56 protein-coding genes and 1 pseudogene (2 of these 57 only partly in view) are annotated in these 55,466 nt (G+C 72.1%); 25 read left to right on the top strand and 32 right to left on the bottom strand.

All coding sequences use genetic code 11. The features are described from left to right. From IE244_RS18500 to IE244_RS18485, 4 genes are all read right to left on the bottom strand, one after another. Positions 1-303, bottom strand: partial view of a DSD1 family PLP-dependent enzyme gene (locus IE244_RS18500; RefSeq protein WP_268252896.1) — the 5' end (the start) only. 849 nt of this gene lie to the left of the window's left edge; only the first 303 of its 1,152 coding nucleotides appear in the window; the start codon lies at positions 301-303; its stop codon lies beyond the left edge, outside the window. 82 nt (positions 304-385) lie between these two features. Continuing rightward, positions 386-1,042, bottom strand: coding sequence for a helix-turn-helix transcriptional regulator (locus IE244_RS18495; protein ID WP_229854188.1), 657 nt, complete (start codon positions 1,040-1,042; stop codon positions 386-388). 172 nt (positions 1,043-1,214) lie between these two features. Beyond that, entirely contained in the window at positions 1,215-3,113 is a 1,899-nt protein-coding gene (htpG, locus tag IE244_RS18490; protein ID WP_191874620.1) for a molecular chaperone HtpG, read from the bottom strand. Positions 3,114-3,277: 164 nt separating this feature from the next. Then, complete coding sequence (locus IE244_RS18485) at positions 3,278-4,189, bottom strand: LysR family transcriptional regulator (protein WP_191874619.1); 912 nt, start codon at positions 4,187-4,189, stop codon at positions 3,278-3,280. A 513-nt stretch (positions 4,190-4,702) separates the two neighbouring features. Here IE244_RS18485 and IE244_RS18480 point away from each other — a divergent pair. From IE244_RS18480 to IE244_RS18450, 7 genes are all read left to right on the top strand, one after another. Continuing rightward, positions 4,703-5,401, top strand: coding sequence for a class I SAM-dependent methyltransferase (locus IE244_RS18480; RefSeq protein WP_191874618.1), 699 nt, complete (start codon positions 4,703-4,705; stop codon positions 5,399-5,401). 125 nt (positions 5,402-5,526) lie between these two features. Further along, positions 5,527-7,038, top strand: a complete 1,512-nt coding sequence (locus IE244_RS18475; protein ID WP_191874617.1) for a class I adenylate-forming enzyme family protein — start codon at positions 5,527-5,529, stop codon at positions 7,036-7,038. After that, positions 7,031-7,879, top strand: coding sequence for an alpha/beta fold hydrolase (locus IE244_RS18470; protein ID WP_191874616.1), 849 nt, complete (start codon positions 7,031-7,033; stop codon positions 7,877-7,879). The genes IE244_RS18475 and IE244_RS18470 overlap by 8 nt, the downstream gene beginning before the upstream one ends. Further along, positions 7,876-8,961: an ATP-grasp domain-containing protein gene (locus tag IE244_RS18465; RefSeq protein WP_191874615.1), complete on the top strand. Its 1,086-nt coding sequence runs from the start codon at positions 7,876-7,878 to the stop codon at positions 8,959-8,961. Before IE244_RS18470 ends, IE244_RS18465 begins: the two co-directional genes overlap by 4 nt. Next, the gene (locus IE244_RS18460) at positions 8,958-10,148 is read left to right on the top strand and encodes an AMP-binding protein (protein ID WP_191874614.1); all 1,191 of its coding nucleotides are present in this window, start codon (positions 8,958-8,960) and stop codon (positions 10,146-10,148) included. The genes IE244_RS18465 and IE244_RS18460 overlap by 4 nt, the downstream gene beginning before the upstream one ends. Next, on the top strand, positions 10,145-11,581 hold the full coding sequence (locus tag IE244_RS18455; RefSeq protein WP_191874613.1) for a DHA2 family efflux MFS transporter permease subunit: 1,437 nt from the start codon (positions 10,145-10,147) through the stop codon (positions 11,579-11,581). Before IE244_RS18460 ends, IE244_RS18455 begins: the two co-directional genes overlap by 4 nt. Before the next feature lie 44 nt (positions 11,582-11,625). Beyond that, complete coding sequence (locus IE244_RS18450; protein ID WP_191874716.1) at positions 11,626-13,236, top strand: 2-isopropylmalate synthase; 1,611 nt, start codon at positions 11,626-11,628, stop codon at positions 13,234-13,236. Here IE244_RS18450 and IE244_RS18445 read toward each other — a convergent pair. Continuing rightward, entirely contained in the window at positions 13,182-14,111 is a 930-nt protein-coding gene (locus IE244_RS18445; protein WP_229854187.1) for an alpha/beta fold hydrolase, read from the bottom strand. The two genes, IE244_RS18450 and IE244_RS18445, sit on opposite strands and share 55 nt — an antisense overlap. A 252-nt stretch (positions 14,112-14,363) precedes the next feature. Between IE244_RS18445 and IE244_RS18440 the strand changes: the two genes are divergently transcribed. Continuing rightward, complete coding sequence (locus IE244_RS18440; protein WP_191874612.1) at positions 14,364-14,714, top strand: DUF1330 domain-containing protein; 351 nt, start codon at positions 14,364-14,366, stop codon at positions 14,712-14,714. Positions 14,715-14,751: 37 nt separating this feature from the next. On the opposite strand, the gene IE244_RS18435 is transcribed toward IE244_RS18440, so the two are convergent. The 9 genes from IE244_RS18435 to IE244_RS18395 all read right to left on the bottom strand — a co-directional run bounded on the left by IE244_RS18435 (position 14,752) and on the right by IE244_RS18395 (position 22,043). Next, complete coding sequence (locus tag IE244_RS18435; RefSeq protein WP_191874611.1) at positions 14,752-15,126, bottom strand: peptidase inhibitor family I36 protein; 375 nt, start codon at positions 15,124-15,126, stop codon at positions 14,752-14,754. A gap of 64 nt (positions 15,127-15,190) precedes the next feature. Further along, positions 15,191-15,703, bottom strand: a complete 513-nt coding sequence (locus IE244_RS18430; protein ID WP_191874610.1) for a hypothetical protein — start codon at positions 15,701-15,703, stop codon at positions 15,191-15,193. Between the two features lie 7 nt (positions 15,704-15,710). Then, positions 15,711-16,070 carry a hypothetical protein gene (locus tag IE244_RS18425; protein WP_191874609.1) on the bottom strand — a complete coding sequence of 120 codons (360 nt, stop codon included), beginning with the start codon at positions 16,068-16,070 and terminating at the stop codon, positions 15,711-15,713. Positions 16,071-16,253: 183 nt separating this feature from the next. After that, positions 16,254-16,682, bottom strand: a complete 429-nt coding sequence (locus IE244_RS18420; protein ID WP_191874608.1) for an ester cyclase — start codon at positions 16,680-16,682, stop codon at positions 16,254-16,256. Positions 16,683-16,789: 107 nt separating this feature from the next. Then, entirely contained in the window at positions 16,790-17,386 is a 597-nt protein-coding gene (locus tag IE244_RS18415) for an NADPH-dependent FMN reductase (protein WP_191874607.1), read from the bottom strand. After that, a complete protein-coding gene (locus tag IE244_RS18410; RefSeq protein WP_191874714.1) occupies positions 17,383-18,375 on the bottom strand; it encodes an RNA polymerase sigma-70 factor in 993 nt (330 codons plus the stop codon). Before IE244_RS18410 ends, IE244_RS18415 begins: the two co-directional genes overlap by 4 nt. A gap of 301 nt (positions 18,376-18,676) precedes the next feature. Then, the gene (locus IE244_RS18405) at positions 18,677-19,342 is read right to left on the bottom strand and encodes an acetate uptake transporter (RefSeq protein WP_191874606.1); all 666 of its coding nucleotides are present in this window, start codon (positions 19,340-19,342) and stop codon (positions 18,677-18,679) included. A 155-nt stretch (positions 19,343-19,497) separates the two neighbouring features. After that, entirely contained in the window at positions 19,498-20,949 is a 1,452-nt protein-coding gene (locus IE244_RS18400; protein WP_191874605.1) for a purine-cytosine permease family protein, read from the bottom strand. Between the two features lie 275 nt (positions 20,950-21,224). Further along, the gene (locus IE244_RS18395) at positions 21,225-22,043 is read right to left on the bottom strand and encodes an AraC family transcriptional regulator (protein WP_191874604.1); all 819 of its coding nucleotides are present in this window, start codon (positions 22,041-22,043) and stop codon (positions 21,225-21,227) included. A gap of 84 nt (positions 22,044-22,127) precedes the next feature. Between IE244_RS18395 and IE244_RS18390 the strand changes: the two genes are divergently transcribed. Further along, the gene (locus IE244_RS18390) at positions 22,128-22,982 is read left to right on the top strand and encodes a sulfite exporter TauE/SafE family protein (RefSeq protein ID WP_191874603.1); all 855 of its coding nucleotides are present in this window, start codon (positions 22,128-22,130) and stop codon (positions 22,980-22,982) included. A gap of 50 nt (positions 22,983-23,032) precedes the next feature. On the opposite strand, the gene IE244_RS18385 is transcribed toward IE244_RS18390, so the two are convergent. The 4 genes from IE244_RS18385 to argG form a co-directional block, all read right to left on the bottom strand. Then, positions 23,033-24,109: a fatty acid desaturase family protein gene (locus IE244_RS18385; RefSeq protein ID WP_191874602.1), complete on the bottom strand. Its 1,077-nt coding sequence runs from the start codon at positions 24,107-24,109 to the stop codon at positions 23,033-23,035. Between the two features lie 166 nt (positions 24,110-24,275). Further along, the gene (gap, locus tag IE244_RS18380) at positions 24,276-25,274 is read right to left on the bottom strand and encodes a type I glyceraldehyde-3-phosphate dehydrogenase (protein WP_191874601.1); all 999 of its coding nucleotides are present in this window, start codon (positions 25,272-25,274) and stop codon (positions 24,276-24,278) included. A 125-nt stretch (positions 25,275-25,399) separates the two neighbouring features. After that, positions 25,400-26,356: a GlxA family transcriptional regulator gene (locus tag IE244_RS18375; protein ID WP_191874600.1), complete on the bottom strand. Its 957-nt coding sequence runs from the start codon at positions 26,354-26,356 to the stop codon at positions 25,400-25,402. A 211-nt stretch (positions 26,357-26,567) separates the two neighbouring features. Continuing rightward, positions 26,568-28,016: an argininosuccinate synthase gene (gene argG / locus IE244_RS18370; RefSeq protein ID WP_191874599.1), complete on the bottom strand. Its 1,449-nt coding sequence runs from the start codon at positions 28,014-28,016 to the stop codon at positions 26,568-26,570. Positions 28,017-28,160: 144 nt separating this feature from the next. On the opposite strand from argG, the gene IE244_RS18365 reads away from it, so the two are divergent. Together IE244_RS18365 and IE244_RS18360 are read left to right on the top strand one after the other, a co-directional pair. Then, a complete protein-coding gene (locus tag IE244_RS18365; protein WP_191874598.1) occupies positions 28,161-28,970 on the top strand; it encodes a DUF427 domain-containing protein in 810 nt (269 codons plus the stop codon). Positions 28,971-29,234: 264 nt separating this feature from the next. After that, on the top strand, positions 29,235-29,903 hold the full coding sequence (locus tag IE244_RS18360; protein WP_191874597.1) for an O-methyltransferase: 669 nt from the start codon (positions 29,235-29,237) through the stop codon (positions 29,901-29,903). Positions 29,904-30,000: 97 nt separating this feature from the next. Here the strand turns inward: IE244_RS18360 and IE244_RS18355 are convergent, their stop codons facing one another. Beyond that, on the bottom strand, positions 30,001-31,659 hold the full coding sequence (locus IE244_RS18355) for a penicillin-binding transpeptidase domain-containing protein (RefSeq protein WP_191874596.1): 1,659 nt from the start codon (positions 31,657-31,659) through the stop codon (positions 30,001-30,003). Between the two features lie 102 nt (positions 31,660-31,761). After that, positions 31,762-32,328, bottom strand: a complete 567-nt coding sequence (locus IE244_RS18350; RefSeq protein ID WP_191874595.1) for a TetR/AcrR family transcriptional regulator — start codon at positions 32,326-32,328, stop codon at positions 31,762-31,764. Between the two features lie 84 nt (positions 32,329-32,412). Between IE244_RS18350 and IE244_RS18345 the strand changes: the two genes are divergently transcribed. After that, positions 32,413-33,336, top strand: coding sequence for an SDR family oxidoreductase (locus tag IE244_RS18345; protein ID WP_191874594.1), 924 nt, complete (start codon positions 32,413-32,415; stop codon positions 33,334-33,336). A gap of 149 nt (positions 33,337-33,485) precedes the next feature. Here the strand turns inward: IE244_RS18345 and IE244_RS18340 are convergent, their stop codons facing one another. After that, positions 33,486-34,022, bottom strand: coding sequence for a P-loop NTPase family protein (locus IE244_RS18340; RefSeq protein ID WP_191874593.1), 537 nt, complete (start codon positions 34,020-34,022; stop codon positions 33,486-33,488). Positions 34,023-34,131: 109 nt separating this feature from the next. Beyond that, on the bottom strand, positions 34,132-34,866 hold the full coding sequence (locus IE244_RS18335) for a TioE family transcriptional regulator (RefSeq protein WP_191874592.1): 735 nt from the start codon (positions 34,864-34,866) through the stop codon (positions 34,132-34,134). Positions 34,867-34,967: 101 nt separating this feature from the next. On the opposite strand from IE244_RS18335, the gene IE244_RS18330 reads away from it, so the two are divergent. Both IE244_RS18330 and IE244_RS18325 read left to right on the top strand, forming a co-directional pair. Further along, complete coding sequence (locus IE244_RS18330) at positions 34,968-36,128, top strand: erythromycin esterase family protein (RefSeq protein WP_191874591.1); 1,161 nt, start codon at positions 34,968-34,970, stop codon at positions 36,126-36,128. Positions 36,129-36,225: 97 nt separating this feature from the next. After that, positions 36,226-36,624 (top strand): ACT domain-containing protein, encoded by a 399-nt coding sequence (locus IE244_RS18325; RefSeq protein ID WP_191874590.1) that lies wholly within the window; start codon positions 36,226-36,228, stop codon positions 36,622-36,624. 202 nt (positions 36,625-36,826) lie between these two features. Here the strand turns inward: IE244_RS18325 and IE244_RS18320 are convergent, their stop codons facing one another. After that, a complete protein-coding gene (locus IE244_RS18320) occupies positions 36,827-37,288 on the bottom strand; it encodes a GNAT family N-acetyltransferase (protein WP_191874589.1) in 462 nt (153 codons plus the stop codon). A 529-nt stretch (positions 37,289-37,817) separates the two neighbouring features. On the opposite strand from IE244_RS18320, the gene IE244_RS18315 reads away from it, so the two are divergent. After that, positions 37,818-38,465 (top strand): hypothetical protein, encoded by a 648-nt coding sequence (locus tag IE244_RS18315; protein WP_191874588.1) that lies wholly within the window; start codon positions 37,818-37,820, stop codon positions 38,463-38,465. 228 nt (positions 38,466-38,693) lie between these two features. On the opposite strand, the gene IE244_RS18310 is transcribed toward IE244_RS18315, so the two are convergent. Next, on the bottom strand, positions 38,694-39,650 hold the full coding sequence (locus IE244_RS18310) for a hypothetical protein (RefSeq protein WP_191874587.1): 957 nt from the start codon (positions 39,648-39,650) through the stop codon (positions 38,694-38,696). Positions 39,651-39,701: 51 nt separating this feature from the next. After that, the gene (locus IE244_RS18305) at positions 39,702-41,021 is read right to left on the bottom strand and encodes an MFS transporter (RefSeq protein WP_229854186.1); all 1,320 of its coding nucleotides are present in this window, start codon (positions 41,019-41,021) and stop codon (positions 39,702-39,704) included. Between the two features lie 56 nt (positions 41,022-41,077). Between IE244_RS18305 and IE244_RS18300 the strand changes: the two genes are divergently transcribed. After that, a complete protein-coding gene (locus IE244_RS18300; RefSeq protein ID WP_191874586.1) occupies positions 41,078-41,671 on the top strand; it encodes a CGNR zinc finger domain-containing protein in 594 nt (197 codons plus the stop codon). A 443-nt stretch (positions 41,672-42,114) separates the two neighbouring features. Beyond that, a pseudogene (locus IE244_RS18295) lies at positions 42,115-42,445 on the top strand (alpha/beta hydrolase); the annotation flags it as partial. On the opposite strand, the gene IE244_RS42045 reads toward IE244_RS18295, so the two are convergent. After that, on the bottom strand, positions 42,442-42,765 hold the full coding sequence (locus IE244_RS42045) for a hypothetical protein (RefSeq protein ID WP_229854185.1): 324 nt from the start codon (positions 42,763-42,765) through the stop codon (positions 42,442-42,444). The pseudogene IE244_RS18295 and the gene IE244_RS42045 overlap by 4 nt on opposite strands. Positions 42,766-43,342: 577 nt before the next feature. On the opposite strand from IE244_RS42045, the gene IE244_RS18285 reads away from it, so the two are divergent. Next, positions 43,343-44,092, top strand: a complete 750-nt coding sequence (locus IE244_RS18285; protein ID WP_191874585.1) for an SDR family oxidoreductase — start codon at positions 43,343-43,345, stop codon at positions 44,090-44,092. Positions 44,093-44,146: 54 nt separating this feature from the next. On the opposite strand, the gene IE244_RS18280 is transcribed toward IE244_RS18285, so the two are convergent. After that, positions 44,147-45,205 carry a YihY/virulence factor BrkB family protein gene (locus IE244_RS18280; protein WP_191874584.1) on the bottom strand — a complete coding sequence of 353 codons (1,059 nt, stop codon included), beginning with the start codon at positions 45,203-45,205 and terminating at the stop codon, positions 44,147-44,149. A 106-nt stretch (positions 45,206-45,311) separates the two neighbouring features. Between IE244_RS18280 and IE244_RS18275 the strand changes: the two genes are divergently transcribed. The 3 genes from IE244_RS18275 (at position 45,312) to IE244_RS18265 (ending at position 47,668) form a co-directional block, all read left to right on the top strand. After that, positions 45,312-45,917 (top strand): YdeI/OmpD-associated family protein, encoded by a 606-nt coding sequence (locus tag IE244_RS18275; RefSeq protein ID WP_191874583.1) that lies wholly within the window; start codon positions 45,312-45,314, stop codon positions 45,915-45,917. A 246-nt stretch (positions 45,918-46,163) separates the two neighbouring features. Next, positions 46,164-46,628, top strand: a complete 465-nt coding sequence (locus IE244_RS18270; RefSeq protein WP_191874582.1) for a MerR family transcriptional regulator — start codon at positions 46,164-46,166, stop codon at positions 46,626-46,628. Between the two features lie 8 nt (positions 46,629-46,636). After that, entirely contained in the window at positions 46,637-47,668 is a 1,032-nt protein-coding gene (locus IE244_RS18265; protein WP_191874581.1) for an aldo/keto reductase, read from the top strand. Positions 47,669-47,686: 18 nt separating this feature from the next. Here the strand turns inward: IE244_RS18265 and IE244_RS43170 are convergent, their stop codons facing one another. Beyond that, a complete protein-coding gene (locus IE244_RS43170; RefSeq protein WP_373305753.1) occupies positions 47,687-47,764 on the bottom strand; it encodes a 50S ribosomal protein bL37 in 78 nt (25 codons plus the stop codon). A 230-nt stretch (positions 47,765-47,994) separates the two neighbouring features. Between IE244_RS43170 and IE244_RS18260 the strand changes: the two genes are divergently transcribed. Next, complete coding sequence (locus IE244_RS18260; protein ID WP_191874580.1) at positions 47,995-48,468, top strand: GreA/GreB family elongation factor; 474 nt, start codon at positions 47,995-47,997, stop codon at positions 48,466-48,468. Here IE244_RS18260 and IE244_RS18255 read toward each other — a convergent pair. Then, positions 48,456-50,954, bottom strand: a complete 2,499-nt coding sequence (locus tag IE244_RS18255; RefSeq protein WP_191874579.1) for an ATP-dependent Clp protease ATP-binding subunit — start codon at positions 50,952-50,954, stop codon at positions 48,456-48,458. The genes IE244_RS18260 and IE244_RS18255 overlap by 13 nt on opposite strands. Before the next feature lie 196 nt (positions 50,955-51,150). Here IE244_RS18255 and IE244_RS18250 point away from each other — a divergent pair, with 196 nt between their 5' ends. Then, positions 51,151-51,522, top strand: coding sequence for a thioesterase family protein (locus IE244_RS18250; protein ID WP_191874578.1), 372 nt, complete (start codon positions 51,151-51,153; stop codon positions 51,520-51,522). 18 nt (positions 51,523-51,540) lie between these two features. On the opposite strand, the gene IE244_RS18245 is transcribed toward IE244_RS18250, so the two are convergent. From IE244_RS18245 to IE244_RS18235, 3 genes are all read right to left on the bottom strand, one after another. After that, on the bottom strand, positions 51,541-51,918 hold the full coding sequence (locus tag IE244_RS18245) for an NUDIX domain-containing protein (RefSeq protein WP_191874577.1): 378 nt from the start codon (positions 51,916-51,918) through the stop codon (positions 51,541-51,543). Between the two features lie 105 nt (positions 51,919-52,023). Then, on the bottom strand, positions 52,024-52,905 hold the full coding sequence (locus IE244_RS18240) for a YegS/Rv2252/BmrU family lipid kinase (protein ID WP_191874576.1): 882 nt from the start codon (positions 52,903-52,905) through the stop codon (positions 52,024-52,026). A gap of 84 nt (positions 52,906-52,989) precedes the next feature. Next, complete coding sequence (locus tag IE244_RS18235) at positions 52,990-54,582, bottom strand: FAD-binding oxidoreductase (protein ID WP_191874575.1); 1,593 nt, start codon at positions 54,580-54,582, stop codon at positions 52,990-52,992. A gap of 113 nt (positions 54,583-54,695) precedes the next feature. On the opposite strand from IE244_RS18235, the gene IE244_RS18230 reads away from it, so the two are divergent. Both IE244_RS18230 and IE244_RS18225 read left to right on the top strand, forming a co-directional pair. Continuing rightward, positions 54,696-55,295 (top strand): TetR/AcrR family transcriptional regulator, encoded by a 600-nt coding sequence (locus IE244_RS18230; RefSeq protein ID WP_191874574.1) that lies wholly within the window; start codon positions 54,696-54,698, stop codon positions 55,293-55,295. Further along, positions 55,292-55,466, top strand: partial view of a glycerol-3-phosphate dehydrogenase/oxidase gene (locus tag IE244_RS18225; protein WP_191874573.1) — the 5' end (the start) only. The gene runs 1,409 nt beyond the window's last position; only the first 175 of its 1,584 coding nucleotides appear in the window; its start codon is at positions 55,292-55,294; its stop codon lies off the right edge, out of view. Before IE244_RS18230 ends, IE244_RS18225 begins: the two co-directional genes overlap by 4 nt.

The following is a 55,466-nucleotide window of genomic DNA, read 5'->3' as shown; positions in this document are numbered from 1 at the left end:
CGACAGGGCGGTGATCCGCGGGAGTTTGCGGGGTTCGACGCCCACGGCGTAGGTGATGTCGGTATAGCCGCCGTCGGCGAACGCCTCGGCCTCGGCCAGTGTGGAGACCGTCACCGGGCAGGGGGTGCCGGAGTTCAGGTGGGCGGCGACGTCGAGGCTCTTGGCGGTCTTCACGTGCGGGCGCAGCGTGACCCCGAGCCTGTCGGCCCTGTCCTTCAGCCGCGCGATGTTGCGCCGCATCGTGTGGACGTCGACGACGGCGAACGGGGTGTCCGGGTCCGCCAGGGTCGCTGGGGTGTTCACAGGAGTGTTCACGGTGGGAGGTCCCGCTTCGTCAGGATCGGACGGGTCACGCCGCACGGTCGGTGGTCATGAGGAGCCCTGGCTATTTGGCGTAGTTGTAGACGGTGGCCCTGGACACGCCCAGCAGGTCGGCGATGGTCTGGGCGGCGTCGCGGGAGTCGAAGTAGCCGTCGCGCTGCAACTGCCGCACGAGGGCCCGCTTGTCCTCCCGGCTCAGTGAGCGGGGTGTCGCGGCGCGTTCCGCGGCATGGGCCTGCACCGCGCGGCGCAGTTCACGCGTGTTCCGGTCGCGCAGGCTCTCCAGGGACTGCTCGCGGTGCTCGGTCTCCGTGGCCACCAGGTTGGACAGCGCGAGGGTCACCGAGGACAGGACGGACACGTCCAGGTTCAGGCAGAGGGCCGCGATGTACTGCCCCGCGGCGTTCTTGATGCCGATGGAGGTGCTCTTGGCCGGGCGGCCGTCGGGGAACTGGTTGGGGTAGTTCTGGATGACGCTGGGGTAGTCGGGGTCCTCGATGCGGGCCAGGCCCAGCTCCGTGGCGGAGTCACCGACCCGCCGGCCGGAGAGGTTGTTCTCGATCGCCCGGATCGCATGCCGCGGTTGCCGCAGGTCGTGCAGGACGACTTCGCACAGTCCCGGGAACATCCGGCCCAGCGCTACGGCGATCTTCTCGGTCTCGCGGATCAGGTGCTCGTCGGCCTCGGCGGAGGCCGCCCTGTCTGCTGCCACCTCGTCCACGGGGAGCCGCCTTTCCACCAAGGCCTTAGACCGATTGTCCACCTCTGGATGAACAGTCTAGATCAGGCGCGGTGTTTGTCCAGCCGTCGGGGCCTTGCCGCCGGGACCTTACGCCGACGGCGGCCCGCCCGGTTCTCCCGGACAGGCCGCCGACGACTGGCTGGGCGGAGCGCTACAGGGCGCGTTCCAGGCGGTCGGCCATCAGCTTGACGAAGCGGGCCGGGTCCTTCGGCTGGCCGCCCTCGGCGAGCACGGCCAGGCCGTGGAGGAGCTCGGCGGTCTCGGTCAGCTCCGTGTGGTCCTCGCGCTCCTTGTAGGCCTGGTTCAGGCCCTTCACCAGCTGGTGGTCCGGGTTGAGTTCCAGGATCCGCTTGGCACGCGGCACCTCCTGGCCCATCGCGCGGTACATGTTCTCCAGCGCCGGGGTCAGGTCGTTCGCGTCGGAGACCACACAGGCCGGGGAGACGGTGAGGCGGGAGGACAGGCGCACCTCCTTGATGTCCTCGTCCAGCTGCTCCTTCATCCAGCCGAGCAGCCCGGCGTAGTCCTCGGTCCGCTGCTCGCGCTCGCCGTCGCCCTTGTCCTCGTCCTTGGCGCCGAGGTCGATCTGGCCCTTGGCGACCGACCGCAGCTTCCTGCCCTCGTACTCACCGACGGCGTCGGCCCACACCTCGTCGACGGGGTCGGTGAGCAGCAGCACCTCGATGCCCCGGTCCCGGAAGGCCTCCATGTGCGGGGAGTTCTCGATGCTCTGCCGGGACTCGCCGGCGAGGTAGTAGATGTCCTCCTGGCCGTCCTTCATCCGCTCCACGTACCCCTTGAGCGTGGTCGGCTCGGTGTCGTGGTGCGTGCTCGCGAAGGACGCGAGGGCGAGGATGGCGTCGCGGTTCTCCGGGTCGGTGACCAGTCCCTCCTTCAGGACGGTGCCGAACTCCCGCCAGAAGGTGGCGTAGCGTTCCTGGTCCTTGGTCATCATGTCCTTGACCGTGGACAGGACCTTCTTCGTCAGCCGTCGCCGCATCATCTCGATGTGGCGGTCCTGCTGGAGGATCTCCCGGGACACGTTGAGCGAGAGGTCGGCCGCGTCGACGACGCCCTTGACGAAGCGGAGGTACGGCGGCAGCAGCGCCTCGCAGTCGTCCATGATGAACACGCGCCTGACGTACAGCTGCACACCGCGCCGGAAGTCCCGCGTGAACAGGTCGTGGGGGGCGTGCGCCGGGAGGAACAGCAGGGCCTGGTACTCGAAGGTGCCCTCGGCCTGGAGCCGGATCGTCTCCAGCGGGTCGCGCCAGTCGTGGCCGATGTGCTTGTACAGCTCGTGGTACTCGTCGTCGGACACCTCGTCACGCGGGCGCGCCCACAGGGCCTTCATCGAGTTCAGCGTCTCGACGCCGGGCGCCTCGTCGCCCTCGCCCTGCTCCGGGACCATCCGGATGGGCCAGGTGATGAAGTCCGAGTACCGCTTGACGATCTCCCTGATCTGCCACGGGGAGGTGTAGTCGTGGAGCTGGTTCTCCGGGTCGGCGGGCTTCAGGTGGAGCGTGACGGAGGTGCCCTGCGGCGCGTCGCCGACCGGCTCCAGCGTGTAGGTGTCCTCGCCGCGCGATGTCCAGCGGGTGCCCTGGCTCTCGCCGGCGCGCCGGGTCACCAGGGTGACCTCGTCGGCCACCATGAAGCCGGAGTAGAAACCGACGCCGAACTGCCCGATGAGCCCCTCGGCCCCGGCCGCGTCCTTGGCCTCGCGCAGCTCCTGGAGGAACGTGGCGGTGCCGGAGTTGGCGATGGTGCCGATGAGCTGCCCGACCTCGTCGTACGACATCCCGATGCCGTTGTCCCGCACGGTGAGGGTGCGGGCGTCACGGTCGATGTCGATCTCGATGTGCAGGTCGGACACGTCGGCGTCCAGCGAGTCGTCCCGCAGCTTCTCCAGGCGCAGCTTGTCCAGCGCGTCGGAGGCGTTGGAGACGAGCTCCCGCAGGAAGACGTCCTTGTTCGAGTAGACCGAGTGGATCATCAGCTGCAGCAGCTGACGGGCCTCCACCTGAAACTCAAGCGTTTCAGTCGGCATGTTCGCGCATTCCTCACAGGTGTGATCGCCAGAACTGACGCCAGCCACTGTAAAACACCATGTCAGGGAGCCGGCCGGGATACGACACCGGTGGCTGGATCCAGCCCCTTCGGCGCCCGCGGCGGCGGCGGCCGGCCGGTGGGCCCAGGGAGGTGCCGGGCGGCTCAGCGGCCGGCCAGCTGGGGCGGGCGGGCGTGGGCGGAGGCGGGGTCGGCGGCGAGGTGCCGGCACAGCGCCTGCCGGGCGGCGCAGACGGCGGCCTCGGCCAGCGCCGCGCAGGTGGTCGGCGCGAGGGCGAGGGAGAGCGGCAGCGGGGCCGGGGCGGGCAGCGGCGGCACCGCCTCGGGGAGCGGCCTCGGCAGGGTCGGGGTGTCGGGGCTGTGGGCGGGCAGACAGGTCAGGCCCAGGCCCGCCGCGACCGCGGCACGCAGCCCGGGCACGTCGGGACCCTCGTAGGCGAGGTGCCAGGGATGCTCCCGCGCGGCGAGCGTGGCGAGGACGTGCCGGCGCAGGCTGCACGGCTCCCCGCACAGGGCGATCGGAACGGACCCCGGCCCGTCCGGCGGGACGTTGCCGTACCAGGCGAGGGGCACCGCGCCGACGAGTCGCGAGCCGGGGTCGCGGGGCGCGCGCAGCACCAGGGCGAGGTCGAGCTCGCCGGCCGCCACCCGGGCCGTGAGCGGTTCGCTGAGGCCGGTGTGTACGGTCGGGCGGATCCACGGGAGCAGGCGCACCAGGGCCGCGAGGAATTCCGGGAGGGCGCCTTCGAGGAACGGGGAGACGCCGATGCCGACGGCGGTCCGGCGTTCGGCGGCGGCGATGCGGGTGGCGGCCTCGTCGTTGAGGGCGACGAGACGGCAGGCGTAGTGGTGCAACTCCCGCCCCGCGTCGGTGAGCTCAAGACGACGGCCGGTGCTGGCGAAGACCGGGCCGCCCAGGACCGCCTCCAGGCGCCGTATGTGCTGGCTCACGGCGGGCTGGGTGAGGGACAGGGCCTGTGCGGCCCGCCGGAAGCCTCCCGCTCGCATGATGGTGACGAGCGTGCGCAGCTGGCCGACGTCCAGGTTGCGATACACCGGCTCCCCTTTCCTGTGCAACCGGTCTTCGCCCAGGCGTAGCCGATCGCTTCCCGTGCTCCCACGACTTCCATGGACATCCACAGCACTTTCACATCATGGGAACTTTTTACCGGCCCTTTCCGTACTCCGCGTCGGGGCCCGCTCATTTCGGACAGGTGCACGCTACAGCAACCTGCGTCAGCAAGGCATGAATGACGTCGCACTGCCCTGGGCGCCCTTATGCAAGACTGGCCGAAAAGCGACCGTTAAGGCGGCGCAAGAGGCCCGGGCAGGGTCTCCGCGGAACCAAACCTGTTTCGGCTTCACCCCTCCTACCTGCGTAAACAAAGACTCACACGGTGGTCGTGAAAAGCAACGCTGATCGGGTCGATAAGCAACAGAAGTTTGCCCGGCCCCGGTGACCCCACTTAGTCTCGTGGCAGCTCACGGGGGCAGATTCCACGTACACCCAACCTTGGATTCCCCGGGAGCCGACGGAACAGGGAATATCTTTACGGGGAAGGTTCGACCATGCCGCAGACAACGGCCGCCGGGGATTCCGCACACACCGAGCTGTGGAATCCGGAAACCTATGACGCACTGCGTCGGCAGCTCATCCCCTCCTTCGATCTCCTCTACGACAGCGCGGTCGGCGCGGTGGCCATGACGGTGGGACCGGCCCCGCGCGTCCTGGACCTGGGCGCGGGCACCGGCCTGCTCAGTGCCGCGATCCGAGACCGGCTTCCCGGGGCCGGTCTCGTGCTCCAGGACCGCTCCGAGCTGATGCTCGGCCAGGCGCGGCAGCGTTTCGCCGCGGACGACCAGGTGTCGGTGCGCGTCGCCGACCATCTCGACGAGCTGCCCGCCGGTCCGTTCGACGCCGTGGTGTCCGCCCTCTCCATCCACCACCTGACGCACGAACAGAAGCGGGACCTGTTCGTCCGGATCCGCGAAATCCTTCGCCCCGGCGGGATTTTCGTCAATGTCGAGCAAGTTCTGGCACCGACGGGCGTGCTGGAGAAGATGTACGACCAGCGGCACGAGGCCCATGTGCACGCCTCCGGAACTCCGGCCGAGGAATGGGCCGCAGGCCGTGAGCGCATGAAGCACGACATCCCCATCGACGTCGACGCCCAGCTCCGATGGCTGCGCGAAGCGGGCTTCGGCACCGTCGACTGCCTCGCCAAGGACTGGCGTTTCGCCACCTACGCGGGCTGGAACGAGGCGTGACGCCGCGCGCAAGGTCCACCGTACGAAGCAGGACACCCCGCACGAGGCGAAAAACGTACGCGCCCGTCCGGCTTCGCACCGGACCCGGCCGGACCGGCCGGTCGACCCACGCACCGAGGTGAAGCGTGCTCTACCAAGCCCTGTGTGACATCGCGGCGCGGCAGCCCCACGCCCGTGCCGTCACCACCACCGACGGCACGGCGGTCGACTACGCGGAGCTCGTCGAGCTGGTCGACCGCACGGCCGCCGGGCTGCGCGACCACGGCGTCGGCACGGGCGACGCCGTCGCGTGCTCGCTGCGCAACAGCATCGGCTATGTCGCCCTCATCCTGGCCGTGGCGCGGACCGGCGCCCGGTACGTGCCGCTGATGGGCAACTTCGACGCGGCCGACACCGCGACGGCACTGCGCCTGACCGGGCCCCGTGTCGTCGTCACCGACCGCGGCCGCGCACTGCCCGCCGGCGCACCGCCCCGGGTCCGGCTCGACGACCTCACCGCCACGGCTCCGGCCCCCCGCGCGCCCGGTGCGGAGCACGCCGGAGTCTTCCGTGCGCTGTGGACGTCCGGATCGACCGGCTTTCCCAAGCAGATGGTGTGGCGGCAGGACCGGTTCCTGCGCGAGCGCCGCCGCTGGCTGGCGGACACCGGTATCACCGCCGAGGACGTGTTCTTCTGCCGGCACACCCTCGACGTCGCCCACGCCACCGACCTGCATGTCTTCGCCGCCCTGCTGTCCGGTGCCGAGCTGGTGCTCGCCGATCCGCACGCGGCACCGGACGTGCTGCTGCGGCAGATCGCGGAACACGGCGCCACCGCGATGAGCGCGCTGCCGCGCCACTACGAGGAGTACGTGCGGGCGGCGGCCGGCGGCCCGGCACCCGCCCTCACGCGGCTGCGCAGGCCGCTGTGCGGCGGCGCGTATCTCAGCCCCGCCCAGATGAGGGATGCCGCGGACGTGCTGGGCATCCACATCCGGCAGATCTACGGGTCGACCGAGTTCGGCCTCGCGCTCGGCAACATGGCCGACGTACTCCAGGCGGATCTGGGGATGTTCGCGGTCGACGGAGTCGGCACCCGGCTCGAACCGCTGTCCCCGGACCGCTCCGACCTGGGCGAGCTGGTGCTGTCGTCGGACTGCACGAGTGAAGGCTATGTGGGCAGCGACGAGGCGAACGCCCGTACCTTCCGCGGTGCCGAGTTCTGGACCGGCGATGTGGCCGAGCGGCAGGCGGACGGCTCGCTGCGCATTCTGGGCCGGGTCACCGAGGTCCTGGCGGCCGCCGGCGGTCCACTGCCCGCGCCGGTCCTGGACGAGGAGATCGCCGCCCAGTGCCCCGTCCTGGAATCCGTGACCCTGCCCGCCCGTCCCGGCGAGTACGGCAACGACGTCCTGGTCGCGGTGCACGCCGACCCCGAGCGGCCCGAGCACGAGGTCCGCAAGTCCGTCGAGGCCGTGCTGCGCGGCCGAGCGCTTCAGGGCACCGTCCGCCTCACCGACGACATCCCGCACACTCCCGTCGGCAAGCCCGACAAGCCGCTGCTGCGCAAGCGCTGGCAGAGCGAGGCCGACGAGACGCCGCCCTCCCACCACAGGGCGTCGGCCCACCCGGACGACACGGAGAAGCCGCATGTCTGAACTCTCCCTGGACGACGGCCAGGTCATCCACTTCGAGGACACCGGCGAGGGGCCGCCGCTGCTCCTGGTCCACGGTCTGGGCGCGCCCTCGGCCTTCTTCGCCCGCACCGTCGCCGAACTCTCCCGCGACCACCGCGTCATCACCGTGGACCTGCGCGGCCACGGCGCCACCCCGCAGGGACCCGAGCCCCTCACCGTGGACCGCTGCGCCGCTGATCTGCACGCGCTGACCGAGAAGCTGGACGTACGGGGGCTGACCCTGCTCGGATGGTCCCTGGGCGCGACCGTGGCCTACCACTACCTGCACCGGTACGGCACCGCCCGGCTCCGCGGCCTGGTCTCCGTCGAGCAGAGCCCCTACCTGCTGACCGAGGAGGGCTGGGAGCACGCGGCCTTCGGGGCGCTGGACGCCGTCGGCGCCGCGGAGGCCGACCGCATGCTGGGCGCGGCGGACCGTGCCGTCACCGCGGCACTGGTGGCGAGCTTCTTCGCCGAAGGCAGCACCCCGCCCCAGGAGTTGACGGACGAGCTCACGGATGTCGCCACCCGCTGTCGCAGCGAGGCCAAGCGGCAGCTGTGGCAGGACGTGCTGCGGCAGGACTGGCGCGGGCGCCTGCCCTCGCTCGGGCTGCCCGTGCTGTTCCTGCACGGCGCCCGGAGCCGGATCTACCCCAGCGCCGTCGGTCACTGGCTGGCGGACGCGGTCCCCGGCTCCCGTCTGGAGGTCTTCGAACACAGCGGTCACCTCCCCTTCCTGGAGGAGCCCGAGCACTTCCACCGCGTCATCCGCGCCTGGGTGCGCATGACGCGGGCCGAACGAACGGAAGCGATGCGCCGATGACCACGGAACCCGCAGAGCGGCCCGCCGGCCTCCGGCTGTGCTGGATCTACCCCGACCGCGGCACCGAGCGGATGCGCGCCAAGGAATGGACGCACGTCTGGGGCATCTACGAGGAGGTGGCCCGGGAACGCGGCTGGAGGCTGTCCCTGCACAAGCCGGAGGAGGTGTCCGTGGACGCCGCGGGCCCCGGCGCCCCCTGGGTCTTCCTGGACGGTACCCCCGTCACCCCGCGGGACACGGTGTTCGTGACCTCACTGTGGTCACTGGCGCACCACACCGTCGACGTCTGCAACCAGCTCTACCTGTACACGATCCTGGAGGCGGCCGGGTTCCACCTGCCGATCCCGCCCCGGCTGTCGTTCATCGCCAACGACAAGACCGCGACCATGCTGCACCTGGCGGACAGTCCGCTGCCGCAGGTGCCGACGGTACGCATCGGCGTGGGCAGGGACTCGCCGACCCGGACGTACGAGGCGGCCCTGGAGGGCGTGAGCTATCCGCTCATCGTCAAGCCCGCCTACTGGGGCATGGGCCAGGGCGTGTGTCTGGTGCGCAGCGCCGAGGAACTCAAGGGCGTGGCCGGGCTGGCCGCCGGCGCGGAGACGGCGCTGGTCTGCCAGCCGTATCTCGGTGCGGGCATCGAGGACTTCCGGGTCTACGTCATCGACGGCAAGGTGCACACGGTGCTGCGCCGTATCCCGAAGGGCGCGTCGCTGACGGCCAACCTGTCGTCGGGCGGCGGGATGGAGCACGTGCCGCTGCCGCCGGAACTCGCCGACACCGTCGACTACGTCACCTCCCGCATGCCCATGCCGTACATCGCCGTCGACTTCCTGCACGACGGGCAGCGCTTCTGGCTGTCCGAGGTGGAGCCCGACGGCGCGGTCGGCTTCCCCGGCTCGCCGCAGGCGGCCCTCGAACAGCGGCAGATCATCGCTGCACGCTTCGACGCGTACCGCGCCGCGCATCAGGAGTTCCTGCGCGCCGGCGAGGGGCGTGGCCTCGGCGGTCACACGCGGGGCGGCGGCGCCGGCCCGCAGACCAGCGAACGTCCGGACCAGGAGAAGAAGAGCACACGATGATCGGGCAGATTCCGACCGACCACCTGCTGGCGCACGCCAGGAAGCTGTCCGGCGCCGGCGGCCCGGCCGTACCGGTTACCGCGCGGGAGGTGACCGACCTCGCCGTCAGCGGACCCGCCGAGATCTATGCCCAGACCCGGCTGGCCGCGCGCGGCGCCGGCAGTGTCCTGATGTCCAGCGGCGGCACGACGGGCACACCCAAGCTGACGCACGTCCCGCACGGCATGGCTCTGGAGCGGCTGCTGGAGTTCTGGCGGCCCCTGCGGCCGGGCGACACCCTGCTCAACCTCTTCAACGCGGGCCGCATGTGGGGCTCCCACTACTACATGCAGACCCTCGCCGAGAAGTGCCGCTGCACGGTCGTGCCCTCCGGTCCCTACGAGCCCGACGAGGTCGGACGCTGGCTGCCGCTGTTCGAGGAGGTCGGGGTCGACGCCCTGGCGGGCACGCCCACCGGGCTGGCCGACTTCGCCCGGGGCGTCCTGGACGCCGGGCGTACCCTCCCCGTGCGCACCATCGTCTGGATGGCCGAACCCTGGACCGGCAACAAGCGCGAGCTGGTCCGCGAGGCGTTCCCCGAAGCCGGTCTGTGGGGCAACTACGGCTCGGTGGAGACCTGGGTGATGGCCGCCAACCAGCCCGGCTGCGACGAGACGGTCCTGCACCTGCTGCCCGATCAGATCATGGAGCCGGACGAGGGCGGCGCCCTGCTGAGCCGCATCGGCGACGGCTGGACCATCCCCGTGGTGCGCTACCGCCTCGGTGACCGGGTGGCACCTGCCGTCTGCCGCTGCGGACGCCCCGACGGACTGACGGTGCTCGGCCGCGCCGACGACTCGGTGACCCTGCGCAGCGCGCTGTTCAAGGTGAGCGAGCTGATCGACGTGGTGCGCGGTGAACCGGGCGTCGTCGAGGCCCAGTTGAGGCTCACCCGCAGCGCCGACTCGGCGCGGGCGGCGAGCGCGCTCACGCTGGACTTCACGGGCACCGCCGGCCCGGACGCCGTATGCGCCCGGCTGACCGGCGAGTTCTACCACCTGGCGGCGGTGGCACGGCAGTACCCGGGCTCCCTGCGGGCCCGGCGGGTGAGCCGGCTGGCCCGGATCGAGCGGACCAACAAGGTCCCGGCGATGCTGTGGCAGGACCACGACGAACAGCGGGACGGCGACGGCGGGAGCGCCGCATGACCAAGCTGCGGGGAAACCCCTGGGCGATCCTGGTGGTCCTGTCCCTCGGGTTCTTCATGACGCTGCTGGACCTGACGATCGTCAACATCGCCATTCCCAGCATGATCGACGGTCTGCACGCCTCGTTCGACGAGGTGCTGTGGTCGATGAACGGCTACATCCTGGTGCTCGCCGCTCTGTTGATCACCGCGGGTCGCCTCGGCGACCTGCGGGGACCGCGCCAGCTGTTCGCCGTCGGCGTCGCCCTGTTCACGCTGGCGAGTCTGGGGTGCGCCCTGGTGGACAGCCCGGCCCAGCTGATCGTCGCCCGCGTGGTGCAGGGCCTGGGCGCGGCGCTGCTCGTCCCGCAGACCATGACCCTGATCGTCGGAGCGTTTCCCGCCGAGCGGCGCGGTGCGGCACTCGGCGTGTGGGGGGCGGTCGCGGGGATCGCCGCGGTGGCGGGTCCGGCGCTGGGCGGGCTGCTGGTCAGCGGCCCCGGCTGGCGGTGGATCTTCTTCGTCAACGTGCCCGTGGGCGTGGTCGTGCTGGCCGTCCTCTTCCTCGTCGTCCCGGACATCCGTCAGGGCACCGCACACCGCCTCGATCTCACGGGCGTCCTGGTGTCGGCGGGCGCCGTGTTCTGTCTGACCTTCGCCCTGACCGAGGGCGAGCGCTTTCACTGGAACGGTGTCGTCTGGGCGCTGCTGCTCGCCGCGGTCGTCCTCTTCGCGGTCTTCGTCGCGCAGCAGCGGCGCCGCCAGGGCCGCGAGCCCCTGGTGCCGTTCGCGCTGTTCCGCAACCGGAACTACACGGTGATGAACCTCGTCTCGGCCGCGATCTCGGTCGGTGTGCTCGGCCTGATGCTGTTGCTCTCGCTGTACTTCCAGAACGTCCTGCACTTCAGTGCCCTGAAGGCGGGTCTCGCGCTCGCTCCGGCCTCGGTGGTGTCGATGGCGCTCGCGCCGTTCGCCGGACGGCTCACCGACAAGGTGGACGGCAAGTACGTGCTGCTGACCGGCATGGTGCTGACCGCCGTCGGCATGCTGTGGAACGCGCTGGTGATGGGCCCGCACACGGCGTGGGCCGCCTTCCTGGTCCCGATGGTGGTGGTCGGGGCGGGCAACGGCTGTCTCATCGCCCCGATGGCCGCCGTGGCGATGCGGGGTGTCGAGCCGGCGGTCGCCGGCGCTGCCTCGGGGGTGCTCAACACCGTGCGGCAGCTGGGCTCGGTGGTCGGCAGCGCCGCGGTCGGCGCGCTGGTGCAGACGCGGACGGCGGGGGGCCACGACGGCGTCTCGGCGATGCGTACCTCGATGGCGCTGCCCATCGCGGTCATCGTGCTCGGCGCCCTGGCCTGTGCGGCGGCCCGGCGCGAGGGCGCCGCACCCGCGGCTCCGTCCGCCGCGCAGGCCACCGAAGCCGCGGCATCCGGAAGGGGTACGCAGTCGTGACACCCGTCCCCGAGTACACGACGACCGGCGGGCGCCCGGGAGTCATGCCGTCCGGGCGCTACGCACGACCACGGCCCCCGGACCTGCCCGACCGCGCCTGGCCCGGCAAGGTCCTCACCGCGGCGCCACGCTGGCTCTCCACGGACCTGCGGGACGGCAACCAGGCGCTGATCGAGCCGATGAGCCCCGACCGCAAGCTGCGGCTGTTCGAGACGCTCGTGGCCATGGGCTACCGCGAGATCGAGATCGGTTTCCCCGCCGCGAGCAGCACCGACCACGCGTTCGTACGGCGGCTGATCACCGAGGACCGCGTCCCCGACGACGTACGGATCTCGGTCCTCACGCCGGCCCGTGACGAGCTGATCGACCGCACCGTGCGCTCCCTGGCCGGCGCCCGCGCCGCCACCGTCCACCTCTACAACGCCACCTCTCCGTTGTTGCGCCGCGTGGTGTTCGGCGCCACGCGGGAGGAGTGCAGAACCCTCGCCGTGCGCGGCACCGAGCACGTCCTCAGGTACGCGGAACAGCGACTGGCCGACTGCGAGCTGGGCTTCGAGTACTCCCCCGAGTTCTTCAGCGAGACGGAGGGGGACTTCGCGCTGGAGGTCTGCGAGGCGGTCATGGACGTCTGGCAGCCGGGCCCCGACCGCGAGATCGTCCTCAACCTGCCCGCGACGGTCGAGTGCGGCACGCCCAACGTCTACGCCGACCAGGTCGAGCGCATGAGCCGGAGCCTGTCCCGCCGGGCGCACGTGGCCCTGTCGGTCCACCCGCACAACGACCGCGGCACCGCCGTGGCCGCCGCCGAACTGGCCGTGCTGGCGGGCGCCGACCGCATCGAGGGCTGTCTGTTCGGAGGGGGCGAGCGCACCGGCAACGTCTGCCTGGTCACCCTCGGCCTCAATCTGCACGCCCAGGGCGTCGATCCCGGTATCGACTTCTCCGACATCGACGGCGTCCGCCGCACCGTCGAGGCGTGCACGGGCCTGCCGGTGCACCCCCGCCATCCGTACGCGGGCGACCTCGTCTACACCTCCTTCTCCGGCTCCCACCAGGACGCGATCAAGAAGGGGTTCGAGGCGATGGAGGCGCGGGCCGCGCACGACGGTGTGCCGCTGGAGCGAGCCCGGTGGGCGGTCCCCTATCTGCCGATCGACCCGGCGGACGTCGGCCGCTCGTACGAGGCCGTCATCCGGGTCAACAGCCAGTCGGGCAAGGGCGGCGTGGCCTATCTGATGCGCCAGGAGCACGGCTTCGAGCTTCCGCGCCGTCTGCAGATCGAGTTCGCGCGCGTGGTCCAGGAACACACGGACGCCGACGGCGGCGAGATCACCGCGGACCGGCTGGGCGCACTGTTCCGGACGGAGTACCTGGACGCGGCCGGCCCCGGGGAGGGGCAGGGTACGGACGTCCGGGTCCTGGCGTACGAGGAGCAGGCTCGGCGCGCACCGGACGGGACGTCCGAGGTCGTCGTCTATGCCGAGTGTGCGGCCGAGGGCGCTGCCGCGGCCCGTACCGTGTGGGGCGTGGGCTGCGCGGCGGACCGCGCGCGGGCGCTGGAGCGGGCCCGGGCCGGCGCCGCCGGACGGGCTCGGCGGGCTCAAGTCCCCACGCCCCCCGCGTCCGGGCGCCCGTCAGCGGCCGTGGCCGGGTGATCCGCGCCCAGGGACGCGAAGAACCCCTCCAGCGCGGCCGTGACCTCCACGGGCCGCTCCAGGGGCGGCAGATGACCGGTGTCGGGCAGTTCGATGTGCCGTGCTCCCGGGATCTCCTGCTGCAGCAGCGTGGACACCTCCCGGATCTCCGGTACGTCGCACAGGCCGCTGATCACCAGCGTCGGGGTCGTCACCTGCGCGAGGCGTCCCCTGGCCGGGGGCCGCGGGAGCAGTTCGGTGGCGCGGGGCGCGCTCCAGATCCGCTGCCGGGTCAGCCGGCCCATCTCCACGGCGCGCCGCCACACCTCGGGACACACCGCCGTGCGGTCCCGGCCCTCCCCCGCCACGAGGAACTCCGCGTCCGCCTCCGCGACGGCGTCCAGGTCGGCGGGTTCGATCCGCTCGGCGGTACCCGCCTCGTAGCGCCGCAGCCGCTCCGCCGGGACCACGGCGTGCAGCCGCCGCCGGGCCCGGTCCACCATCGTCCGCGGCCACTGGTGCCCCGAGAGGCCGGGGGCGACCAGGACGAGCGCCCGGAACCGGTCCGGCCTGGTCAGTGCGGCGTCCAGGGCGATCCTGCCGCCGTCGGACGCCCCGACGACCGCGGCCCGTCGGACACGGCGCTCGTCCATCAGCGCGATCAGATCCAGATGGTGGCCGAACTCCCCGACCGCGTCCGCGGAGGCACCCCGGCCCCGCCAGTCGTAGCGGATCACCCGGTAGCCGGCCGCCAGGGCGGTGAACTGCGCGTCCCACATGCGCCGGTCCGCGCAGCCCGCGTGCACGAACACGACGGCCTCGCCGCTGCCCGCCTCGTCGTACGCGATCTCCGCCCTGGTCGCCGGGGCCTGCCGAGCCGTGCCGATGACCAACACCCACCTCCGTGCCGTACCGTCGCGCTCCGCGCGCTCAGCTGCGGCCTACCCGTCGGGGTGCGGGAAGTCCGGCGCGTTCACTCCGGGCGAACAGTGCGAAAGGAACGAACAAGGCAGGCAGATGGACAACGCGGTAGAGGGGGGAAGGCACACGCCTTCCCCCGGCCCCGATTACCCGGAAGGTCATCGCCCCCGGCGCCCGCCCACGGCAGGATGGTGGATGTCAGCAGCCGACCGACAGGGAAGGACCCGATGTCCGCCTACGCGATAGCCCACCTTCAGGAAGCCGCCCCGCACCCGGAGATCGCCGAGTACATCGCCCGCATCACCGCCACCTTCGAGCCGTACGGCGGCCGGTTCCTCGTGCACGGCGCCGCGCACGAGGTGAAGGAGGGCTCCTGGCCCGGGCATGCCATCGTGATCGGCTTCCCGTCGATCGAGCAGGCACGGGCATGGTGGGACTCCGACGCGTACCAGGCCATCGCCCCCCTGCGGTCCCGGCACATCGAGGGCGACATCATCCTCGTTCCGGGCGTGAGCGAGGACTACGACGCTGCCGCCACCGCACGGGCCATGCTGGAGAGCCTCCCCGACCACGGGTAGACCCGCCGCGCCGCGTTGACGGCTGGTGGCCGGTGGTTCAGCAGCTCATGGTCCAGGTGTGCGAGCCGCCCTGGTCGTTCGCGGCGGCGTTGTAGCCGACCTCCTCACCCGGGGCCAGGCAGATGGTGACATGGCCCGACAGCTCGCGGCCCGAGTACACCCGGACATGGTCCTTGACCCCGGGCCCGGAGATGCCGTGGTTCGCCCAGGAAGAGTCGTACCCGGCCATGTCACCCTCCCACCAGTGGTCGTCCCCGCTGTGCTCGATCTTCAGCCCCTGGAAGTTGGCGTCCGTCCACACACAGAAGTTCCCGCTGCCGCAGGGCACCGCCTGCGCGGAGGCGGAGGTGGCGAGCACGGCCCCGGCGGACAGGGCGGTGGCGACGAGCAGGGCGGCGAGGCGCTTGGTCATGACGATGGGTTCCTTTCGGTCGAAGGCACCGGTGCCGGTGCCACTGGTCTGCGATGCGTCGCCTTCACGGGTGACGGGTCAGGAGGACGGTGGCTTCGGTGACGGCATGTGTCCGCAGCCGCTGCCACTCGGTGATCTCGGCCTGGTGCCGGGCGCGGACCTCGGCCAGGGTGCGGTGGGTCGCGGTGGCCTCCGGCCGCAGGTTGTTCACGACCACCGAGGTACGGAACCAGCGCACCTGGTCGCCGTACAGGCGCCGTTGGGCCGCCGCGAGACAGCCGTCCGTGTGGGCGCGGACCACATAGCCCGTGGGCAGGCGGACGGACAGTTCCGCCGGGCCCGTGCCGAACAGCGCGTCGGAGAGCCGCTGTTGCGCGGCGGGCGAGGGTGTGCGGGCGCCGGGTCGGGGCGGGGCGAGGCCGCGGTGGGCGAGGCAGTCGTCGGTGAGTCGCCGCGTGGCGGCCTTGACCACGTCGTCGGCGGAGGGGCGGGGGGACGTGTCCGCCCTCGTCGTGCAGGCCGTCAGGGACAGGCCCAGCGCCAGGAGCGCGGCGCCGGCCGGCAGAAGGGGTCGCATGTGTGGTTCAGCCCGGCTGGCATCCCATCGTGGTGTCGCTGACGCCGTCGAATCTCTGCGCCCATTCCCAGGAGTTGGCGTAGTCGTCGGGCCGGATCGCACGGTAGAGACAGCCGTCGGGCCGGTAGCTGATCGCGTAGACCGTGACGGGGGCGTGCGAGTCGAAGGAGTACGCGTGCCGCTTCACACGGGGGTCGGCCTCCTTGTAGCCGGGTGGCGCGTAGTCCCAGGCGCCGCCGGGCCCCATCTGGTCGGGCTCGGGCCAGAAGTACACGTGTCCGGGGGGCACGGCGGCGGCGTGGGTGGACGGGGCGGCGGCCGGGACGAGGGCAGCCGCCAGCGCGGACATGATCACGAGGGGACGCATGGCCAGGGCATGCCCGAGGGGTTGTCGCCCCATGCGGCTCCGGCGCCCGGTTCACCTCTTTCAGCGATCATGGAGCGAGCGTTGGCCGGGAGTGCGCTCGCGCACGCGGTCACCGCGTGGGCCGGTCCGTCCCAACTCGCCGACCCTCGGCGGGCGTTGCTCCCGGCCCTTCCGGGGCATACCTCAGTGGGCGCCCAGTTGCGTCATCTGCGTGAGGACGTCCACGACGCCCCAGATCTCGGCGATGCGGCCGTCCTGGAAACGCAGGACGAAGATCTCGCCGTAGCTGACGGACCTGCCGGTCGGCGGCACACCACGGAATTCGCCCCGGTGGGTCCCGGTCACCGTGTTCCTGGCCACGACCTTGTCCCCCTCGGCGATCACGTCCTCGACCGTGACATGGATGTCGGGAAACGCGCCCAGGAGCACCGACCACACCTGCTTGAGTGCCTGGGCCCCCGTCATGCCCATCGGGACCGGCGCGTGGAACGCCAGGTCCGGCGTGACCAGTTCATCGATCGTCTTCGCGATGACGTCCGGATCACCGCTGTTCACGGCTTCGTTGAGATGGTGGGCGATCTCCTTGTTACGGGTGGTCTCCTCCATGGCCATGCGGCTTCCCCTGTTCTCCTCGGACTGCTACGGACGTGGCCGGCCGGGTTCCGGCCACACACAACTGACGGAACGGCTCCTCGCGAGGTGACATCACGTGTGCTTCCTCACCGTGGGTGCGACCCGGCCGTGGCCCGGGACCGCGCGCGCAGCGGGGCGAGCGCCCGCGCCCACGCCAGCAGTTCGTCGACGAGCCCGTGCACTTCGGAGACGTGCAGCTCCCGCGGACGGAACTCGGCGAAGTTCTCGAAGTCCTCGCGCAGTGTCAGCGCCACCTGCGGGCCGATGTCGGCCATGCGCAGCACGCCCGCCTGGGCGCGCAGCTTCTGGACGGCCATGACCGCGCCGAAGACCCCGTAGCCGACGTAGCCGACCGGCTTGCCGCCCCACTCCGCGTAGAGGTAGTCGATGGCGTTGGTCAGCGCGGCCGGCGGGGCGGCGTTGTATTCGGGGGTGACGACGACGAAGGCGTCGTAGGACCCGATCCGTTCGGCCCAGCGCCGGGTGTGCGGCCGTCCGCCCGGCGCCATGCGCGCCGGGACCGCCTCGTCGAGCAGCGGCAGCGCGTAGTCCTTCACGTCGACGAGTTCGAAGTCCGCGGTGCCGCCCGCGTGTCCGGCCGCCGTGTCCCTCACCCAGGCGGCCACCCGGTCGCCTTTGCGGCCGGGGCGGGTGCTGCCGATGATGACGCCGATTCTGGTCACGTCCGGTTCTCCTGATCTGCTTCCGGTGCGGGCTCCGGTGGGGTGGACAGGGCTGGTGGGTCCTGGAACCCCGCGTCCAGGCGGGCCCGGTGTGCTTCGCGCAGGAGGGCCCAGGCGTCCGCGACGGGGCCCAGGTGGGCGAGTTTGTCGGGGTTGGTGACCGTGCGGATCGCCTGGATCCGTCCGTCCAGGACGTCGAGTGTCCAGGTGTTGACGACCTTGCCGTCGCGGTCGCGGAAGACCGCGCCGGCATCGCCGTTCACCTGGCGTGGTTCCATGACACCGCCGACAGCGGCGAACGGGGGGAGGAGCACGGCGAGCATGTGGCACACCTGGTCGGCGCCGAAGAGTCCCCCGGACCACCGCGGCGCCTTGCCGCCGCTGTCCGCGACCATCCGGACGTCGGCGGCGAGCAGGTCCCGCAGCCCGTCGACGTCGCCGTGCCGCAAGGCGTCGAAGAACCGTGCCGCGAGTTCCTCGCGTTCCCTGCGGTCGGCCTCGAACCGTGGCCTGCCCGCGCGCATGTGGCGGCGCGCGCGTACGGCGAGCTGGCGGCAGGCCGACTCGGAGCGCCCGACGGCCGCGGCGATCTCGGGGAACCCGAAGGCGAACACCTCGCGCAGCACGAACACCGCGCGTTCGAGGGGGCTGAGCCGCTCCAGCAGGAGCAGCGACGCGGTGGACAGGGAGTCGGCCAGCTCCGCCGCGTGCTCCGGGTCCTGGTACGGGTCGGTGAGCAGCGGCTCGGGGAACCACGGCCCGACGTACTCCTCGCGCCGCACCCGGGCCGAGCGCAGCACGTCGATCGAGATCCGGGTGACCGTGGCCGAGAGGAACGCCCTGGTCGATGCGGGCCGGGTCGCGGAGAGGTCGTAGCGCAGCCAGGTCTCCTGCACCGCGTCCTCGGCCTCGCTCACGCTGCCCAGGAGGCGGTAGGCGAGGGAGAACAGCAGCGGCCGCAGTCGCTCGAACTCCTCGGCCCGGCTCACCCGGGTCCCCGCGGACACCGCCATGACCATCGCCTCCTTGATCCCGAAGCCGTTCTTCGCGATCTGAGACGAGACAGCCCGGCCGGCTGTGACATCGCCGCGGAGGAGATCCGGGACGGCCCGCGGGGCAGGAGGCCGCAGCGGAGGTCGAGGAGGGTGCCCGCAAGCGGTTCACGCGTGCGGGCCGGCGGCCGTCACGGCTTCAGCCCGCCTGCGGCACGGCGGAGGGCAGCGCCCGGGGGCCTGGGCGACGTCCTCGTCGCGGTGCCGGTGAAGCGACCGCCGACCGTCCTTCAGGGCCTCAGGCGCGGCGCTCCTCCCGAACCGGGGGAGCCACGCCGGGCCGGCGTGGGCCCACGGGCATGAGGGTGCGGCCGTGGGACTCGTTGATGACGGTCGCCGCCGAGGCGTACCAGGCGGCGAGTCCCGTGGCGATGCCGAACCAGCCGCCCACCTGTGTCATGGCGTGCGGCTCCGCACCCGTCTGGAAGGCACCGATGGCCAGGAAGAGGTAGGTGAGCGCGAGCAGCACCAGCACCGTCAGGACGGCCAGGCTGACCCGCAGCGCGGCGATGGCCATGTAGGCCGTGAAGATCGCCCAGCCGAGCAGGAACAGGCCGAGCGCGTTGTGCGCGCCACCGGCGAGTGCCAGGCGCGGTGCGATCCACCAGTAGGACAGCCAGAAGGACGCGTACGAGACGAACGCCGTCGCGCCGAACGTGTTGCCGCGGCGGAACTCGAACAGACCCGCGGCGAACTGGGCGAGACCGCCGTAGAACGCGGCCAGGCCCAGTACCGGCACGATGGCGGCGCTCTCCTTCAACAGGTTGGTGTTGATGATCGAGAGCAGCAGCGTGGTCAGGGCGAAGCCGGCCAGTCCCAGCGGGGCGGGGTCGCCCCACACCGCCGGGCGCGGGTTGTCCGCCGGTGGCTGCTCCGGGTGCAGGCTCCTCGTGTCCTCGTTCATGTCCGGCATCCCTTCGACCAGAGCCGAGGACCAGCAGCCGACGCTCGCCGAGCCCACGAACGTGCTGGTCAAAACCCCGAGGCGGGCTGACGACACTCACATGTCGCCTGCGTCTACCTTTACGTAAAGTACCCATTTGTCGTATTCATTAGCCCTCAGGGCTCGCGGTGCTCGTGTGCCGCCTGCTCCAGCGCCTCCGCCTCGGCCTGGGCCAGGCGCGTCTCGGCGTCCACGTCGATCGAGCGGGTCAGCCACCAGTACAGCAGCGCGGAGACCGGAAGGCCGATGAACAGGGAGATGTCCGCGCCGCCCAGCGCCTTGGCGGCGGGGCCGACGTACAGGGTGCCCACGGAGAAGAAGGGGATCATGACGGCGAAGCCGACCAGGTAGGCGATGATGCCGTGCCAGCCCCACCGGCCGTAGATGCCGTGCGGGTTGAAGATCTCGGCGATGGCGTAGTGTCCGCGGCGCACGACGTAGTAGTCCATCAGGTTCACGGCGGTCCACGGGATGAACAGGTAGAGCACCAGCAGCAGGAAGTTGTTGAAGTTCGCGAGGAAGTTGGAGGTCGCGGCCAGTGCGCCGACCAGGGAGAGTGCCGCGGTCAGACCGAGGGTCAGCAGGCGTACGCCCAGGGTGGGCCGCACCCGCTTGAACGAGTCGATGCCGCTGATGAGGGTCAGCGAACCGCCGTACATGTTCAGCGCGGTGACGGACACCAGGCCCAGCGCGGCGAAGAGCAGCACGATCGCGCCGAAGCCGACGAACACCTTGTCCCCGGCCGCGTTGATCGACCTGATGGTGTCGAAGCCCTTCCCCGCCCAGGCGGCCAGCAGTGTGCCGAGGACCATCAGCCAGATGCCGCCGAGCGCGGAGCCGAAGTACGTCCAGTAGAAGGTCTTGCGGACCGTCACGTCCGGCGGCAGGTAGCGCGAGTAGTCGGAGACGTAGATGGCCCAGCTGATCTGGTAGCCGGCGACCACGCCGAACTGCGCGAGGAACGGGGTCCACTTGAAGGCGCCGAGGTCGAAGGAGCCCGCCGGGTAGTGGAGGGTGACGAGGACACCCACGGTGAAGATCCCGAAGATGACCAGGAACGCGTACGTCAGGACCCGTTCGGCCTTGTGGATGATGTCGTAGCCGACCAGCGCGATGACGAGCGCGACCACGGTGACCACGACCACCCACAGCTTGACGCCGCCGTGCAGGGTGGCGTGCAGGGATTCGGCGGCGAGGATGCTGTTGAAGACGTTGAACCCCGCGTACTGCACATACGCGAAGAGCCACACCAGCAGGGCGCCGACGTAACCGAACTGGGGGCGCGACTGGATCATCTGCGGCAGGCCCAGCTGCGGGCCCTGCGCCGAGTGGAAGGCCATGAAGAAGGTGCCGATGACGGTGCCGGCCACGATGGACAGCAGGGACCAGATCAGGTTGCCGCCCTCGGTGATGCTGATCAGTCCGACGGCCAGGGTCGCGATCTGGGCGTTCGACATGAACCACAGCGGGCCCAGATGCCAGAGCTTGCCGTGCCGCTCGTCCAGGGGGACGTAGTCGATGGACCGGACCTCAAGGCCGGACACCCTTGGCTCAGCCGATGTGCTCATGACGCCTCCCGGCGGTCCGGTCTGCCTCTGGGACACATTGTTCTCCGCCGCGCACGGCGTGACGAGTGGGAGGGCGCGGGTCCAGGGGGCGCCCGGGCCGGGCGAAGGCCGCCGGCCCCGCCCCGCGCGCGGCAGGACCGGGCCGGCGGCCTCCCGGCGGTGTCCGGCGGGCGCGCTACGGCGGCCGGGGGGCGTGCCGGCGCTCCGCCCCGGAGGGCGGCGTGGTTCGGCGTTCCTCCCGGAAGGTGACATGCCGGCCGACGGCGGGGTCCTCCTCAGGCATCCCCGCCCGCGGCCGGCCCGTCCTCGCGGTGTGTCCCGCCGCCGCGGCGATGGCTTGTGGTGAAGCGGGACGGGGGCATGCCGAAGGCGCGGGTGAAGGCGGCGGTCAGGGCCGCCGGAGAGGCATAACCGAGACGGCCGGAGACCTCGGTGACCGACGCCGTGCGCAGCAGCGGCACGGCGGCGAGCAGACGGGCGCGGGTACGCCAGACGGCCGGGCTCTCGCCGGTCTCGGCGCGGAAGCGCCGGGTGAAGGCCCGTTCGCTCATGGCCGCCCGCGCCGCCCATGCCGCGTTGGTGACGCCGGTGTCCGGGGCGGCCAGATAGTCACGGCAGAGCGCCGCGAGGTCGGCGGCGGCGGGGACCGCCACATGGAACGGGAGCGGGGTGCGCGCGGCGATCTCATGCAGGAGGAGTGCCACGACGCAGCCTTCCCGGCCGGAGAGGCTGTAGTCGGCCTCGAACTCGACGGCCGTCAGGAGCAGTTCGCGCAGCAGGGGCGGGACGTCGACGACCGTGCAGGTGACGGGCCACCAGGGCACGGCAGCCGGTTCGACGTAGAGGCTCCGCGTGCTCACCTCCAGCATACGGACCCGGTGCCGCGTGGTGGCCGGGATCAGCACGGCCCGCTCGGGCGGGACGGTCCAGGTGCCCTCGGGCGTGTCGACGACCATGACGCCCGTCGCACCGTAGAGGAACTGCGCGCGCCGGTGCTGGTGCCAGTCGAGCACATGGCCGGGCGGGTAGTCGGTGCCGATGGGCAGGACGGCCCGGTCCACATGGTCGACCTCGTCCAGGGAGACGTTCTTCACGCGGTCACTGTAGGGGCCGAGTCTCGAAGGAATGCTGCCGGGCATCGCATGCGAGCAGGTCGTGGTGGCTGATGAGGTGGCCCTGTGAACGACGTGGTACTTCTCGGCATCGGACTTCTGACCGGCGTGACGACGGTCCTGTTCGGGTTCGGCGGCGGCTTCGTCGCGGTCCCGGTCCTGGTGTGGGCGAACGCGGCACTCGGCGCGGACGCGATACGGGTGGCGACGGCCACCTCGGCCCTGGTGATGCTGGTGAACGCGGGGTTCGCCACGGCCGTCACGCCCCGGCGCATCCTCCGTGCCCTGCGCGGCAGCCGCGCGCTGCTGCTCCTGCTGGCGGCCGGGGCCGCGGCCGGTGCGCTCGCCACCCGGCACGCCCCGGCCGGTCAGGCCCACTGGGGGTTCGTCGTGTACGTCGCCCTCACCATCGTCGATCTGCTGCTGCGCCCGGGCTTCCTGCGGCGGCGCGGACCGGCCGAGGCGAGCCACGGGGGCCGGACCGAGGAGACCCGCGGGGCCCGGACCGAGGCGAGCCGCGGGGTGCCCCGGCCCCTGCCCGCGGTCCTCGGCGCGCCGATCGGCGCCCTGGCGGCCTTCCTCGGCGTGGGCGGCAGCGTCATGACGGTCCCCGCGCTGCGCCGGGCCGGGCACCCGATGCGTGTGGCGACGGCGCTGGCCAACCCCCTCACCTTCGCCATCGCGCTGCCCGCCACCGCGCTCTCGCTCTGCGCGACGGGCGCCGGCCCCCTCGCCGCGGACACCCATCTGCGTCTGGTCGGCCTCGTCGACCTCCGTGCCGCCGGGGCGCTGCTCGTCGGCGCCCTGCCCGTCATCGCGGTGCTGCGGCGCCGCCCGCCCCGGATCCCGGACCGCGCCTACGCGTGGGTGTACCTCGCGCTGCTCGGCGCCGTGGAGGCCGCGATGCTGCTCGCGGGCTGAGGCGGGTCCCCGCGGCGGACGACGAGCCGTCAGCGGGTGCGAGGAGGCCGTCAGGATGCCTTACGCCGCCGCCTGATCGGCTCCCCCACCCGGTGCAGGTGGGTGAGGGCCTCGCGGTAGGACCGGAGCAGGCCGGTCTCGTGGTACGGCACGCCGATCTCCGCGCAGTACTCGCGCACGATGCCCTGGGCCCGCCGCAGATGAGGGGTGGGCATGCTCGGGAACAGATGGTGCTCGATCTGGTAGTTCAGCCCGCCGAGCAGCACATCGGTGAACCGGCCGCCGCGTACGTTGCGGGAGGTGAGGACCTGACGGCGCAGGAAGTCGGGGCGCTCGTCACCGCTGAAGGTGGGCATGCCCTTGTGGTTCGGGGCGAAGGTGCAGCCGAGGTAGACGCCGAAGAGGCACTGGTGCACGGCGAGGAACGCCACCGCCTTGCCGGGCGGGAGCACCAGGAACAGCGCGGACCCGTACGCGGCGAGGTGCAGGAAGAGCAGGCCGCCTTCCAGCAGCCGGTGCTTCATGCCCGGCGAGCGCAGCGCGCGCACGCTCGCGACATGCAAGTTGAAGCCCTCCAGCGTCAGCAGCGGGAAGAACAGCCACGCCTGGTGGCCGCCGATGAGCCGGGCCAGACCACGGCTGTCCCGGGCCTGGGCCGTGGACCACACGAGGATGTCCGGGGCGACGTCCGGGTCGAGTTCCTCGTGGTTGGGGTTGGCGTGGTGGCGGGTGTGCTTGTTCATCCACCAGCCGTAGCTCATGCCGATCCCGAGATTGCCGAAGAGCCGGCCCCATGTCTCGCTCGGCCCGCCCCGCCGGAACACCTGCCGGTGCGCCAGGTCGTGGGCGACCAAGGCGATCTGTCCGGACATCAGCGCCAGGAAGGCGGCCACCGCCAGCTGCCACCAGGTGTCCCCGAGCGCGAGGAAGGCCCCCCAGCCCGCCGCCGTCAGCGCGATCACCAGACCGAGCCGTGCCGTGTAGTAGCCAGGGCGCCGCCTCAGCAGACCCGCCTCGGCGATACGCCGGGACAGCCGGGCGAAGTCGCTGCCCGCCGCGGGGCCGGACCGGCGGGAACGGGCGGGCGGCACCCCGGCGTCGAGCGAGGCATGAGTGGATGTCGTCATGCCGTCGAGTCTCGGCACGCCCGTGCGAGCGGAACAGCCGGCCAGTCACCGGACCGGATGGGGGGCTTTCCCTACGCCGCCGCAGGGTGTTGCCACCACTCCACGCGGCTGACCTCGGCGTTTCCTGGACCGCGCCCGGGCATCCGGCCCCGGTCCGGGTCTCCGGTCAGCGCGCGGCGAGGAGTTCCAGCGTGTCGATCACACGGTGGGAGAAGCCCCATTCGTTGTCGTACCAGGCGACCACCTTGATGTGACGGCCGTCGACGCGGGTGAGGAGGGAGTCGAAGACGGAGGAGGCCGGGTTGCCCGTGATGTCGGCGGAGACCAGCGGGTCGTCCGAGTACTCCAGGATGCCGGCCAGCGCGCCCTGTGCCGCGGTGCGGTAGGCCGCGAGCACGTCCTCGCGGGTCACGTCGCGTGCGACGGTCGTGTTGAGTTCGACGATCGAGCCCACCGGGACGGGCACCCGGATCGAGTCGCCCGACAGCTTGCCGTCGAGGTTCGGCAGCACCAGGCCGATCGCCTTCGCCGCGCCCGTCGTGGTGGGCACGATGTTGACGGCGGCGGCGCGGGCCCGGCGGGCGTCCCGGTGCGGACCGTCCTGGAGGTTCTGCTCCTGTGTATAGGCGTGCACCGTGGTCATGAACCCGTGCTCGATCCCGGCGAGTTCGTCCAGCACGGCGGCCAGCGGCGCGAGCGCGTTGGTGGTGCAGGAGGCGTTCGAGACGATCGTGTGCAGGGCCGGGTCGTACGCGTCGGTGTTGACCCCGTACGCGAGGGTGACGTCGGCGCCGTCGGACGGCGCGCTCACGAGTACCTTCCGCGCGCCCGCGTCGAGGTGCGCGCGGGCGGCCTTCGCCGAGGTGAAGCGGCCGGTCGCCTCCAGCGCGACGTCCACGCCGAGTTCGGCCCACGGCAGCCGCGCCGGGTCGCGCTCGGCGAGGACGGTGATGCGACGGCCGTCGACGACGAGGGCGTCGCCGTCGACGGTCACCGGGCGGCCGAGTCGGCCGGCCGTCGTGTCGTAGGCGAGGAGCCGCGCGAGGGTGGCGGGCTCGGTGAGGTCGTTCACGGCGACGACCTCAAGGTCGCTGTCGCGTTCGAGCAGTGCGCGCAGCACATTGCGTCCGATACGGCCGAACCCATTGATGGCGATGCGAGTCATGAGGGGTGTCCCTTGGATTCTGCTGGGTGCTGATGGTCTTCGGTGCGCCACCAGCGTCGCCTGCCGTCGGCGCGGATGACCGTGTCGTGAGCGCCATGGTTCGCAAGGATCGCGCCAGGGCCCGGCTACTCGCCCTGGGTGAAGGTGCGCCGGTACTCGCTGGGGGTGGTGCCGAGGATGCGCTGGAAGTGGGTCCGCAGATTGGTGCCGGTGCCGAGGCCGACGTCGGTGGCGATCTGCTCGATGCCGCGTTCCGAGCGTTCGAGCAGTTCCCGGGCCAGGTCGACGCGGGCGCGCATCACCCACTGCATCGGCGTGTAGCCGGTGTCCTCGACGAAGCGCCGGGAGAGCGTGCGCGGCGAGACCGCGGCATGCCGGGCGAGCACCGTGAGGGTGAGGGGCTCGGCGAGGCGGTGCAGGGCCCACTCGCGGGTCGCGGCGAACCGCTCGCCGAGCGGCTCGGGCACACTGCGCGGCACGTACTGGGCCTGGCCTCCGCTGCGGTAGGGGGCGGCGACCAGGCGCCGCGCCGCGTGGTTCGACACGGCGACCCCGAGGTCCTTGCGCAGGATGTGCAGGCACAGATCGATGCCGGAGGCGGCGCCGGCCGATGTCAGCACACTGCCCTCGTCGACGAAGAGCACGTTCTCGTCGACCCGGACGAGCGGGTGCTTCGCCGCGAGGGCCCGTGCGTAGTGCCAGTGCGTCGTCGCGCGCCTGCCGTCGAGCAGGCCCGTGGCGGCGAGCGCGAAGGCCCCCGTCGAGATCGCGGCGAGCCGGGTGCCCCGGGCGTGGGCGGCGAGCAGGGCGTCGACGACGGACCGCGGCGGGTCCTCACGGTCCGGGAACCGGTACCCGGGGAGGAAGACGATGTCCGCCCACGCGAGGGCTTCCAGGCCGTGGGCGACGTGGTACGACAGCCCGTCACCGCCCGCCACCAGGCCGGGCACCGCCCCGCACACCCGCACCTCGTACGGCATGCTCGCCCGCGTCGTGAACACCTGCGCCGGGATCCCGACATCGAGCGGCTTCGCGCCTTCGAGCACCAGGACGGCGACGTGTTGCAGACGGGGGGACGGCACGTCACACAGCGTACGAGAGCCGCGGGCGCCCCTGCCGCGGCGGTACGGGCGGGCGATGCCGGACAGGCCGTCGCGGGCCACAGCGCCGCTGCCCCACTCGCCGTGCCGTACGGACACCGGGCAGCGCCGTTGCCCGGCGTACGGCGACGGGCCCCGCCGGTGTGAGACCGGCGGGGCCCGCTGCCCGAGGCGGGTGGCCCGCCGGGTGGCGTCAGTCCGTGCCGGATTCCATCGCGGCGCGGTCCAGGGCCGCGTCCTCCTCCGAGACCTCGCCCCGGGAGGCGATCGCCTCGGCGCCGCCCTGGGGCATCGCGCCGATCAGACCCGTGGAGGCGGCCTGGGCCGCGCCGATCAAGGCCGGGTGCTCGGTGCCGACCATGCCGAGGTCCGCATACTGCTCGAGTCGCGCGCGGGAGTCGGCGATGTCGAGGTTGCGCATGGTGAGCTGGCCGATCCGGTCCGCCGGGCCGAACGCGGAGTCCTCGGTCCGCTCCATGGACAGCTTGTCCGGGTGGTAGCTGAACGCCGGGCCGGTGGTGTCGAGGATCGAGTAGTCCTCGCCGCGCCGCAGCCGCAGCGTCACCTCGCCGGTGACCGCCGCGCCGACCCAGCGCTGCAGCGACTCCCGGATCATCAGCGCCTGCGGGTCCAGCCAGCGGCCCTCGTACATGAGGCGGCCGAGCTTGCGGCCCTCGTTGTGGTACTGGGCGAGGGTGTCCTCGTTGTGGATCGCGTTGACCAGGCGCTCGTACGCCGTGTGCAGCAGCGCCATGCCGGGCGCCTCGTAGATGCCGCGGCTCTTGGCCTCGATGATCCGGTTCTCGATCTGGTCGGACATGCCGAGGCCGTGCCGGCCGCCGATGGCGTTGGCCTCCATGACCAGCTCGACCGGCGAGGCGAACTCCTTGCCGTTGACCGTCACCGGCCGGCCCTGGTCGAAGCCGATCGTCACGTCCTCCGGGGCGATCTCGACCGAGGGGTCCCAGAACCGCACGCCCATGATCGGCTCGACCGTCTCGACGCCGGTGTCCAGGTGCTCCAGGGTCTTGGCCTCGTGGGTGGCGCCCCAGATGTTGGCGTCGGTCGAGTACGCCTTCTCCGTGCTGTCGCGGTAGGGCAGCCCGTGCGCGAGCAGCCACTCCGACATCTCCTTGCGGCCGCCCAGCTCGGTGACGAAGTCGGAGTCCAGCCACGGCTTGTAGATGCGCAGGTGGGGGTTGGCGAGCAGGCCGTACCGGTAGAACCGCTCGATGTCGTTGCCCTTGAAGGTGGAGCCGTCGCCCCAGATCTGCACGTCGTCCTCAAGCATGGCCCGGACCAGGAGGGTGCCGGTGACGGCGCGGCCGAGGGGCGTGGTGTTGAAGTAGGCGCGCCCGCCGGAGCGGATGTGGAACGCGCCGCAGGCGAGTGCGGCCAGCCCCTCCTCGACCAGGGCGGCGCGGCAGTCGACCAGGCGCGCGATCTCGGCACCGTAGGTGGTCGCACGGCCGGGCACCGAGGCGATGTCGGGCTCGTCGTACTGGCCGATGTCGGCGGTGTAGGTGCACGGGACGGCGCCCTTGTCGCGCATCCACGCGACGGCGACCGACGTGTCGAGGCCGCCGGAGAACGCGATACCGACGCGCTCGCCGACCGGAAGGGAAGTGAGGACCTTGGACATAGGAAGAGTATGCATCATTCCGTATGCCCATGCATAGTGCGGCTTCACCGCGGGTCCCTTCGGGTGCGACGGCCCGCCTGGCACGCGGCCCGCCGCTGCGCCAGCATGGAGCCGCCTCACGACGAGGGAGAAGGAGGTCCGGCCATGACCACCCACGGCACCGCCCGGCCGTCGCACACCACCCCGGAGGGCCTCCTCTGGGAGCCCAGCGAGCGCTGGGTGCGCGGCCGGACGGGCGAGGTCACCGTCGTCGACAGCCGGCGTCCGCTCCTCGTGTGGGAGCCCGGCGTCCCGGTGCCGCTCTACGCCTTCCCGCGCGCGGACGTGCGTGAGGACCTGCTGCGCCCGGCGAAGAACCCGCCGACCGGGACCCACACCGGATCGACGCTCTTCTACGACCTCCTGCTGGACGGTGAGCTGCTGGAGAACGCGGCCTGGACGTTTCCCTCGGAGGACCTGGCCGGCCACGTCGCCTTCGAGTGGTTCCGGCGCACGGGCAGGGGCCTGGACCACTGGTACGAGGAGGAAGAGGAGATCTTCGTCCACCCGCGCGACCCGCACAGACGCGCCGACGCGATCCCCAGCAGCCGGCACGTCGTCGTCGAGATCGGCGGCCGGGTGGTCGCCGACACCCGCCGGCCGGTCCTCCTCTTCGAGACCGGCCTGCCCACCCGCTACTACCTTCCACCCGAGGACGTCCGCCTCGACCTGTTCCAGCCCACGGACCACCGCACCGGCTGCCCCTACAAGGGCACCGCCCGGTACTGGTCCTGGCGCGCTGCGCACGGCGCGGCGGACGTCCCGCCCGACATCGCGTGGAGCTACCCGGAGCCGCTGCCCGCGGTGGCCGCGATCAGGGGGCTGCTCGCCTTCTACAACGAGGCGGTCGACATCACGGTGGACGGCGAACGCCTCGAACGCCCGGTCACGCACTTCACCCGGGCGCGGTCCTGAGGGCGCCGCCCAGCCCGACGACGTCCCGGCTCCGGCCCGTACATGCCCGCCGGCACCTGCTGCGGCGGCGGCACGTCGAGGCCGGCGCCGCCCGCCTCTTCGACCCCGGGGCCGAGTATCAGGTAGCGGTTGCCCTCCCCCACTCCAAGCCAGCGCCTCAACTGCTTCGGCAACCGCTTCCGCTCGCAAAGCCATTGACAGGCCGCTGGACTCCTCCAGTACGTTCCCTTTCGGAACTTAGTGAGTACTGAAAGGGAACCTACCGTGTCTCAGCAGACGTGGACCGCCGTCGACGACTACTTCAACGGCCTGCTCGTGGAGGAGGACGACGCCCTGCTGGCGGCCGCCGAGGACAGCGACGCCGCCGGGCTGCCGGCGATACAGGTGGCTCCCAACCAGGGCAAGTTGCTGAACCTGCTCGCCCGGCTCCGGGCCGCTCGCCGGATCCTGGAGATCGGCACTCTCGGCGGCTACAGCACCATCTGGCTCGCCCGCGCCCTGCCGGAGGACGGCCGCCTGGTCACGCTGGAGAGCGATCCGGACTACGCCGCCGTCGCCGCCGCCAACATCGCCCGCGCCGGACTGGATCACCTCGTCGACATCCGCGTCGGCAACGCCCGGGACTCGCTGCCCGTGCTCGAAGCCGAGGAAGCCGGCCCGTTCGACCTGGTCTTCATCGACGCCGACAAGCCCGCCAACCCCGAGTACCTGCGATGGGCGCTGAAGCTGACGCGACCCGGCAGTGTCATCGTCGGCGACAACGTCGTCCGCGACGGCGCCGTCACCGACGCGGCCAGCGACGACCCCCGCGTGCAGGGGGTCCGCCGGTTCACCGAACTCATCGCCGGGCACCCCCGGTTGACCGCCACCACGCTCCAGACGGTCGGCTCCAAGGGCTACGACGGCTTCACCCTCGCCCTCGTCACCGACTGAGCAAGACGGGGCGGCGCCGAGCGCCCGGGACGTCACCGTCGCCACGCCGTCGGCGTGCGGACAGGGGCAAGCGCCGCCTCCCGCGAGGGAGTTGGGTTCAGCCGCCGGTCAGCAGCCGCCGGACCACGTATCCGGCCGAGTCCACGCCCGAGCTGCCGCCTTCGACGAGCGCCGCGACCGAGATGCGGGAGTTGTACGCGGTGAGCCAGCCGTTGGTGTGGTCCCCCTCCTCCGCGGTGCCGGTCTTGGCGCCGACCCCCACCAGTCCGCCCAGCCGCGGAGCGGCCGTACCGCTGGTGGCGACGCCGCGCATCATCGACTGCAGATAGCCGGCCGTCCGGGCGGACAGGGGCCGGGGCGCGGTTTCCTGGTGCTGGCCCGGCAGGACGACCGGCTGTTCGAAGCCGGCGTTGCGGACGGTGGCCGCCACGGACGCCATGACCAGGGGCGTGGCGGTGACCTTGCCCTGGCCGATGAACTGGGCCGCCTGGTCGCCGCCCTCGACGTCCGCCGGAATGCTCGGATCGGTGGTGGCGACCCCGCCGCCGATGGACCAGCTGCCCAGGCCGAACACGTTCACGGCCTCGTCGTGCAGGGCGGAGGCGTCGCCGTCGTGCACGAGGTAGTGGAAGCCGTCCTTGATGAAGGAGGTGTTGCAGGACACCGTGAACGCCTGGGCGAGGGAGGAGCCGGGGTCGGCCCGGACTCCGGAGTCGTTGTGGAACAGCTGACTGTTGGCCATCAGGGAGTCGGTGCACGGCGCCGGGCTGCTCGGTGTGAGCCCCGCCCTGTCGAAGAGGGCCGCCGCGGTGACGATCTTCATCGTGGAGCCGGGGGACTTGATGCCGTTGATGGCGATGTCGCCGTCGTCGCCCGTGTGCGCGATCGCGAGGATGTGGCCGTTGCGCCAGTCGAGCGCCACGGTCCCGGCGGGCTTCCGCTGGAGGTGGGCGTCCTTGACGGCGCGCTCGGCCGCTGACTGGAGGCCGGCGTCGATGGTGGTCCTGACGGTCGCCGGCCGGCCCTTGGAGAAGACCTTCAGCGTCTCCACGCCCGCGCCGTCGCCGTCGACCACGGCCACGCCCGTTCCGGGACTGCCGCCGGTGGCCTTCGCGTTCTTGCCGATCGCCGCCGCGATGTCCCGCAGCGACGCGAAACGCGACAGGTCGGTCCTGCCGTCGCTCGCGACGACCTTGGCGCCGGCCGAGCCGGGCGGCAGCTTGCCCGCGGTCAGCGACTGGCCGTCGCCGAGGCCCGGGTAGAGCACCGAGTTGTTCCAGTGGACCGCCAGCTGACCGTTCGTGCTCTTCCGCACCGCCACCGCGCTCTGGTAGCTCCAGGTGCCTCCCGCGACCCGGGCGGTGACGTCGAAGGTGACCTTGGTGGCCCCCTGCGTCACCGACGACGGTCCCGCGTCGAGGATGTGGTCGAACGACAGCTTCTTCAGGTGCAGGCCGCGGGCGTAGTCGCGCAGTGCCTGCGAGGCGGCGTCCGGTACGTCGGTGTCGCTCGCCGCACCGTCGAGGTGCTGCTGGGACCAGGTGTCCAGGAACGCGCGGGCCAGCTTCTTCGCCTCGGCACCCGACGGGGGCGTACTCGACACCGCCGAGGGGTCGAAACCGCGTGCTGCCTGGGAGGTGTCGTCACCGGCCGAACCGGAGACCAAGCCGTGCACGATGTTGTAGGTACCGATTCCCCCGAGGACGAGCAGCGCGGTGGATGTACCGGCGATGCCGATCTTCACAGCTCTGTTCATGCGCAGGATCGTATGTAGATTCCATGAAAGCGCGTGCCCGCCGTCGGTAGATCGTTATCTGAACGTCAAGCCGCCACAGGCGTCGTGACCGCCGCGGCACTGCTACGCGCCCGAGGCCACGGCCTTGAGTTCGGTCAGCGACTCCCGGATCAGCTGCTGCATCGAGGCTTCCTCGGCCGGTGCGATCCAGCGTTCGAAAGCGATCTTGAAGACGGCGACCGCCGCCTCGGCGGCCAGGCTCGCGGCCGGCTCCGCGACGCCGCGACCGCGCAGGGCGCCGGCCAGCGCGGCCGCCAGCGACGCGAGCTTGATCAGCTCGCGCTCCTGGAGCTCCGCGTTCGCCGTGATCACCGCGTGCCGCCGGCGTGCGAACTCGCGCCGGTCGGCGAACATCTCCGCGACGGCGTCCAGACCGACCGTCAGCGCGGCGAGCGGAGCCGCCGGCGCGGGGGCACCGGCGACCGCCCGCACGAACAGGTCCTCCAGCTCACCGGCGCCGGCGAACAACACCTCGCGCTTGTCGGCGTAGTGCCGGAAGAAGGTCCGCTCCGTGAGCCCGGCACTCCTGGCGATCTCCGCCACGGTGGTCTGCTCGTACCCGCGCTCGGCGTAGAGCGCCAGTGCGGCCGCCGCCAGGCGTCCGCGCGCGTCCGGCTCCCATCTCCCCATGCGGAGATCTTACGTGATGACAGACACTGACATCAGGTGTAGCGTCTATGACAGTCACTGACATCGACAGGTGGGGGCTCTCCCATGCGCATCTTCGTCACCGGCGCGTCCGGCTGGATCGGATCCGCCGTCGTACCCGAACTCATCGAGACGGGGCACCAGGTCCTCGGGCTCGCCCGCTCCGACGCCTCCGCCGCCGCGCTCGGCGCGGCGGGCGCAGAGGTCGTCCGCGGCACCGTCGACGACGTCGACGTGTTGCGGGACGCGGCCGCCGCGTCGGACGGGGTGATCCACCTCGCCTTCAAGCACGACATCGCCTTCAGCGGTGACTTCCGGGGCGCCGCCGAGGCGGACCGCCGCGCCGTCGACGCCTTCGGCGAAGCGCTCGCCGGCACCGGCCGGCCGTTCGTCCTCGCCTCCGGTGTGGCGGGCCTGACGCCCGGACGCGTGGCGACCGAACGGGACATGCCCACGTCCGACGGATCCCCGGTCTCGATCCGGGCGGTCACCGCGCAGGAGGTGCTCGGTTTCGCCGCGCGTGGCATCCGCTCGTCCGTGATACGGCTCTCGCCGACCTGTCACGGTGAGGGGGACAACGGCTTCATGGCCATGCTGGTCGCCCTCGCCCGCGCGAAGGGCGTCTCCGGCTACATCGGCGACGGTGCCAACCGCTGGCCGGCCGTCCACCGCCTGGACGCCGCACACCTGTTCCGCCTGGCGGTGGAAGGGGCCCCGGCCGGATCGGTGCTGCACGGTGCCGCGGAGGAGGGCGTCGCGATCCGTGACGTCGCCGAGGTGATCGGCCGGCACCTCGACGTGCCGGTGGTCTCCGTGGCCCCCGGGGCCGCGGCCGAGCACTTCGGCTGGCTGGCGGGCTTCCTCGGACTCGACGCCCCGGTGTCGAGCACCCTGACCCGCGAACTGCTGGCTTGGGAGCCGGCACACCCGGCTCTTCTCGAAGATCTCGACAAGGGACACTACTTCCAGACGCCTGCCTCCGGCGTCTGAGGCGACGAGGACGCCCGGCTGGAAGCTCCGCAGACACGGGCCCCAGCCGGGCCGCCGGGCAGGACGGGTGAGCGCGCGCCACGGCTGGACTCGCGGGCGGTCCCGCCCTCGTCCTCGTCGACAGCCCGGCCGCAAGGGCGGTTTCGGAGTCAGAGGTCCAGGGGCGGCAGGACGGCCAGTCCGGTGTCGCGCATGATGTGCTCCACCGTCTCCGCCAAGGAGCTGCCGGCGCCGACGACCGTCTCCGCTCCGCCGGGCAGCAGGTCACGGTGCCGGTACCAGTCCCGCAGGTCGGCCTCACTCACCTCGCCGGCGATCGGCTTGGTCGCATGACGGGCGAGGGTCTCGCCGAACGGCACGTCGAGGTAGTAGCCGTGGGTCGGCCCCCGGTGGTCGGCGCGCAGCCGCGCGAGCATGGCGCCGTAGTGGTCGGCGTACAGGATGCCCTCCACGACCACGTGATAGCCGGCGTCCAGGGCGTAACGGGCGACGGTGTCGATCAGACCGATGTTCGCCGCATCCGGCCGGTCCCGCTCGCGCAGCACGACACGGCGGAGGTTGTCCTGCGCCACCAGGGCGAGCCCACGGCCGAACCGGGCGCGGATGCCGGCCGCGACGGACGACTTGCCCGAGGCGCTGTTGCCCCGCAGCACCACCAGCCGGGTCTGTCGGGTGCCGACTCTCATCCACCGCAGGATAGCGGCCGGCGCCTTTCGCGGCGGCGCCCGTCGGCTGAGCCGAGCCGTGACGCGGGCCATGCCGGTCCGCAGGCGGTGCCTTGGTCCGCTCGACGCGTCATGAACGGCCTGGAGGGAGTGCGTGGTTCTCGCTGCCGAGGTAGGCGCTGAGACGCGTGGCGGCGCGCAGCATGGCCAGGCCCTGGGCGGTGAGTTTGCGTTGCCAGGTGTCCAGGGAGGCGGACAGCGCCTGCGTGCCGCCGGCCGAGCGGATCTGCTGGACCACGGTCGCGATGTGGTCGAGCGGATAGCCCCCGCGGCGCAGGAGGTGGGCCAGTTCGGCGTCGCGGATGTCGTCGGCGTGGAAGACGCGGTATCCGGTGGACGGGTCCCGGGCGGGCGTGAGGATGCCGGCGCTCTCCCAGTTGCGCAAGGTCGCCGGGGTGACGTCGAGTTGGTGCGCGAGTTCGCCTACGGTGCGGGTTCCGGGATCCGGTGCGGGGGCCGGGGCCGCCGGGGACTCCGCTGTCAGGTGGCGTACCGCCGTGCGCACGGCATCGAGGGTGTCGCGGTCCCGGAGCAGCTGGGCGTGGCCGCGGTCGACCGTCGCCAGGGCCTCGTCGAGTGCGTCCCGGTGGACGGCGTTCATGATCTGCCCGGCCGCGGCGTAGCCGTACGCCGGGACGAGCGCCAGGTAGGCGCGGAGCGCTGCCGCGTGCAGCTCGGTGTAGATCCGGTAGCCGCTGGCGGTGCGCTCGGCGGGCGGGATGCATCCGTGCCGCTCGTAGTTGCGCACCGCCTGCGTCGAGATGCCGTGCTCGCGCGCGAGGTCGGTCGGTCGCAGGGTGCTCACCGGTTGAGACTTTATCCCAGTCCGCACCTCAACACAGCGGTGGGCGAGCGCGGTGGTTCCGCAAAGCCTCAACCGATCTTTCAAAGATACGATTGAGATCCATGAGTCAGGACATCCGCGACTTCGTGACCCCGTCATGCGACCTCTTGGCGCTCGGGGAGCCCACACACCAGGAACCGGCCTTCGGACGGGTCCGCAACGAGCTGTTCGCCCGGCTGGCCGACCACGGCTTCCGGTCGATCGCCCTGGAGACCGATCGCGTGGCGGCCCTCGCCGTGAACGACTACGTCCAGGAGGGAACGGGGAGCCTCGACGCCCTCATGCGCGACGGCTTCTCCCACGGCTTCGGCGACCAGGACGCCAACCGGCGGCTCGTCAGCTGGATGCGGGAGCACAACCGGAACCGGCCGCCGGCAGAACGTCTGGCCTTCCACGGCTTCGACGCGCCGCTGGAGACCACGACCGCACCCAGCCCACGGGCCTGTCTGGAACACGCCCGCGACTACCTGGGACTCGACCTCGACCTGGCGGAACTCACCGGCGACGACACACGGTGGAGCCGACCCGAGGCGGTCCTGGACCACACCATGTCGCCCGGTGCCACCGCCGAGGCCGAGCGACTGCGGTCGATCGCCGACGACATGCTCGTCTCGCTCTACGGCCGCGCCCCCGAACTGATCGCGGCGACCTCCCGCGCCGCGTGGTTGAGGGCCAGGACACACCTCACCGCCGGCCTCGACCTGCTGCGCTACCACAAGCAGTCGGCGCAGCCCCTGGAACCGAGTCCGCGGATAGCCGGCCTGGCCGCCACCCGGGACGCGCTCATGGCCCAGAACCTCCTGGACATCCGGGCCATCGAGGAGCGGCGGGGCCCGACCCTGGTCTTCGCGCACAACCTCCACCTGCAGCGAAACTCCAGTGTCTGGAGCCTGGGTGACCTCGCCGCCCAGTGGTCCGGTGCCGGCGCCATCGTGGCCTCTCTGCTGGGCGAACGGTACGTGTGCGTCGTCGGCAGCCTGGGCCGCAGCGAGGTTCTGGGGCTTCGGGAACCCGCCCCGGACACCCATGAGGGCCGCCTGCAGAGCCGCACCAGCACCTGGCGCCTGGAACAACCGGCAACCGCGGACCCGGCCGCGCGCACCCGTACGGACACACACCCGAGGCAGGGCTACTTCCCGCTCGACCAGGCGACACTGGGCGCGGTGGACGCGGTCCTGCACGTCAGCGACGGCACGGCAGCCGGCACACCCGCACACACATGACGCGGCCGGGCGGCCGACCGTGTGCCGCCGGGCCACGTGGAGGACCGTCACGGCTCGCCTGCCCGGCGCGCGGCCGGTCGCCGCGTAGGCTGGGCCGGTGCCCGGCGAGACCGATCTGCAGACACTGCTCAGCGGCATGCGTCCGGAGCTGAATCCGGGCCGCTTTGTCTTCACGATGGCCGAGGGAGGGGTGCCGTCCGGCGTCAGTCCCGTGGTGATGGTCGCCGAGCAGGAGGGCCTGACCCTCGTCGTGCCTCAGGCGGAGGCGGACGCGGCGGGAATGGCGTACGACTACGTGGCCGGATGGATCACCTTGCGGGTGCACTCCGCGCTGGCAGCGGTCGGTCTGACCGCGGCCGTCTCCCGGGCGCTGGCCGACGCGGGCCTGAGCTGCAACGTGGTCGCCGGCTTCCACCACGACCACCTCTTCGTGCCCTACGAACAGGCCAGGCAGGCCGTGGAGGTCCTCCAGGACCTGTCCCGCGCCTCTTCCTGAGCCGGCGGTCGGCCCGCGGGTCCGGGGCGGCGGCAGGGACTGATCTGCTCCGGCCGCTCCGAGTGTCCGGCCGTGGCGCGGCGGCGATGGGACACGCGTCGACTGCCGCAACTCCGGGCCACCACCGGGGCGTTCACGGCGGTGTCGTGTCCCGCGGTGCGAAGAGGGGTCTGAGGTCGGATCCCGGCAGCGGGTGCCCTCGTCACGGGGCGTCGGTGGGCGCGGGGGCCGGTTCACGGACCATGAACACGTCCACCGGGTCCTCGCTCTCCACCGTGAAGCCGTGGCGCTCGTACAGCCGGCGGGCCCGGCTCCCCTGGAGCACGTTCAACCGGATCCGGCTGTCCTCCCGGTCGCACCGCTCCGCCACCATCCGCAGCACGGCTGATCCGATGCCCCTGCCCTGCAGGTTCGGGTCGAGGTAGAAGTGCTCCAGCCAGTGACCGTCCGGCGCCGGCCGCAGCCCCACACATCCGGCCAGGACACCGCCCGCCTCGATCACCTGGGTGTGGTCCGGTGCGAACCCGTCCCGCAGTCGCTGCCGTACCCGGCGCTCGTCGTACCGGCCGAGACGCTCCAGGTCCGCTCTCATCACCACGGCCCGCAGCTCGGCCACCGGCTCGACGTCCGCGGCCTTCGCGGGACGTATCTCCCCATCCGCCATGATCGAGATGCTGACGCGCCGGGGGCGGCGCATCGGGCGGCTCCGTGGCGTCTGCGGACCGCGCCCCAACGGCCCCGGGAGAAGGGCGTGATGGCCCGGTGGTCACCGATCGGAGGCGGTTTCGGCCCTGACGCACCCGCCCGGCCCGCCCGGGCACGTCCGCTGCCGCGCCCCCGGGCGGACACACCACGGGTGTACCGTCCGCGAACACACGGCAGGCCGGACACGTCAGGGGAGTTCACCGCCACCGTGTCACCCGATGGTGTGCGTCATCGGGGAATCCGCCGCCTCGTGCATCCGCCCTGGCCGGACTCGCCGGCCTTCGGCATCCTCAAGGGGGGAATGGCGTATGCCGGCACAACGCACAGGATTCACTCAGTCGAAACAGGTCGGGCCACCCGTATCATCCCAGTGTCGGGACACCCCCACAGGAAACCCCGCTCTGCGGGAAGCCGCAGCACAACTCCCGCTCCCCGCTTGCCGCAACCTGAGGCAAAGGAGCGCACCACACTCACGATCGGAGCGACAGATGCCTGAGCCCACCACACCCGTCACCGAGTTGACCTCGCAGTACGTCAGCCAGGTCACCAACGACCTGGAGCACAACGTCAAGGAACAGGAACGCATCACCGCAGAAATCGTGGCGCTGCAGGAGCAGTTGACCGCCCTGCAGCATGATCACACCGTTTTGACGAGCATGCAGCAGGCGCTCGGCGTGACCTCGGTGGGCGCACCCGCCACCACCGACAGTGCCGTGGTGCCCGGCCCGCGGACGAAGACCACGGCCACCGCCGGCACACGCCGGACGCCGAAGAAGGCGGCCACGGAGCAGTCCGAGCCCAGGAAGCGGTCCGCCAAGAAGCCCGTGGCCGCGAAGCCCACGGCGAAGAAGGCGGCGGCCCCGACGGCGCAGCCCACGCTCGTCGAGCTCGTCCGCCGCCATCTCGCGGACCAGCAGGAGCCCCGCTCCGCGGCGGAGGTCGCCGAGGCGCTTGAGAAGGCACATCCCGACCGGGCGATCCAGACCAAGGTCATCCGCACCACGCTGGAGAACCTCGTGGCCCGCAACAACGCCCAGCGCACCAAGCAGGGCTCGTCCGTCTTCTACACCCTTCCCGCCGGCTCGGAGCCGGCCGCGGCGAGCGCGGAGGAGCCCCAGCCCGAAGCCGCCGAGTGAACCGTGGCCCCGTCTCCCCGTCCTGACCGTGCCTGACCGCGCCTGAGCGCCGCGGGGGCTGCCCGAGCCCCAGCCCGCTCGGGAACGGTCTCGCCCGGCGCCGAAGGGTGTCGCCGAACCCTGGGACGGGGCCGGTCCGGCGCGCCGCGCCGCTCGTCGTCGAGCGGGCGTCGCCGCCTGGAACCGGGAAAGGGCTGACGCGGTGTCAGTTCAAGCCGCCGCCACGGCTCACATGCCGGGGCTCACCTTCTGTCGCGTCTGGTCGAACTCCGCCACCGGATCGCCGCCGGTCTGCCAGGGCCAGGGGGTGACGATGCCGCCGATCACCTCGAAGACGGGCCGCGCCTCGGCGCGCCGGTCCGCGGCCATCAGCGCGTAGGCGAGGAGGTTGAGGTCGGCGACCGCCTTGGCGTGACGGAGGAAACCGGGCTGGGCCCATGTGTGCGCCACGCGGTCGAGGGCCTGTGCGGCCATCGCCTGGGACCAGTGGTTGCGCGCCACCAGTGCCTCGAACCCGCCGCGGTGGAGGATGGCGTGGTACTGCAGGACCTGGGCGGTGAGTTCGGTCGCGACGCACGGTGCGTTGGCCGGCATGCGGGCACCCAGGGTGTCCACGAACTCCAGGACCTGGATGCGCGAGCCCGCCTCCTCCGGGCTGAGGTAGGCCAGCATGCTCAGATAGGCCTCGCGGTTCCAGCGGTCGCGTGCGAGCACCTCGTTCCACACCCCGAAGACCTGGGACTGCTCCCGGCGCTCCAGACGGGCCACCGCGAGGAGGGCCACCCAGGGAGCCGGGTCGTCCGGGGCGAGCTCTGCAGCCCGCAGACATGTCTCGACGGTGCCGGCCGGGTCTTCCAGGCGCCCCTCGGTACGGGCCCGCGCCACCTGGGTCCAGGCGTGCAGGACGAGTGCGTTCGCGCTGCGGGGCTCACGGGTGACCCAGGAGCGCGGCAGCTGGGATCCGGCGAGGTATCCCGCCAGGACGTCCATGCGGTGCGTCCGGCGGTCCCAGTCGCCGGGGTCCTGCTCCAGGAGCCGGGACATCTGCGCCACACACAGCTCGGTGGTGCCGAAGGTGCCGGTCCTGGTGGTCGCCACGAGAGACTTCAGCAGCTTGCCCAGCTCCTGGTCGTCCAGCTCCGGAGCGAGGCGGGCCCTTCTGCGGCGACTTGAAAGAAATGCCATGGCCGGAGGCTAGGACGGATCGGTGAGGATACAAGAGCTGGGCCGAGATCGTTATGGTTTACACGTATCATCCGTCATCTGTCCGGGCCACGGCGGGTTGCCGGCGTTCCGGGCCTGCTCGGCCGCGTCCGTCCCCGGTCGTGGCGATGCGTTCTTCGCTCCCTTCGACGAACGGCACCGTTCCGGGCCGGCCGAGCAGGAGGCCGGTGACGGCGCTCCGGGGGCGTCCAGCGGTACGGCGTGGAAGGCCAGCGCCGCCGCGGCCGTCACGCCCGATGCCGTTGCGAGGGCGCCGGGGAGGGACCAGGTCGCGAGCGGACCGGCGAGTGCGGCGCCCGCCGCGAAACCGGTGATCTTCAGACTGGCACCGGTGGTGAAGATCTGGCCGCGCAGACGGTCCGGAGCCTCCCGGTGGCGTATCGCGAACAGGGCGGTGAGCTGTGGTCCTTCGCCGATTCCGATGAGCAGCAGGGCCAGGACGAGTCCGGCGGGACGGTCCGTCGCCGCCAGGGCGAGCGCGGCGGCCTGGATCAGGGCACCGGCCCGGATGATCGAGTCGGGGGTCACCGACCGGGCAGAACGTGCCAGTACGGCGTTGGCCGCCAGGGCCGAGACGGCCGTACAGGACAGCAGCAGCGCGCCGCGCCCCGCGCCGCCGAGGACATGGGCGCCCAGCAGCGGGACACAGGCCGTCAGCATGCCCTGCGTCGCGCAGCACACGACCGAGACCAGGGTCGCCCGCGCCAGCCGGCGCCTGCCGACGACGACCCGTAGTCCGGCGGCCAGGTCGCCGATCAGCGGACCCCGCTCCGCTTCCCGCAACGGCACGGGACGCCCCGGCAGCCTCCACGCGGCAGGCGCCGCGGAGCCGATGAGCGCCGCCGCCACCACGACGGCCGTCGACGCCCCCAGCGTCTCGGCCAGGCCCCCGGCCAGACTCGGTCCGGCCAGGCTCGCCATGCCGAAGGTCATGGCGTCGAGCGCGTTCGCCCGTGGCAGCCGGCCGTCCGCGGCCACGCGCGGCAGCTGGCCCGTCCAGCCGCCCGACAGCGCCGGCCCCAGCGAACCGGTCAGTACGGCGATCACGACGGTGACCATGAGCGGAAGCCGGCCGAGCCCCACGAGGATGGCCACCAGGCCGGCCGCGTACAGTGCGAGCGCCGCGGCCAGCAGCCGTCCCGGCCGCTGCTGCCGGTCGAGCACCGCGCCGAGCACCGGCCCCCCGGCGGCCGCCGCGGCTGTGATGCCCGCGAGCAGCGCCGCCGCCGTGGAGGCGGACCCGGCGACGGCGTATCCCGCCAGCATCAGCGCCGGTCCCGCCATCTCGTCGCCGGTGCGGGCCACCACCGCTCCCGCGAAGTAGAAAGCCATCGAGTAACGCCTTGGCACGGGGGTGACGTTATGGAGGTAACTCAAAACTGCGCAATATGCGTTACATTGCGCGGGTGTCCTCCCACGATGCCGACGGCGACTGGTCCACCCGGCACTCCGTCCTGACCATGGCGCGCCGCACCGCCGCCCTCGTCAACGCCCTCGCCGAGGACCGTCCCGGCTCCGACCGCCTCGCGGAGGTGCTGCGCGCGTACGGCGAGAAGGGCCCCGTCGACCTCACGGCCCGTGACGTCGCACGGATGCGGGAGGTCGCCGACCGGCTGCGGGAGGTCTTCGCCGCGGAGCACGCCGACGAGGCTGCCGTCACCCTCAACCGTCTGCTGGGCGGACACACCGGACCGCTCCGCCTGACCTCACACGGCGGCGGCACGCCCTGGCATCCCCACCTCGACCGCGACGACGACGCCCCCTGGGACGAGTGGTTCCTCGCCTCGTCGTGCCTGGCCCTGACCGTTCTCCTCTGGGACCGCCAGCTCCCGCCCGGCAGGCTCTGCGCATCGGCCGCCTGCCGGAACGTCTTCATCACCCAAGGGCCCGGCCCCGAACGCCGCTACTGCTCCCGGCGCTGCGCGACCCGCGAGCGTGTCGCGGCCCACCGGCGCGCCCGCTCCGCGCCCCCACGGGGGTGACCGCAGGTCGCGGCACCGTTCGCTCATGGCAGCGCGCGGGTGAGCCACACCGCGACGCGCCGCGGTGGTCCGCGCCGACGCGGTCGCGCTCGAAGCCGAGCTGCTCCGGGACCCGGAGCGACGGTGTGTTCCGGCTCCGCGCCGTCGCCCACAGGCATGTCCGGCCGGTCTCGGCAGCCGCGCCGGGCAGGGCGGACCGCCTCGGCCGCCCAGCCCTGCCCGTGCGCTCGGCGAGCGTCTCGCAGGCGATCTCGGTAGGTGGGCGGTGGTCCCCGCATCGTGAGGGCGGCGTGGCACTCCCCGTACCCGTGCGTCGCCACCGCGCGCACCACGTGCGGAACGGGGCGAAACCATGCAGGGTGGCTACAACGGCGGTATGCCATGGGCCCTTCCCCGCACCGGCGGCCGCACGGTGGCGTCCAGTGGCGCCCGAGCACTCGGCGTACACGACCGACGAGTCCGAGCGCGCCCAGACCACCGCCTCCCCGCTGCGCGCCACCACCGAGCAGCTGGCCGGACTGCCCCCGGCGCTGTTCGTCACCGGCGAGGCCGACGTCCTGCGCGACGAGGGCGAGGCCTACGCCAACAAGCCGCGAGGCCGGCGTCCCGGTCACCGCCGTGCGTCTCCAGGGCATCGTCCACGACTTCGTGATGCTCAACGCCCTGCGGGAGACCCAGGCGGCCGAGGCCGCGATCGGCCTGGCCGTCCGCACCCTCCGCTCGGCGCTGCACCCACGTGAGCCCGGTCCGGGGGAGGCTCGGCGCGCCTGCTAGGCGCGGGTGGCGTCGCACACCGTCCAGATCTCCCGCAGCAGGGCAGGGTAGTTGTCGCCGTACGCGGTGATGCCCGCGTACACCGCGTCGAGGGCCGCCCGCAGCGGGTCGGGGCCGGCGGCGCCGAGCAGCGCGGGTACGGCCATGTGCGGCTGGGAGAGGCGCAGATGCGGGGACGGCTCGCCAAGGGTGGCCAGCAGGGTGTACCGCGCCGCTTCGGCGGGCTCCTCCGTCGGCGACCCGGGCGGCTCCGGCGCCGGTGTCCAGTCGGCCGCGGGCCCCACGATCAGTGCGGTCGGATCGGCCACGGGAACCGGCACGGACACCTCGTCGCCCGCGGGCGGCACGCCGAAGGGCGCACAGCACGAGCGCGGTGTCGCCCGAGACGGGGCGGAAGGACACCTCCACGACGTCCTCCCAGCCGGCGTCCAACGGCGGGGCCTCCTCGTGCACTTCGACGGTGAAGCCGACGTCGCCCGTGTGCAGTCCGGTCGTCAGCCACAGGGCTCCGGGGATCGCCGCGCCGCACAGCCCGCAGGACTGGCCTGCGAACGCGTCGGCGAGGTCCGGGCCGTAGCTGTCCGGATCGCTCTCGACGTAGAGCTGGCCGTAGTGGACATGGACTTCTCCCTCGACCGGCCTGCGCATCACTGCCCCCATCGCCTCCGGAGACGGACCGTGCTTCGCACCCTACGGCCCGGCACTGACAACGCCCGGTCCACGCCCGTCACCGCGGTGACGGCCGGGCGGCTGGGCGGCTGGGCGGCCGGGCGGCTGGGCGGCTGGGCGGAGCCGACAGCGCCGCCGAACCGGGGCCCGCGGGCCCGTACTCCCCCTCGCCAGGTCGAGGTCCGTTCGCCGCCAGCGTTGCCCCCGCCCCGCCGGTGGGATGGAGGCATGACTTCACGGGCAACCCTGAACGGCAGGAAGGCACTGGTCACCGGCGGCAGCCGGGGCATCGGTGCGGCGACGGCACGGCGACTGGCGCAGGAGGGCGCGGACGTGGCCGTGACCTTTGTGCAGGGCAAGGAGGCGGCGGAGGACCTGGTGCGGGAGATCCGGGCGCTGGGGCGACGGGCGGTGGCCCTGCGTGCCGACGCCGCGGACGCGGCGGAGGCGCCGGAGGCGGTCGGCCGGGCGGCCGAGGCACTCGGCGGGCTGGACGTCCTCGTGAACAACGCGGCCGTCGGACTGATGCAGCCGCTGGAGAGCATGTCGCTCGCCGACGTGGACCGCGTGATCGCCGTGAACGTGCGCGGGGTGTTCCTGGCCGCCCAGGCCGCCGCCGCGCTGATGGCACCCGGCGGACGGATCATCACCGTCGGCAGTTGCATCACCCAGCGCGTGCCGGGCCCCGGCGCCTCGCTGTACGCGATGAGCAAGTCGGCGGTCGTGGGTCTCACCAAGGCGCTGGCCCGCGAGCTGGGCGGGCGGGGGATCACGGCGAACGTGGTGCACCCGGGCCCGACCGACACCGACATGAACCCCGCGGACGGGCCCTTCGCCTCCGGCCAGGCCGCCATGACCGCCCTCGGCCGGTTCGGCACGGCCGAGGAGGTGGCGTCGACCGTGGCCTACCTGGCGGGACCGCGGACGGTGTACGTGACGGGCGCGGAGTTCTCCGTGGACGGCGGGTACGCGGCATGAGCGGGGGCGGGGCGCACCGTGCTGCGGCGTGGTGCGCCCCGCCCGCCTCCGGGGTCATGTCTCGTTCAGCCGGCGTACGTCCTCCTCGTCCCACTTGCTGGTGTCCCGGGGCTGGGTGTAGGGCTCGGCCTCGGGCGGATGGCCGCCGGCGACGGCCCGCTGCCGCACGGTCTCCGCGTCGAACTCCAGGCCCAGCAGGATCGCCAGGTTGCTGATCCACAGCCAGACCAGGAAGACGATGACGCCGGCCATGGTGCCGTAGGTCTTGTTGTAGGAGGCGAAGTTCCCGACGTAGAAGGCGAACCCGGCGGAGGCGATCATCCAGATCGCCAGCGCCAGGACGCTGCCCGGGGTGATCCACCGGAAGCCCTTGACCCTGGCGTTCGGTGTCGCCCAGTAGAGGATCGCGATCATCATCGTGACGAGCACGACCAACACCGGCCACTTCGCGATCGACCACACCGTCAGTGCCATGTCGCCGGCCCCCAGCGCCTGACCGGCGCGGCGGGCCAGACCGCCGGTGAAGACGACGATCAGCGCGCTGGCCACGGCGAGGACCATCAGCACCAGTGTGACGCCGACCCGCACCGGCAGGATCTTCCACACCGGGCGGCCCTCGGGCATGTCGTAGACGGCGTTGGCGGCGCGGATGAAGGCGGCCACGTAGCCGGAGGCCGACCACACCGCCAGTACGAGGCCGACGACGGCCATGACGGAGCCGGTGCCGGCGTTGTTCTGCAGTTGCTCCACGGCCCTCGTGATGATGTCCCGGGCGGAGCCGGGCGCCAGATGCCTGAGGTCGGCCAGCACCTTGTCGGTGGCCGACCTGCCGGCGACGGCCAGCAGCGACACCAGTACCAGCAGCGCCGGGAACAGGGCGAGGACGCCGTAGTAGGTCAGGGCGGCGGCCCGGTCGGTCAGCTCGTCGTCGCGGAACTCGCGCAGGGAGCCCTTGAACACGGCTGCCCAGGCCCGCCTGGGCAGCTTCGCCGGGGTGTCGGGGGCGGCCTGCTCGACCTGCCGGCCGGGCCCGGCCTCCTCCGGCGCCGGTACGTGCGGCGCCGCGGCCACGTCGTCCTCGTGGTGGCGCCCGGGAAGATGCAGTTTCGCCATGGCGTTCGGGTAACCCGGCCGCGCGGCCTCAAGCCCGGGGATGTCCGCGGGAATCAGGTGTGCCGCCCGATTGACCGTGTCCCCGGGGTGGGTTTGGATGTGACACATGTCGGGTCCGGCGCAGACGGGTGGAGCACACGAGGCGGCCGATCCGGTCCTCGCCTTCGCCTCGCAGGAGGCGTGGGAGGAGTGGCTGGAGGAGCATCACGCCGGCGTGCGGGGCGTCTGGCTGAAGATCCCGAAGAAGGACTCCGGGATCGCCGGGGTCGACTACGCGGGGGCACTGGAGTCGGCCCTGTGCTTCGGCTGGATCGACGGGCAGAAGAAGAAGCTGGACGAGCGGCACTGGCTGCAGCGCTTCACCCCGCGCCGGCGGGGCGGCAAGTGGTCGAGGGTGAACCGGCAGAAGGCGACCGAACTCACGGAGCAGGGCCGGATGCGACCGGCCGGCCTGCTTGAGGTGGAGAAGGCCAAGGCGGACGGCCGCTGGGAGGCGGCGTACGAGAACCAGGGCGCGGCCACGGTCCCCGACGACCTCCGGGCGGCCCTGGAGGCCGTTCCGGAGGCGCGGGACTTCTTCGCCGTGCTCGACAGCCGCAACCGGTTCGCGATCCTCTACCGCGTCCAGGACGCCAAGAAGCCACAGACCCGGGCGGCGCGCATCGAGAAGTTCGTCGCCATGCTGGCCGCGCGGCAGAAGATCCATCCCTGAGCCGCGGCGTGCGGGCCCTGCGGCCGCCGGGGCTCAGGCCCTCCCGGGCCGCGGCTCGCGGCGCCGCGGAGGGAACAGGCCCAGGCCGGCTCCGGGCGAGACGGCCCCCCTGCCCACCGCTGCCGGGATGCCCTGCGTGCCGTCCACCGCGAGGGCGCGGAAGGCGGCGACGGCGCCGTTGCAACAGGAGCATGATCACCGGGGACACTTGCTTGAAGCGCACTTGAACGATCTAGCGTGGGTCGCATGACGGTGATCGACAGCACGCCCGTGACGTCCTCGCCCGTGGACACCTGCGCGTCCACGGAACCGGTGCGGCCTCGGCCCGACGGCCAGGACCGCTACACGATCAGCGAGGTCGCGGCGTTGACGGGGCTCCGCCCGCACACACTGCGCTGGTACGAACAGATCGGTCTGATGCCGCAGGTGGAGCGGTCGCACGCGGGCCAACGCCGGTTCGACAACCGGGACCTGGAGTGGCTCGCCTGCGTGACCAAGCTGCGGCTGACCGGGATGCCGGTGGCGCACATGGTGCGCTACGCCGAGCTGGTCCGCCAGGGGCCCGCGTCCTACGGGGAACGGCAGCGGATGCTGGAGCGGACCCGGCGCGATGTCCTCGCACGGATCGCCGAGTTGCACGACACCCTCACCCTGCTGGACACCAAGATCGACTTTTACGCGGACGCCCACCGGGCGTCGGAAGGGGCCTGAGCGCCGTCATGGGCAACACCGTCGAACAGATCCGCAAGGTCGAACTGGGCACCGGCGGCCCGCTGGTCGGCGTCCAGGGCTTCGGGGCCATGGGCATCAGCGCCGCCTACGGGCAGACCGACGACGCCGCCGCCCGCGAGACGCTGGAGGCGACCGTCGCGGCGGGCGTCACCCTCATCGACACCGCCGACATGTACGGCGTCGGCGCCAACGAGGAGTTCCTCGCGCCGTTCGTGGCCGCACACCGCGACGAGATCACGCTGGCCACCAAGTTCGGCATCGAATACCGTGCGGACGACCCGGGCTACCGGGCCATCCGCAACGACCCCGGTTACATCAGGCAGGCCGTCGAGGCGAGCCTGCGCCGCCTGGGCGTCGAGGTCATCGACCTCTACTACATGCACCGCCGCGACCCCGGGATCCCGCTCGCCGAATCGGTCGGTGCCATGGCCGAGCTGGTGCGGGAGGGCAAGGTCAAGCACCTCGGCCTGAGCGAGGTGACCGGTGCCGAACTGCGTGAGGCACACGGCGTGCACCCCATCGCCGCCGTGCAGACGGAGTGGTCGCTGTTCAGCAGGGACGTGGAGCACAGTGTCGTGGGCGTGGCGGCCGAGCTCGGTGTCGCCTTCGTACCGTACTCGCCGCTCGGCCGGGGCTTCCTGACCGGCTCCTTCTCCGACGCGGACAAGGAGCTGTCCGGCAGCGACTTCCGCAAGCTGCTGCCGCGCTACACCGGCGACAACGCCAGGGCGAACGCCGCGCTCCTCGCTCCCCTGCACAGGATCGCCGCCGATCACGGGGCGACCACCGCGCAGATCGCGCTGGCCTGGGTGCAGCAGCGGTCCGAGGTGCACGGTCTGACCGTCGTGCCGATCCCCGGAACCCGCAAGCGCGGCCGCCTGCTGGAGAACGCCGGGGCCACCCGGATCACGCTGAGCGCCGACGAGCTGGCCGTGCTGGAGCCGATCGCCGGACAGGTGGCGGGTGACCGCTATGCGGACATGTCCCTCACGTCGGCGGCCAGGGAGCCCCAGGCGTGAGGTGAGCCGTCCGGCTCGTCAGCACTGGGGCCGCTTCCCGTGGTTGGCGGCATGGCCGCGGCGCGACTTCTTCTTGCGGCGTCGCTTAGAGGACATGGGAACCTCCTGGGGGCGAGGAAAACGATGCGGACATCCGGATATATCCGGATGTCACCGTAATCACGGTATATCCGGATGTGCCACCCCTCCACCGCAGCCCCGGACACTCCTCCGTCCTCGCCGCGCGGTTCGGGACCGCACACCTGCCGGACCGCGTTGATACGATGCGGAAAATGTCCGACATGTAAGAATTCCCCACGATCCCCCTCTGGACCGGAGGAGCCGGAATGGCCGGTGACCCGAAGCCGATCAGCGCCGCGGCCCGGCACGCGCTGGAGCAGGAGCTGGCCGATCTGCGCGACGAGCGCCGGCTCGTCGCCGGAACCCTGCAGGACGCCACCGATGTGGGCGATCAGGCCGACCAGGCCGACCAGTTGCGGCGCGCCGATCAGCTCGACCGGCTGGACCGCCGTATCCGGGACATCACCGAGCGGCTGCGCCAGGCGGAGGCCGCCGGGCCGCCCTCGACGGACGTGGTCGGCGTGGGCAGCACGGTCACCGTCCGCTTCCCGGACGGCGTGCAGGAGACACTCCAGATCGGCGAGGCCGCCGAGGCCTTCGACCAGAACCTGGTCACCTCGGACAGCCCGCTCGGCCGTGCCCTGCTCGGGCGTCATGCCGGGGACTCGGTGCACTTCGACACGCCGGACGGCCCGTCGAGCGCGGAGGTCGTGTCGATCGGGGACGTTCAGTCCGCGTAGTCGCCACCCTTGCGCACCGTGCAGTGCAGTGAGTCGTGCTGTACGTCGGCGACGATGGTGTCGCCGGGTCCGGCCTCGCCGCTGAGCAGGAGGGTGGCGATGCGGTTGTCGAGTTCCGCCTGGATCGTACGGCGCAGCGGCCGGGCGCCGAACTCCGGCTGGTGACCGTGCGCGATGAGCAGTTTCTTCGCCGCCTCGGTGACCTCCAGCGTCATCCCCTGGGCGTGGACGCGGCGCTTGCTCTGGTCCAGCAGGTGCTCCACGATCTCGCCGAGGTCGTCCTCGGTCAGCCCGTGGAAGATGATGATGTCGTCGATCCGGTTGAGGAACTCCGGCAGGAACCTCCCGCGCAGATCCTCCATCAACTCGTCCTTCAGCTCCGACACATCACCCTTGTGGTCCAGGATCCGGTGCGCGCCGATGTTGGACGTCATGATGACGACGCAGTGCCGGAAGTCGACGGTGCGGCCCTGGGCGTCGGTCAGCCGGCCGTCGTCCAGGATCTGCAACAGCGTGTTGAAGACGTCCGGGTGCGCCTTTTCCACCTCGTCGAACAGCACCACGCTGTAGGGCTGGCGGCGTACCTTCTCGGTCAGCTGGCCCGCCTCCTCGTACCCCACGTATCCGGGAGGGGCGCCGACGAGCCTGGCGACCGTGTGCTTCTCCTGGAACTCGCTCATGTCGAAGCGGATCATCCGGTCCTCGTCACCGAACAGCAGTGCCGCGAGGGTCTTGGCGAGTTCGGTCTTGCCCACACCCGTGGGGCCGAGGAAGAGGAAGGAGCCCACCGGCCGGTTCGGATCGCCCATACCGGCGCGGTTGCGGCGCACCGCCTGGGACACGGCCGTGACCGCCTCGTCCTGGCCGACGATCCGGGCGTGCATATCCTCCTCCAGCCGGAGCAGCTTCTCCCTCTCGCTCGCCGTCAGCTGTGACACCGGGATCCCCGTGCGGCGCGAGACGACGTCGGCGATGTCCGCGGCCGTGACGGAGACGACTCCCTCGCGGCGTTCCTCGATGCCGGCGAGTTCGCCCTCGACCTCGGCGATCTCCCGCTTCACCTCGGAGGCCTTCTCGAAGTCCTCGACGGCGACGGCCTGTTCGAGTTCACGGCGCAGGCTCGCGATACGGTCCTCGCGGCTGACGACCTCCGTGGACCGCCCCGCGCCGCGCAGCCGTACCCGCGCACCGGCCTGGTCCATCACGTCGATGGCCTTGTCGGGGAGGAACCGGTCGGTGACATAGCGGTCGGACAGCTCCGCGGCCGCGACCAGGGCAGCGTCGTCGAACCGGACCTGGTGGTGCGCCTCGTAGGAGTCCCGCAGCCCTTCCAGGATCTGCACGGTCTCCTCCACGGTCGGCTCCGACACCATCACCGGCTGGAACCGGCGCTCCAACGCCGCGTCCTTCTCGACGTACTTGCGGTACTCGTCGATCGTCGTGGCCCCGACGACGTGGAGTTCGCCGCGCGCGAGCGCGGGCTTGAGCATGTTGCCCGCGTCCATCGAGCCCTCCCCCGTCGCGCCGGCGCCGACGACGGTGTGCAACTCGTCGATGAACAGGATGATCCGCCCCTTGGAAGCCTGGACGTCCTCGATGACCTTCTTCAGCCGCTCCTCGAACTGACCCCGGTACTGCGCCCCCGCCACCATGCCCGACAGATCGAGCGCGACGACCCTCTTGTCCTTCAGGCTGTCGGGCACCTCACCCGCCACGATCCGCTGCGCGAGTCCCTCCACGATCGCGGTCTTGCCCACTCCCGGCTCACCGATCAGCACGGGGTTGTTCTTCGACCGCCGCGAGAGGATCTCGACCGTCTGCTCGATCTCCTCCCCCCGCCCCACCACCGGATCCAGTCTCCCCGCCCTGGCCTCCTCCGTCAGGTCCCTGCCGTACTCGTCCAACGTCGTCGCCGGTGTCTTCTTCCGTTCCGTGGGAAGTCCGTCGCCACGGGCGGCCTGTTCGGTCAGATCCGCCAGTTTCCTCGTGTCCATGCCCTCGGCGCGCAGCAGCTTGGCCGCTCCCGTGTCGGTGTCGCCCAGCAGCGCGCCCAGGATGTGCTCGGGGCCGATGTAGGACACTCCGGCCGCCTGCGACTGGGCGAAGGCGGCACCCAGCGTGCGCTTGGCCGCGGGGGTGAGGCCCGGCTGCGAGGAGGGTTCGCCGGACTCCCGGGGGAGGATCTTGCCGAGCTCGTCGGCCAGTGCGTCGGGATCGATGCCCACCTGGGAGAGCAGCCTGCGGGACGGCTCGACCTTCGTGGTCGCCCACAGCAGGTGTTCGGTGTCCAGGTCGGACGTTCCGTCCTCGACGGCCCGCTGTGCGGCCAGGTTCAGCAGTTCCTGCGACGACTCCGTCAGCAGCCGGCCTATGGGCACCCGCTGGACCGCGGGAGGCGACGACGCCGGAGACATCCCGAAGAAGCGGTTGAAGAGTTCACTGAAGGGGTCCGACGAACCGAACGGTGCACCGAAGGACATCGACATGGCAGCTCCTGGGCGCGGGGGCCAGCACTCCGCGGGGTCGTTGTTCCGGAGGGTCCGGGGGCTTTGTTGCGGGGGACCGTAATCACTGAAACGCGCTGGACGCGGCGCCGCAAACGGAAGACATGACGTGCGCGGGGGCCGGCACGACTGGGCGTGCGGTACGGCGTGCCGGGTCTGCCGACGCTAGCGTGGTGGCATGCGCCACGAGGTGACCGATGCCGACACCGCGGCGGCCATGGGCAGCGGCGACGTGCCCGTGCTCGCCACTCCGCGGCTGATCGCGTGGATGGAGGCGGCCACCGTCGAGGCCGCCGCGCCCCTCGTCGAGCCGGGCCGGACCAGCGTCGGAACACAGGTGCGGGTCCGGCATCTGCGGGCCACGCCCGTCGGGGGCCGGGTGGAGGTGAGCGCCGAGACCGCCGGCTCCGGAGCCGGCGGGCGGCTCACGTTCGCGGTCCGGGCCGTCGACGCCTCGGGGCAGCTGGTCGCGACGGGCGAGATCGACCGCGCCATCGTCGACCGGGAGCGGTTCCTGGCACGCGTGCCGGATCCGGCGGCGGAACGCTGACCGCGGGCCCGGCACGGCTCACGTGGGCGTGTGACCCCGCAGGTACGCGCGTACGGCCGCCGGGAGCACCGCGCCGGCTGTCTCGGGGATCGGCGTCCAGCGCACCTGCTCCGGCGCGAGCGCGGCCCCGTCCGACGGGGACTCGCTCAGCAGCTGGCACACCACCACCGACGGCTCGTCGGCCGGGGCCTGGTCGTGCGGGGCCAGGGGCTCGGTGCCGTCGACGAGATAGCCGGTGAGTTCGTAGACGACGCGCGCCGCGGTGGCCTCGGCCGGCTCGGCCGGTTGCGGAGTGCCCGACGGCAGGGTCCACCGGTCGCCGTCCGCCACCAGCAGCAGCCGTCCGTCGTACAGGACGACCGCCTGCACCGCGCCCTGGGCAGGGTCCAGACTCATCACCGACCACCCTTCCTCCGCCGGCGCGCCCGGCCGGGTCCTCCTCCCCTACCCAGGGCCGGCCCGTCCTGCACCGACGCGGTGTCAGTTCCCCCGCGCGGGCGGTCAGTACAGCATTGGCAGGTCTTCGGGCCGTACCCGCACCGTCACGGGCAGCGTGGCGTCGACCTCGCCGTCGGCGCCGTAGGGGACGGGCCGGTCCGCCTCGATCCGCAGTTCCCTGCCGCGCAGGACGCGCACCTCCGGGCGGTGGATGTGGGCGCCTGTCTTCAGCTCGTTCATGAGGGCGAAGAACAGTCTGCGGGGTGCGTCGCGGATCATCACCACGTCCAGCAGTCCGTCGTCGACGCGCGCGTCGGGGGCGATGAGCCGGCCGGAGCCGTAGTAGGGGGAGTTCGCGGCGACCACGGTGTAGCCGCGGTGCGTGTGTTCCTCGCCGTCGACGGTGACCCGGTAGTCGGCCGCGCGCCAGGTGGTGACGGCGCGCAGACCGCCCGCGTAGTAGGAGGCGGCGCCGCGCAGCAGCCGGGCGTGGTTGGCGTGCCGGTTGGCCACGGCGTCCACGCCTGCGTAGACGCTGCCCAGGACCACGGTGCGCGGGTGGACGGCCGACTCCACCTCGATGGTGTCGACGGGCCGGGGCTCGGCGTGCAGCAGCAGGTCGGCGAGTGCGGCGGGGTCGGCGGGCAGCTTCAGGGCGCGGGCGAAGTCGTTGCCGCGTCCCGCGGGCACCAGGCCCAGGACGGTACCGGTGCCGCTCAGCGCGCCGCCGATGCCGCCGGCGATCCCGTCGCCGCCGACGGCCAGCACGATCCGGCCGCGCTCGCCCGCGCGGCGTGCGAGGTCCTGGGCGTGGGCGAGGCTGTGGCTGTACTCCGTCTCCAGCTCGGCTCCTGCCTCGCGCAGCAGCCGGGCCAGGTGCAGCAGTGTCGCCGCCCCGGTGGAGCCGCCCGCGGTGGGGTTGACGACGGCGGTGAACTGTCGCATCGGTGTGCCTCCGAAGCAGGCGGATCGGGTGGGTCGGCCGGATCTGGTGGGACGGACGTCGGTGGGGCGGACGTCGGTGGGGCGTCAGTCGGTGGGGAGCAGGACGCCGGGGTTGAGCAGGCCCTCGGGGTCAAGGCTGCCCTTGACGGCGCGCAGGGCCGCGATGCCGAGCGGTCCGGCCTCGCGGACGTACCAGTCGCGGTGGTCGGTGCCGACCCCGTGATGGTGCGAGATGGTGCCGCCGGCCGCCAGTACGGCCTCGTTGGCCGCGTGCTTGGCGGGGGTCCAGTGGGCCACCGGGTCCTCGCCCTGGGCGCTGACGACGGTGAAGTACAGGGAGGCGCCGTTCTCGTACACGTGGGAGATGTGGCACATCACCAGGGGCGGGGTGCCGGCCTCGGCGAGGGTGTCGGTGAGCGCGGCGCGTACGGCCTGGTAGAGGTCGGGGATGCGGGACCAGAAGGCGGCGGTCTCCAGCGTCTCGGCGAAGGCGCCGACGTCGAGGAGGGCGTCGCGCAGGTACGGCGCCGAGTAGCGGCCGTGGGCCCAGCGCTCGCCCGGTTCGGCGCCGACGAGGGTGCCGCCGCAGGCGGTGAGGACGGCCGCCGCCTGCTCCCGGCGCAGCGCGGTGTCCTCGGCCGTGCCCTCGTAGCCGGTGATGGCGAGGCAGCCGGCCGCGCTCTGCGCCAGGTCGCCGCCGATGGCGTCGGGCTGGGCCAGGCCGATCAGCGTCTCGGTCTCGTCGGACAGGCGCAGCACGGTGGGCCGGGGTCCGTCCTGGGCGAGCCGGCGCAGGGCGGCGGCTCCCTCCTCGAACGAGGAGAACCGCCAGCCCTCGTAGATCCGTTCCTGCGGCACGGGGCGGATCCGTACGGTGACGGAGGTGATGACGCCGAAGGCGCCTTCCGAGCCCAGGACGAGCTGGCGCAGGTCCGGGCCGGCGGCGGAGCGCGGGGCACGGCCCGTCTCGAGCGTGCCCTCGGGCGTGGCGAGGGTCAGGCCGAGGACCATCTCGTCGAAGCGGCCGTATCCGGCGGAGGCCTGTCCGCTGGAGCGGGCCGCGGCGAAGCCGCCGATGGTGGCCCATTCGAAGGACTGCGGGAAGTGACCGAGGGTGAAGCCGTGTGCGGCGAGCAGCGCCTCGGCCTCGGGGGCGCGCAGGCCGGGCTGGAGTACGGCGGTGCGCGAGACGGGGTCCAGGGCGAGCAGGCCGTCCATGCGGCGCAGGTCCAGCGCGATGAACGCGGTGCGCTGGGGGGCGAGTCCGCCGACGACCGAGGTGCCGCCGCCGAAGGGGACGACGGCGAGGCCGTGCGCGGCGCAGGCACGCAGGACGGCGAGCACCTCGTCGTGGGAGGCGGGCAGGACCACGGCCTGCGGGACGTCGGAGAAGTCCCCGGCGCGGATGCGCAGCAGGTCGGGCGTGGACTTGCCGCGGGTGTGACGGACGCGGCTCTCGCTGTCGGTGCGGACGTGGTCGTCGCCGCCGACGGCCTCGGCGAGGGCCTTCAGCGCGGCCGGATCCGCCGTGGTGCCGGGCAGCCGGATGTCCTCCAGCGAGACGGCGGGGGTGGTGCGGGGCTTGACGCCGAGCAGGTCGCGCAGCAGTGCGGTCACCGAGTCGGGCAGCGGTGCCGCCTTGGCCGGGTCGCCCCAGCCGTTCCACAGCATGTCCATTGAACGGTCGTCCTCACAGGTCGGTGTGCTCGGTTCGCGCGGCGGCCCGGCGGCCGTGCCCGGAACGACGGTGTCCTGCTTCCGCCCGGCCCCGGGGCGTTACACTGTGACACATGACGCCTATTCGTCACAACGGTTCCGACAACGATCATGTGCTCGACGCGGTGCGCGACTGTGTGCTGGCCGTCGGAGTCCGCCGCACCACCCTCGCCGACGTGGCCCGCCGCGCCGGCGTCTCCCGGATGACGCTGTACCGCCGCTGGCCGGACCTGCGGACCCTGGTCGGCGATCTGATGACCCGGGAGTGGATCGACGTGGCCACCCGGGCGATCCCCGATCCCACGGCCGGCACGGACACCCGCACCCGGCTCGTGGACGGACTGGTGAGGGGCGTCGAGGCGTTCCGGGCGCACCCGCTCTTCCGCAAGATCATCGACGTCGATCCGGAACTGCTGCTGCCGTACGTACTGGACCGGCGCGGAGCGAGCCAGGAGGCGCTGCTGACCCTGCTGGCCGACGCGGTGCGCGCGGGCCACGCGGACGGGTCGGTGCGTCACGGCCATGTCGAACGGCAGTCCCGCGCCCTGCTGCTGACCGTGCAGTCCTTCACCCTGTCCCTGCGCACGATGACCGACGAGGACGATCCGGAGCTGGACTCCGCGGCCTTCCTCGGCGAATTGCGCTCCCTCCTGGAGAGGACCCTCACGCCATGAGTCACACCAGGTCCCACACCGGCTCGTCCCTCAGCGCCCACCGCCGCCGGCGGGAACTGGCCGAGGCCGCCGACGGCAGGGTCGCCGACGTCCTGGTCGTCGGGCTCGGCGCCACGGGCGCCGGAGCCGCACTGGACGCGGCGGCACGGGGGCTGGACGTCGTCGCGGTGG

Origin of the sequence: Streptomyces filipinensis, assembly GCF_014649495.1 — a bacterium.
Taxonomy (GTDB): domain Bacteria; phylum Actinomycetota; class Actinomycetes; order Streptomycetales; family Streptomycetaceae; genus Streptomyces; species Streptomyces filipinensis.
This window is presented reverse-complemented; position numbering and strand designations above follow the sequence as displayed.

Excerpts from the sequence above, each read along its gene's own strand:
- IE244_RS18400 (WP_191874605.1), bottom strand. The coding sequence starts at position 20,949 with ATGAGCACATCGGCTGAGCCAAGGGTGTCCGGCCTTGAGGTCCGGTCC.
- IE244_RS18300 (WP_191874586.1), top strand. The coding sequence starts at position 41,078 with ATGCGTTACATTGCGCGGGTGTCCTCCCACGATGCCGACGGCGACTGG.
- IE244_RS18235 (WP_191874575.1), bottom strand. The coding sequence starts at position 54,582 with ATGGACATGCTGTGGAACGGCTGGGGCGACCCGGCCAAGGCGGCACCG.
- IE244_RS18245 (WP_191874577.1), bottom strand. The coding sequence starts at position 51,918 with ATGAGTCTGGACCCTGCCCAGGGCGCGGTGCAGGCGGTCGTCCTGTAC.
- IE244_RS18230 (WP_191874574.1), top strand. The coding sequence starts at position 54,696 with ATGACGCCTATTCGTCACAACGGTTCCGACAACGATCATGTGCTCGAC.
- IE244_RS18320 (WP_191874589.1), bottom strand. The coding sequence starts at position 37,288 with ATGGCGGATGGGGAGATACGTCCCGCGAAGGCCGCGGACGTCGAGCCG.
- argG (WP_191874599.1), bottom strand. The coding sequence starts at position 28,016 with ATGTCCAAGGTCCTCACTTCCCTTCCGGTCGGCGAGCGCGTCGGTATC.
- gap (WP_191874601.1), bottom strand. The coding sequence starts at position 25,274 with ATGACTCGCATCGCCATCAATGGGTTCGGCCGTATCGGACGCAATGTG.
- IE244_RS18365 (WP_191874598.1), top strand. The coding sequence starts at position 28,161 with ATGACCACCCACGGCACCGCCCGGCCGTCGCACACCACCCCGGAGGGC.
- htpG (WP_191874620.1), bottom strand. The coding sequence starts at position 3,113 with ATGCCGACTGAAACGCTTGAGTTTCAGGTGGAGGCCCGTCAGCTGCTG.
- IE244_RS18315 (WP_191874588.1), top strand. The coding sequence starts at position 37,818 with ATGCCTGAGCCCACCACACCCGTCACCGAGTTGACCTCGCAGTACGTC.
- IE244_RS18440 (WP_191874612.1), top strand. The coding sequence starts at position 14,364 with ATGTCCGCCTACGCGATAGCCCACCTTCAGGAAGCCGCCCCGCACCCG.
- IE244_RS18430 (WP_191874610.1), bottom strand. The coding sequence starts at position 15,703 with ATGCGACCCCTTCTGCCGGCCGGCGCCGCGCTCCTGGCGCTGGGCCTG.
- IE244_RS18420 (WP_191874608.1), bottom strand. The coding sequence starts at position 16,682 with ATGGCCATGGAGGAGACCACCCGTAACAAGGAGATCGCCCACCATCTC.
- IE244_RS18480 (WP_191874618.1), top strand. The coding sequence starts at position 4,703 with ATGCCGCAGACAACGGCCGCCGGGGATTCCGCACACACCGAGCTGTGG.
- IE244_RS18460 (WP_191874614.1), top strand. The coding sequence starts at position 8,958 with ATGATCGGGCAGATTCCGACCGACCACCTGCTGGCGCACGCCAGGAAG.
- IE244_RS18305 (WP_229854186.1), bottom strand. The coding sequence starts at position 41,021 with ATGGCTTTCTACTTCGCGGGAGCGGTGGTGGCCCGCACCGGCGACGAG.
- IE244_RS18385 (WP_191874602.1), bottom strand. The coding sequence starts at position 24,109 with ATGACGACATCCACTCATGCCTCGCTCGACGCCGGGGTGCCGCCCGCC.
- IE244_RS18275 (WP_191874583.1), top strand. The coding sequence starts at position 45,312 with ATGTCGGGTCCGGCGCAGACGGGTGGAGCACACGAGGCGGCCGATCCG.
- IE244_RS18435 (WP_191874611.1), bottom strand. The coding sequence starts at position 15,126 with ATGACCAAGCGCCTCGCCGCCCTGCTCGTCGCCACCGCCCTGTCCGCC.
- IE244_RS18270 (WP_191874582.1), top strand. The coding sequence starts at position 46,164 with ATGACGGTGATCGACAGCACGCCCGTGACGTCCTCGCCCGTGGACACC.
- IE244_RS18455 (WP_191874613.1), top strand. The coding sequence starts at position 10,145 with ATGACCAAGCTGCGGGGAAACCCCTGGGCGATCCTGGTGGTCCTGTCC.
- IE244_RS18250 (WP_191874578.1), top strand. The coding sequence starts at position 51,151 with ATGCGCCACGAGGTGACCGATGCCGACACCGCGGCGGCCATGGGCAGC.
- IE244_RS43170 (WP_373305753.1), bottom strand. The coding sequence starts at position 47,764 with ATGTCCTCTAAGCGACGCCGCAAGAAGAAGTCGCGCCGCGGCCATGCC.
- IE244_RS18465 (WP_191874615.1), top strand. The coding sequence starts at position 7,876 with ATGACCACGGAACCCGCAGAGCGGCCCGCCGGCCTCCGGCTGTGCTGG.
- IE244_RS18330 (WP_191874591.1), top strand. The coding sequence starts at position 34,968 with ATGAGTCAGGACATCCGCGACTTCGTGACCCCGTCATGCGACCTCTTG.
- IE244_RS18450 (WP_191874716.1), top strand. The coding sequence starts at position 11,626 with ATGCCGTCCGGGCGCTACGCACGACCACGGCCCCCGGACCTGCCCGAC.
- IE244_RS18340 (WP_191874593.1), bottom strand. The coding sequence starts at position 34,022 with ATGAGAGTCGGCACCCGACAGACCCGGCTGGTGGTGCTGCGGGGCAAC.
- IE244_RS18285 (WP_191874585.1), top strand. The coding sequence starts at position 43,343 with ATGACTTCACGGGCAACCCTGAACGGCAGGAAGGCACTGGTCACCGGC.
- IE244_RS18470 (WP_191874616.1), top strand. The coding sequence starts at position 7,031 with ATGTCTGAACTCTCCCTGGACGACGGCCAGGTCATCCACTTCGAGGAC.
- IE244_RS18425 (WP_191874609.1), bottom strand. The coding sequence starts at position 16,070 with ATGCGTCCCCTCGTGATCATGTCCGCGCTGGCGGCTGCCCTCGTCCCG.
- IE244_RS18255 (WP_191874579.1), bottom strand. The coding sequence starts at position 50,954 with ATGTCGATGTCCTTCGGTGCACCGTTCGGTTCGTCGGACCCCTTCAGT.
- IE244_RS18265 (WP_191874581.1), top strand. The coding sequence starts at position 46,637 with ATGGGCAACACCGTCGAACAGATCCGCAAGGTCGAACTGGGCACCGGC.
- IE244_RS18240 (WP_191874576.1), bottom strand. The coding sequence starts at position 52,905 with ATGCGACAGTTCACCGCCGTCGTCAACCCCACCGCGGGCGGCTCCACC.
- IE244_RS18405 (WP_191874606.1), bottom strand. The coding sequence starts at position 19,342 with ATGAACGAGGACACGAGGAGCCTGCACCCGGAGCAGCCACCGGCGGAC.
- IE244_RS18355 (WP_191874596.1), bottom strand. The coding sequence starts at position 31,659 with ATGAACAGAGCTGTGAAGATCGGCATCGCCGGTACATCCACCGCGCTG.
- IE244_RS18260 (WP_191874580.1), top strand. The coding sequence starts at position 47,995 with ATGGCCGGTGACCCGAAGCCGATCAGCGCCGCGGCCCGGCACGCGCTG.
- IE244_RS18310 (WP_191874587.1), bottom strand. The coding sequence starts at position 39,650 with ATGGCATTTCTTTCAAGTCGCCGCAGAAGGGCCCGCCTCGCTCCGGAG.
- IE244_RS18280 (WP_191874584.1), bottom strand. The coding sequence starts at position 45,205 with ATGGCGAAACTGCATCTTCCCGGGCGCCACCACGAGGACGACGTGGCC.
- IE244_RS18350 (WP_191874595.1), bottom strand. The coding sequence starts at position 32,328 with ATGGGGAGATGGGAGCCGGACGCGCGCGGACGCCTGGCGGCGGCCGCA.
- IE244_RS18345 (WP_191874594.1), top strand. The coding sequence starts at position 32,413 with ATGCGCATCTTCGTCACCGGCGCGTCCGGCTGGATCGGATCCGCCGTC.